Below are 57671 nucleotides of genomic sequence, written 5' to 3' on the forward strand. Positions count from 1 at the left end.
TCCTTCTGGTAATGCTGACAAATCCGGCGCTTGCGGAGCGTTACCGTTTACCTGATCCCAGTTGAGGTGGTATTTGAGGTCTTTGATGCCGGTATAAATCAGTGCTTTTTGATTTCTGATGAGGTAGTTGCACCCTTCGGAGTACGTGTGCTCGAGTGTACCGGGCACGGCAAAGACAGTTTTGTTATAAGAGTCGGCTATGTTTGCCGTAATAAGGGCTCCACCTTTTTTGGCTGCTTCTACTACGACTACCGCATCGCACATGCCTGCAATGATTCGGTTTCGTGCTGGGAAGAAATGTGCCTCCGCTTTAATGCCCGGAGGATTTTCACTGATTAGTCCACCGGTTTCGAGCATTTCATCTGCATACTTTTTATGTGCTGAGGGGTAGAGTTTGTCTAGCCCACCGGCCAGTACGCCTATGGTAGGTACATGCTCTCGAAGAGCAGCACGATGCGCGGTAATATCTATACCATAGGCCAGACCGCTTACGATCACTACGTCCAGATCCTTGCACTCAGCTACAATTCGTTCGGTTACCGTGCGTCCATATTCCGTAGCATTTCTTGTGCCCACTATGGCCAGCACACGACTCCAGGCGTTGATGTTTCCTTTAGCATACAAGATATTGGGAGCATCAACGGCCTGTTTGAGTTTGGTAGGGTAGGTGCTGTCTGTAAAATGGTGGATACTGATGCCAGCTTTCTCACACCTGTTTAGAATGTCCTCAGCTTCTTTGAGTGGTTGCTCTGACTGAAGTAAGCTCAGCGTTTTGGGTCCAATCCCTGGTACTTTTGCTAATTTTTGTTTGGGTGCCTTAAAGATTTCCGAGGCAGAACCGCAGTAAGCAATAAGGTTTTTAGCTGTAACATCACCTATTCCTGGCAGAAGCTCCAGGGCTACCTGATACAGCTGCTCGCTCATCGGTCAGTCCAGTTGTTGTTTTAGGGTAACTAAAAAGTTGCGAACGTTTTTCAAAGAATGAATCAGCTCAATTTTATTAGAGGCTGCTTCCACATCGTTTTTGATGAAATCTCTTGCTCCCTGCAATGTGAAGCCCCGTTCTTTCACCAGATAGTAAATGAGCTTTACGTTTTTGATGTCCTCTTTGGTAAACTGCCGATTGCCTTTACGGTTTTTCTTAGGTTTAATGATATCGAATTCACCCTCCCAGAATCGGATGAGCGAAGTAGCCACTCCCAGTTGTTCGGCTACTTCACCTATGGTGAAGTACTTTTTTTCGATTTCTTTTTCCTTATAAGGCACGGTGAAAATTTTCAGTTTTGAATATAGATAATTCTACCCGTATCGTCAACGGTTATCGGATTTTCAGGGAAATCTTCATCCGTTAATTGACGAATGGACCGCATAGCACGGAGCGCTGCATCTTTCTGAGGTCCATAACTATAGGACTGACGAAAAGAATGAATTTGCCCCGATAAAAACTTTCCTTCAGCATTGGTCTTTACTTCCAGTACTGGAGCTTCTGCGTTGGGTCCTCTAAGATTAAACCTACCGTAGGTCAAAAAATTGCCAAGTGAATAAGCAATCATTCGGTTTTTGTATACTTCTATGCCTCGCACCACATGTGGGCCGTGGCCAAAAATGATGTCAGCTCCTGCGTCGATCATTTGGTGGCTAAATGCATAAATATTCCCCCTGTTTTCTCCATAGTAATATTCAGTCTCACGAGTTACGTGCATGTTTTTTGATCCCTCAGCTCCTCCATGGATGGAGACCACTACAATGTCAGTGAGACTATCCAGGTGATTAACGATGCTTTTCGCCCTTTGTTCGTCATAAAATGTTAAAGTCCCTCTGTTAGGTGCAAAGGCGACCAGGCCAATTTTGAGGTGTCCAATTTTCGTAATAGTATAGGGTCGCTCAGTAGATCCGGCTGCTGCTATCCCGAGAGAATCCAACGTGCGGAGGGTGCTGGCTCTTCCCGGGGCACCGAAATCATTTGCGTGATTGTTGGCAAGGCTAATTAAGTCAAAACCAGCATCTACCAGGTTGGAGGTAAGCCTTACCGGCATTTTGAATAAGTAACAAGCCTTCGGGTTGCTGCAGTTTTTCTGGTCGCCCTTGCCATCCAGTACTGTTCCTTCCAGGTTGCCAAAGGTGATGTCAGCAGACCTAAGCAGCTCACGACTGTCATCCCACAGGTATTCGCCGTTTGCCTTGGGTAGGTAGCTGGTATTAGGGAATTTAGTGCCCATCATGATGTCTCCTACCGCAGCAAAAGTGACCGTGTCAGGCAGAAGCCGGTAAACTGCTATATCTACTTCTTGAAACAGGCTGTCCAGCGTGTCTCCATTTTGAGTAATGAGTAATGGAGTTGTTATCTTTTCCAGGGTGTCCAACCGAGTAGTATCAGGGAGGTTGACCACTTTAGTGTCAGAGGATGCTGTGGGGGTACTTACCTTACACTGGCTGAGCAGTAAGGCCAATAATACGGCGAAGCAACTATGTGAGAACTTTTTGAGCATGGGAAATGTCTTGATCGCAAAAATAGTCTTTCAAGACATGCAGCCTTCTACGAGTTTTCCACATTTTTTAGACAAAAAATAGCGGAGCATAAAAAAAACGACCCACAATAGAGTCGCTTTCTTATATAATAGTGATCAAACAATTCTGCTTAGTATGAGCCCAGAGCCTGGTTTTCGATGGCAGCTAAGCGAAGGACTTCTTCGTACTCGTCCGGATCTATGTCTTTGTAGAAATAATGGACCGGATCCACAGGTTTGCCGTCTATCTTCACCTCATAGTGTAGGTGAGGAGCGGTGGATTTACCTGTATTGCCTGAGTAAGCTATGAGCTCGCCTCGTTTCACTTTCTGGCCTCTTTTTACCACAAACTCACTTAGGTGAGCATATTTGGTGGTGTAGCCAAAACCATGGTCTATTTCTATTTGCTTTCCGTATCCGGTATAGCTAGATCGAGTGAATTTTACTGTACCATCACCAGTGGCATAGATTGGTGTGCCTTGAGGTAATGAGAAGTCTACACCATTGTGAGGTTTTCTTACCTTTAGGATGGGGTCTATTCGGTAGCCAAATCCACTAGAGAGGCGTTTGAGGTTTTCGTTGCTCACAGGCTGTATGGCAGGTAAAGATGCGAGTAGCAATTCTTTGTCTTTGGCCAGCGCCATGATCTCGTCATAAGATTTGGTCTGGATATACATTTGCTTTTTGAGCTGGTCTATACGCTGATAGTTTTCCATGACGAGCTGCTCACGTTCCAAACCTTGATCTAGAAGGTTTTTATAGCGGTTAGCTCCACCAAATCCAGCGGTTCTTATCTCTTCCGGAATAGGCTCCACACCCATAATAACCCGGTAGATATTGTCATCGCGCTCTTGTAGGGATGCCAGCATTTCATTGGCATCATTTACCTCTTTGCTTAGCAGGTCATAATAGAGCCTGAGTTCTTCATTTTCCTTTCGGAGTAGGGCTTCTTCTGGCGACTCAAAGTACTTGATATATACAAATACAATCCCCACAGAAAGTAGCAGGGCAAGTGTCAAAAAGCCTAAAGCATTCCATATGATATCCCACGTAGATACTTTGATTCGTTCGTATCTACATGACTCAGTATCATAATAGTACTTAATTCTAGCCATAGGTCGATGTTAGGTTATTTTATTTTAGCTTTGCTCGGCTGGTCAGCAAGACTATCCGGCAAATTACGCGTTTTATGAGAATAAAACCAAATAATTGATTATAACTACTTAACGTTCAGTTACTTACATGGAATCTAAAGCTATTCGCGCTAAGTTTCTCGAGTTTTTTAATTCTAAATCACACAAGATAGTTCCCTCAGCTCCCATTGTGGTGCAAAATGATCCCACTTTGATGTTTACCAATGCTGGGATGAACCAGTTTAAAGATTACTTTTTGGGAAACAAAACTCCTGAGGCAAACAGGGTAGCGGATACGCAAAAATGCCTGAGAGTATCTGGTAAGCACAACGACCTGGAGGAAGTAGGGCTAGACACCTACCATCACACCATGTTTGAGATGCTGGGCAACTGGTCTTTTGGAGATTACTTCAAAAAAGAAGCTATCGAATGGGCCTGGGAATTTCTAACAGAAGTTTGTGGCTTGCCTGCTGATCGCATGTACGCCACTGTATTTGAGGGAGATCCATCTGATGGCCTAAAGGCAGATGAAGAGGCACGCGGATATTGGAAATCCATTATCCCTGAGGAGCGAATACTAAACGGTAACAAAAAAGATAATTTCTGGGAGATGGGAGATACGGGACCATGTGGCCCTTGCTCAGAAATTCATATAGACCTGCGGTCTGATGAAGAGGTGCAGAAAGTAAATGGTCGTGAACTGGTAAACCAGGATCATCCGCTAGTAGTGGAGATTTGGAACCTCGTTTTCATGCAGTTTAACCGCCAGGCTGACGGTAGTTTGAAAAACTTGCCTCAGCAGCATGTAGACACCGGTATGGGCTTTGAGCGGCTGGCTATGGCCGTGCAAGGCAAACAATCCAATTATGATACCGACGTTTTTCAGCCGTTGATCCAAATGGTAGCCAAGCGTGCAGGTGTTACGTATGGAAAAGATGAAAAAATTGATATCGCAATCCGCGTGATAGCTGATCATATCAGGGCGATTTCTTTTACCATCGCTGATGGGCAGCTGCCCGGAAACGCCAAGGCGGGCTATGTAATTCGCAGGATCCTTAGACGAGCGGTTCGGTATGGCTATACCTTCCTCAACTTCAAAGAGCCATTTCTTACAGATTTGGTGAGCTTGCTTGCAGATCAGTTTAAAGAAGTGTTTCCAGAATTGGATGCGCAGCGAGCATTTGTGGCAAAGGTGGTTCGTGAAGAAGAAGTTTCCTTCTTACGCACCCTCGATAAAGGCCTGAAACGTTTCGAAGGGATAAAAGCTGAAATGGATGGCAAAGTCATCGACGGTCAGAAAGCATTTGAGCTGTATGATACCTATGGCTTTCCTTTAGATCTTACTTCGCTGATCGCTCGTGAAAACGGGCTTTCGGTAGATGAATCGGCATTCCAGCAGGAAATGGAAAAGCAAAAGGCACGCTCGAAAAGTGCTGCACAGCAATCTACAGGTGACTGGATCGTAGTGCACGAAGCAGATACTTCTGAGTTTTTAGGCTATGAGCAGCTACAGGCTACATCTAAGATCACCCGATACAGAGAGGTAAAGCAAAAGAATAAATCCTTTTTTCAGATCGTCCTGGATCAGACACCCTTTTATGCAGAAAGTGGAGGCCAGGTAGGAGACACAGGTGTGCTGGAAACTGCGGACGAAAAAGTTGTCATTTTTGATACTAAAAAAGAAAATGACCTTATCGTGCATTATGCGAAAGCTTTGCCTAAAAACCTGGAAGCTACTTTTGAGGCAAAAGTAAATGCAACAAGGCGTAAACTTACTGAGAACAATCACTCAGCAACACACTTGTTACATGCAGCTTTGCGTGAAGTGCTGGGAGATCATGTGCAGCAAAAAGGCTCTTTGGTAAATGATGAAGTGCTTCGCTTTGATTTTTCGCATTTTGCCAAAGTCACAGATGAGGAGATTGCTCAGGTAGAGGCTATAGTCAATCGCAAGATTCGTGAAAACATAGCACTGGGAGAAAAGCGAAACGTCCCCATTGCTGAAGCACAGGAGATGGGAGCCATGGCCTTATTTGGTGAAAAGTACGGTGAGTTTGTTCGGGTAATTACCTTTGACCCTGAGTACTCTGTAGAGCTTTGTGGTGGTACACACGTGCCGGCTACAGGGCAGATAGGTTTGCTGAAAATAGTCAGTGAGAGTTCGGTAGCTGCTGGCGTGAGACGGGTAGAGGCCATCACTGCAGACAAGGCTGAGGCTTATGTACAAGGTCAGTTAAACCTACTCGCTGAGCTTAAAGAGCTCTTGAAAAACCCTAATGATCCTAAAAAGGCTGTAGCTTCACTGCTCGACGAGCGCAATCAGCTGCAAAAACAACTCGAAGAACTGAACCTGCAACAAGGAAGTGCCCTGAAAAAGGAGCTTCTGGATGCTGCACAGGAAATAAATGGTGTCCGGTTAATCACCCAGGAAGTAAAGTTGCCAGACGCCAATGTGCTAAAACAACTGTCATTTGAACTCAAAAATGAAGTTTCCAATGTACTGGTAGTGCTTGCTGCCAACCTGAACGAAAAACCAATGCTTAGCGTCATAATGGACGAGAGCCTGGTGAAAGCTCATGGACTCAATGCCGGAGAAATGGTGCGGGCTATGGCTAAAGAAATTCAGGGTGGAGGAGGCGGACAGCCATTTTATGCCACGGCTGGTGGTAAAAATGTGGCTGGTTTAGCTGCTGCACTTCAAGTAGGGAAACAACTTATTGGAGAAAAACTGAACACAGAGATCAAATGATTTCACCTGAAGTAAGGGCAAAGTATAAACTCGTAGTAGGGCTGGAGGTGCATGCGCAGCTGCAGACAGCTACGAAAATCTTTTCATCAGACAATAATTCCTTTGGGGACGCTCCCAATACGAATGTGAGTGTGATTTCTTTGGGGCATCCCGGAGTAATGCCAAAGCTGAACGAAAAAGCGGTGGAGTACGCGGTTCGCATGGGCTTAGCCTGTAATTGTGAAATTACCGAATACCAGTATTTCGATCGCAAAAATTACTTTTACCCGGATTTGCCAAAAGGCTATCAGATCACACAGGACAAAACCCCCATATGTGTCGGTGGTGAAGTGCCAGTAGTGTATGATGAAACCAAACACAGCACTGTAAAGCTCAATAGAATTCACCTCGAAGAAGATGCAGGCAAATCCATTCACCTGGAGGGAGAGCCTGATTCTTTGATAGATCTCAACAGGGCAGGAGTACCGCTGATCGAGATTGTAACCGAGCCTGTGATACACTCGCCTGAAGAAGCGGGTGCGTTTGTGGCGGAAGTTCGACGAATTGTAAGGTACTTGGGGATTTGTGATGGCAATATGGAGGAAGGTTCACTACGCTGTGATGCCAATGTGTCCATCATGCCAGTGGACGCTACCGAGCTCGGTCGCAAAGTGGAGCTCAAAAACATGAATTCCATCAAACATGTGATCAGAGCTATCTACCATGAGATGGACCGACAGATTCGCATGACCGAAAATGGAGAAGAAATCATCTCCGAGACGCGTACCTATGATGTGGCTACCGGAGATTCTACGGGTATGCGCACTAAAGAGGAGCTAAACGACTACCGGTATTTTCCAGAGCCAGACTTAAGTCCTCTGCATATTACAAAAGACTGGTTGGAGTCTGTTCGGTCTGCCATGCCTATGCTACCTGCTGGTTTCAGGGAAAAGTTTAGAAAAAGCTATGGCCTTAGCGAGTACGATGCTCAGGTAATTACAGATAGAAAAGAAATGGCTTACTTCTTTGAGTCCTTGTGTCAGGCCACAAACAATTACAAAGCTGCCGCAAACTGGACCATGGGACCAGTCAAATCTTATTTGAATGAAAGCGGTAAAACCATAGATCAGCTGCCCATTTCTGTAGAATCTTTAGCTGGAGTGATTACACTAGTGGAGAAAGGCACGGTGAGTTTCTCGGCTGCCAGTCAGCAGCTCTTTCCTTATTTATTGGAGCATGCAGAGGTATTACCAGATCAGGCTGCGGAAAAACTTAACCTGGTGCAGGATTCGGATTCAGATAGTATTCAGCCAATAATTGATGAAGTGATTGCTGCCAATCCAGCTAAAGTGAAAGAATACCTAAAAGGCAAAAAAGGATTGATCGGCATGTTTATGGGGGAAGTCATGAAGAAGACGAAAGGAAAGGTAGACCCCAAGGTGGCGAATAAACTTTTAAGAGAATCGTTAGAGACAGTAAAATAGTTAATATGAAGTCGATACAAACAGCATTAATAGTGCTCACACTTACAATTTTTATAAGCTCTTGTAATGATGGCGGGAGTAGTAGTGATGGAGTACGGGTATTTGGTAAAGTAGAAAACCCCATAGAAGGTGAGCAGGTTGTTTTCAGTGAGTTTAAAGACGGAGGGCTCTTGCCTTTAGATACTCCTACTGTAGACATGTCTGGAGCATTCGAATTTTTTGTATCAGCTGAAGGGCAAAGCTTCTATCGTTTGAACTTTTACAATCGACAGCAAATGAACCTGATCCTGGATGGTACTGAAGATGAAGTAGAGATCCTTTTGGAAGGAGACAATCCACAAGGGGAAGTTTCCGTCAAAGGGTCTAAGCACACGCAGTATTTGAAGCAGATAGAGGGAATGGTGCGCGATCAGCGACAAGACATACAGGACTTAAATCAGGAAGCCATTCAAGCTAGAATGGATAATGATCAGCAAACCCTTGAGCGCCTTACAAATGAATATTATGACTTGATGCGCGTGCGTCAGGGCGAACTCAAAGAGCTTATTTGGAATGTAACTCCTTCGTTAGCCGTATTCTATGGGTTGGAAAATTTGAGCATTGAAGAGAATTTTGAGTTTTACGATAGTGTAGCTCAAAAAATGAATGCCGGGCTACCTGAGCATGAGTTTACCAAACAGCTTGTAGCAAAGGTGGACGGTGCCCGAAAGCTGGCTGTAGGAGCTGAAGCTCCGGAGATAGAGTTGCCAAATCCTGATGGAGAGATGATTTCGCTGAGTTCGCTGAGAGGAAACTATGTGCTCGTCGATTTTTGGGCTGCCTGGTGCAAGCCATGTAGAGCCGAAAACCCTAATGTGGTAAGGTTGTACAATCAATACAAAAATGAAAACTTTGAAATCTTGGGCGTGTCTTTGGACAGAACAAAAGATGCCTGGGTAAAAGCCATCGAGCAAGATGGACTTCCGTGGAAGCATGTGTCGGACCTGAAGTATTTCAACTCAGAGGCCGCAGCTACTTATCAGATCTCAGCGATACCTGCTACTTACCTGATTGGTCCTGATGGTAAAATCATTGCCAAGGGGCTCAGAGGTGCAACGCTCAGAGCCAAGCTCGAAGAGATTTTTGGCTGATAAGCACCAATTATAAAAACATCTTCTGAAGCGCCTCCCACAGGCGCTTTTTTTGTGCCGGATCGGCTGCAAGGTCAGCTGGTGAAACCGATACCAAAATGCGGTGCCCTTTGGTCTCTACTGGAGTATAAGTAGCGATGCTTTCTCCCAGTTTCAGCTCTAGCTCTTTATGATAGCCAAAGCACAGCAGTTGCTTGTAGTGAGGATCGTAGCTGTTGATGCCTTCCATGAGGTGAGCTGCGTTGAAGTCTTTCTTGATGGCCAGTAAAATCTTTACGAGCAGCTCTTTGTCTGTAGAGGTCAACGGAGGCGTCCAGATCGCCAATTCATGGGTTTTCGGCGCAATCTTAGGGATAGTAGGTGTCGGAGTTGCCTTATCCTCTTTTGGAGTTGCAGGCACCGGAGCTTTGGCAGGCTCCTCGTTTTTGGAAGGAGGAGTAGCGGCAGGACTTTGCTCTTCAGTATGTGCTCCTTCATCTACCAGGTAGATAGGTTCTGTGATAAAAAGCGGTAAATGTTGGTCCTCTGTCATCCTATTTTAAAGATTTCTTTTAGCTCTGTAGCATCTTCAGGTTTCATGCGCTTGCCTAGTACGAGGCGTAACTGACGTCTTCTCAATGCCCCTGCGTAGAGCTCCTTTTCAAACTCGGTTTCTGGCTTCACTTCAGGTACGTCTATTGGTCTGCCTGTCTGATCTACGGCTACAAAAGTGAAGAATGCACTGTTGGTCTCTATTTTTTTACTCGAAGGGATATCTTCAGCTGTCACTTCGATGTATACTTCCATGGAAGAGCTGAAGGCCCGCGTTACAAAAGCATTTAGTGTTACTACATTACCCAGCTGAATAGCTTTTGAAAACGAAATGTTATCTACAGAGGCAGTGACTACAATGCGATTGCTATGCCGCTGCGCAGCTATGGCAGATACTATATCCATCCAGTGCATCAGTCGACCTCCCATGAGGTTGTTGAGGGTATTGGTATCATTGGGAAGGACCATTTCGGTCATAGTCACAAAAGAGTCCTTACAGGTTTTTATCTTTTTTGCCATGGGGTTATTTCCAGCCTTTTTCACCTCGCAAAGGTACGAAGCTGAAGTTTTTAAATGTTTTTTTTGAGATTTTGTTTGGGGCCACTTTGGTGAGTTTATACATCACCTGGCTTTTGTTGTTTCCTACAGGTATTACCAGTTTGCCTCCCACTTTGAGTTGTCTCACCAGATCTTCCGGTAGACTAGGTGCACCAGCGGTGACTATGATGCCATCATAGGGTGCCTGCTGTGGAAGGCCTTTGGAGCCATCCCCGTGATAAAAATGTGGGCGATAGCCCAGCTGAGGAAGAAACTGTCGGGTCCGGTCGTGCAGCACGCGGTTGTACTCTATGGTGTGTACCTCAGCCCCAAGCTCTAGCAATATACTCGCCTGATAGCCAGAGCCTGTTCCTATTTCTAAAATCTTGTCCCCTGATTGAATTTCCAATAACTCAGTTTGAAAAGCCACTGTGTAGGGTTGGGAGATCGTTTGGCCTTCACCTATCGGAAAAGCTTTGTCTTCGTAGGCATGGGTTACGAAAATTTCGTCAAAGAAAAAGTGGCGTGGTAGCTTGAGCATTGCCTTGAGAATACGCTCATCACGTATTCCTTTAGCGGCTATTTCTTTTACCAGCTGTTTGCGCATGCCCTTATGGCGATAACTATCTTCCAATTACTTATTATTGCAGAAATGAGGTTAAACGAACTTACCGAAGACGACAACTCCATGTTTACAGGCATCATCGAATCATTGGGCAATCTTACAGAATCTCGTAGAGAAGGGACCAACCTGCATTTGAAAATTTCTTCGAATATTAGTTCAGAGTTACAAGTAGATCAAAGCGTAAGTCATAATGGTGTGTGCCTGACTGTAACGGCCGTTGAAGGGGACGCTCACTGGGTAACGGCCGTGGATGAAACTTTAGCTAAAAGTAATATTGGAGGTGTGAAGGTAGGGGATCAGGTCAATCTTGAGCGCTGCCTTCAGATGAATGGAAGATTTGATGGGCACATTGTACAAGGACATGTAGATACTACTGCTCGGGTGGTAGATATAAAAGATGAAGGCGGCTCCTGGTTGTTTACCTTCGAACTGGCTCATACAGAGCTGATGGTAGAGAAAGGTAGTGTTTGCATCAATGGGGTGAGTCTTACTTGTTTTGATGTCTCTGATGATCGGTTTAGTGTCGCCATTATACCTTATACTTTTGAGCATACAAATTTTAATATGTTAGAAAAAAACAGTATTGTTAACATCGAATACGATATTGTAGGGAAATACATTCAAAAACTAACCAAAACCCGGCTGCACCAATGATCCTTAATTGCATGATTGTGGATGATGACGAAATGTCACGTCTGCTCGTAAGTAAATTTGTAAAGGAAACAGATTTTTTGAACTTGAGCCACGTGCTCGAAGACACGCTTGAAGCACAGAATATACTCATCAATGAGAAGCACAACGATGTAGACCTGGTGTTTTTGGACATAGAGATGCCTGAAATGTCAGGGCTTGAATTGGCTAAAAAACTTCAAAATACGTATCCAATTATCTTCATCACTTCCAAAAAGGATTATGCTATTGAAGCGTTTGAAGGTGATGTGTTGGATTATTTGGTAAAGCCTATCGAATACCCGCGATTTGTCAAAGCTGCCACTAAAGCAAAGGAACATCGCGAAAAGGAGTTGTTACTAGCCGAGCAGGAAGACCATATTTTTGTAAAGTCTGATTCACGGTTTGTGCGCATTCCTTATCAGGATTTATTCTTCGTAGAAGCACTGGCAGACTATGTGATTTTCAACACGGTAAAAGGAAAATTTATCGTGCACCACACCATGAAGGGAATCGAAAAACGATTGCCAATTAGTATGTTTAGTAGGGTGCACAGGAGCTATATCATCAATCGCAGCAAAATCAATCAAATTGAAGATTTTAATATATCAATTACAGATAAGATCATTCCTATAGGGGCATCTTATAAGGAAGAGTTTTTAAAACGCATCAACATGCTCTAAACTTTGGGTAGAGGGTGATGAGCCCTCTGCACCAGACGTATCCAAAAGTGATGCCTATCAATGCACCTACAGTGACGTCCGTGGGGTAGTGCACGCCCAGGTAAATGCGGCTATAGCTGACCAGGGCAGCCCATACAAGTAGTGCTATAGCTAACGGTGATTTTTCCAAAAAATAGAAAAAAGCAGCCAGACCAAATGTATTGGCGGCATGGCCAGAAGCAAAACTGAACCCTCTACATTTTCCCACTGTGTAGACCAAACCCTCCAGCAATGGATCTTTGCAAGGTCTCAGTCGTTCAAAATAAGGCTTAAGAATGCTCGCGGTAATCTGGTCAGTGCACACGATGACCAAAATAAGTGCAAGCAATGGAAGGTAAAATGACCTGTTGTGACGTTGATATAATCTGAATATCAGGTATAAGTACATCGGTATCCATACATACTTGTTGGATAAGAAGGACATAGTCTGGTCCAGGTGGGGTGTTCCCAGACCATTCAATGCTAGAAACAGGTCAGTATCCCATTGTAATAGGGTTTCAAGCATGTGCTATCCAATTGATGTCTTTTTGAAGCCATTTCAGCGTTTCGGCTTCAGCGCTACCTGCTGCTGGCTGGTGATCGTAGTGCCATTGGGCTTGTGGGGGCATACTCATGAGTATAGATTCTGTACGCCCATCTGTATCCAACCCAAACTTGGTGCCTTTGTCCCATACCAGGTTAAACTCTACATATCTTCCCCGGCGTACCATTTGCCAGTTTTTATGCTCGTCGGTATAGGGCTTTGATCGGTATTTATTGGCAAAGTGTTCATAGATTGGGACAAAACGCTCACCTACACTTTGATGGAATTGCCACAGTTCATCAAATGATTTCTTTTCCTTTTGCTCGTTTAGCTGGTCATAGAATATGCCTCCAACTCCCCGGGTTTCTTTTCGATGACGAATGTAGAAATAATCGTCTGCCCACTTCTTGAATCGAGGGTAATAAGAGCTGTCCGTTTGGTCACACACCATTTTGAGTTGCTGGTGCAAATACCCGCCATCTGCTGGATCTACATAATGAGGTGTGAGGTCTATGCCTCCCCCAAACCAGTAGGTACCCTCGTCGGAGTTTTTTGCTTTGGTCTCAAAATACCGAACATTCATATGGATAATAGGTACCCAGGGGTTTTGTGGATGAAGTACGATGGATACTCCTGTGGCATAAAAGGTAGATTTTCCCATTTTCAAGGCCTGCTGAATCTTCTCAGGTAAGTCGCCATGCACGGCAGAAAAGTTTACCCCACCTTTTTCTATCAGGTCGCCATTGGTGATCACTCGTGATCTGCCACCACCTCCGCCAGCTCGTTCCCACTGGTCTTCGCGAAATGATGATTTTCCGTCTAATGAGATTAGGGAATTGCAAATGCTACCCTGAAGTGATTTCATCCAGGTTTCAATCAAATCTTTTCTTTCCATACTTAAAAAGGGTATCCGATACCGATATTAAATGCGCCGTAGTTGTTGAAGTCCCAAAGGTACTTGAGCTTGTAGTCGTCTAGCAAGAAACGCTCCCCTTTTGGGTATGCCGGGTCCACCATTTTGTAAGCAAGGTCTAGGCGGAGAATCAAAAAAGAAAAGTCCATCCGTAAACCAAAGCCAGCGCCTACAGCAATTTCCTGTGGAAATTCAGAAAACTTAAACACACCATTGTCATTGGAGTCACCATCTGATGCTGAAGATACGTTTTGGCTTCTCCAAAGCCAGGTATTGCCCGCGTCTACAAACAGGGCATAGTCTACAAATCCCACCAGATCTGCGCGGTATTCCACAGAAGTCTCTAAAATAATGTCTCCCGGTTGCTCTCGAGTATAGTCTATATTGGGCTTGCTCTCGTTTTCTACAGATGCGTCATAGGGAGCATAGGCTCCAGGTCCTAGTCTACGGGGTCTCCAGGCGCGTATACTGTTGCTACCTCCCGCAAAAAAATACTTTTCATACGGCAGTGCCCTGTTGGTTCCATAGGCATAGGCTGCTCCTACATGAAACCTGTATGCCAACGCCGACTTAGAGGTCAGCCGGTGGTTTTGACGAAACTCTATACTTGCTTTGATGTATTTGTAATATTCTAGAGAGTCACCAAAAATGTTGTCTTTGGTCAGGTTATTCAGATTGCCTCCCGTCTCCAAATACCCTTGCAGTAGCATAGAATTTACATTGCCTACTCCATATTTATTCTTATTAAAGCTTGCCGTAAAGGCTGAAAAGCTCACAAAAGAGGATTCGAAGGCACTCACCAATGACTGATTTCCTTGCCTTGCCAGCGAGTCTAGTCGGTCACTAAAACTTTGGCTATTGTTGGACTTAATGTAGCTAAGGTCGAAGGGCTTAAAAGAAAACTGAGAGTTGTCTCTTACCTGCCAGATGTACGACATGCTGCCATTGAATGTCGTACGTTCGTATTCACCCCGCCGATCTTCAAAGTTCACTCCAGTAGCTACTTTTGTTCGTGGATTGTAGCGTCCTATAGCAGAGCGTTTACTTTCTTTTAATGGAAACAAGAACTGCGGGAAAGTCACTGAGAGCTGACCCCCATACTGAAGGCGTGAATAATTGTTTTCTTCCTCACTCACACTGGATATGCCTTGAATACTGGCTGTACCATCGAATTGAAAGATTTCAAGGCCACCAAAAATGTTTCGGCTTTTTGCGTTGAAATTAAAAAATGGCCCTGGTAGTCCATTCGCTTCATCAAACACCGATAGTCCAACTTCCGTGGAGGTTTGGTATTTCTTTAGAGGACTTGTGAAAATGTTGGCAATAAACTTACCACCTGTGCTGTCATAGTTGATGTTGACAAATTTGAAGATATCGAGATATGAAAGCTGTTTTTGGGTCTCGAGAGTTAGTTTTTTGCTGTAAAGACTGTCTTTCTCCAAAAACACTCGCCAACTTAGGAGTCTTTCAGGGTATTTGTTTTTACTGAAATTAAATGTGATGTCATTATGTGTTGTGACACGTCTGAATCTTCCTTCATTGCTACCAGTGGTAAATATCACTGAGTCGAGTCGATGAGTACGATGCCCACTTTTGCCCGGAGGGTTGGCTATGGTTTCTCGTACCACCAGACGATGATCATCTAATATGGTGGAGTCTACTTCAAACAACACATATTGGCGTTTAAAATTGTAGTACCCATGGTTGGTCATCAGGTCATAAACCCGGTCGCGCTCCTGCGTAAATAAACTCTGGTCATATTGTTCGCCTATCAGTAACTGCTCCTCCAGATTATCTTTAAACAGGGTGTCTAGTTTTGGGTCTTTGATTACGTAAATCATGGAGTCTACCTCGTATGGCTTGCCTTCATGAACGATATAGGTGGTTTTTACCTTTTTATCGCTTTTACGATTTACTTCTGCTTCCACGTGTCCATTGAAATACCCTTTAGTAAATAGGTACTGTTTTAGGTTTGTAGCTGATGCTTTTACCTTAGAGCTGTCAAAAACAGCCAGCTTTTCACCCCAACGCATCAGTTGATTACCTTCTTTTAATTTGCGTTCTATTCGCTCCAGCTTTTGAATCTTTTTACTATTGAGTGTAGCCTTTCTTTTGCTGGATTTAGCACGAGCTATTTTCTTGTTAAATTTTTTTTCGATACGCTGTTGCTTGCTTTCGAGCTGAGCCGTGTCAAACATAGAAAGTCCTAGTCTGCGCAAATGCACCAAATGGGCAATGGGCAACTGCATAGGACGTGAGTTGGGGTGCTGACTGAGCTGTCCGTTTAGTTCATCTGCAGAGATTTCTCCTTCAGATTTTATTTGTTGCTTGACGAGGAGCGATTGATCCTTTTTTAGATATTTTGTACCCAAACAAGAGGAAAGGACCACTGACAATACGAATACGACTACTTTTGCTTTCAAATCCTGTTCACCCTATGGTTTCCAAAAAACAATCAAAATTCATCAAATCGCTGAAGATAAAAAAGTACCGTACGAGGGAAAAGTGTTTCATAGCAGAAGGACGCAAAAATGTGTTGGAAGCCATTGCCTCTGGCATGGATTTAAGATATCTATTGGCCACTGACCAATTTATCGATAACAACGAACTACCTCGGTCAATTGTTGAAGGTAATCTTTTAAATGTCGACCAGAAAATTCTGGAGGAGTTGGGTACGTTTACCACCAATCAGGACTGTCTCGCAGTACTGAAAATGCCCGACAATGTGCAACGTGTTGATTTTAAGGATCATGTAGTGGTGTTGGATGGGGTGTCAGACCCAGGAAATCTAGGCACGATCATACGCACAATGGATTGGTTTGGTATTCGGCATTTGGTATGTTCATTGGATACTGCAGATTTTTACAACCCTAAGGTGATCAATGCCACTATGGGGTCTTTTGCTCGGGTGATTCCTTATTATACTGATGTTCCAACCTTTTTGGCAGACTGCCCTTTGCCTGCGTTTGGTGCAGACCTCCATGGGGTAAATGCTCCGGATTGGCAGTCTGATGGGGCAGTAGCGTTGGTGATGGGCAGCGAATCACATGGTATTTCAAGCTCACTAGCCCAACATCTGGAAGGGAAGGTGACCATTCCTAGAATAGGAGAGGCAGAGTCCCTGAATGTCGCTATCGCCACAGGGATACTCTGCCATCATATGAGATTTAACTTTTCTTAAAAGCTTTATAAGCATTGATAAGTCCATTGGTAGAAGCATCGTGATCGGTCACGTCTTCATCTCCAGATAGTTTAGGAAGGATCTGTTTTGCAAGTTGTTTACCTAGCTCCACACCCCACTGATCAAAGCTGTAGATGTTCCACACCACACCTTGTACAAAAATCTTGTGCTCGTACATAGCAATCAGTGCTCCTAAGGTATATGGTGTCAGTTTCTTGAACAAGATACTATTTGTAGGACGGTTGCCTTCAAATACCTTGAAAGGAGCCAGTTTAGCTATTTCCTCATCTGACAATCCAGAGTTTGCAAATTCTGCTACCACTTCGTCGTAGGTTTTACCCTTCATGAGTGCCTCTGTTTGAGCAAAGAAGTTCGCTATTAGTTTTTCGTGGTGGTCGTCTAGCGGGTTTTGACTTTGGGCTGCAGCCAAAAAGTCACAAGGGATCAGCTTAGTACCTTGATGTATCAACTGGTAAAAAGCATGTTGGCCATTGGTGCCCGGTTCTCCCCAAATGATGGGGCCGGTTTCGTAAGTGACTTTTTCGCCATCACGTGCTACATACTTGCCATTAGACTCCATGTCTCCTTGCTGTAGATATGGCGCAAATGCGTGCATGTACTGGTCATATGGCAGGATGGCCTGTGTTTCCGCTTTGTAGAAGTTATTGTACCATATACCGATCAGCGCCAGAAGTGTTGGTAAGTTTTCTTTGGTTGGAGCATTTAGAAAATGCTGGTCCATGGCTTCAGCACCTTTGTGAAGCGCTACAAAATTGTCATATCCTATGGCACACGCTATTGACATTCCGATGGCCGACCAGAGGGAATATCTTCCACCTACCCAGTCCCAAAACTCAAACATGTTGTTGAGGTCAATACCAAAGTCTGCTACTGCTTCTTTGTTGGTAGAAATGGCTATGAAATGGTCCTTGACAAATTTTTCATCACCTGCAGCTTTCAAAAACCATTTTTTAGCCGAAAGCGCATTGGTCATGGTTTCTTGAGTGGTGAATGTTTTAGACGATATGATAAACAGAGTGGTTTCAGGATCCACCTTTTTCAGTACGTTGACAATATGGCTACTGTCTACATTGGATACAAAATGAGATTGGATACCATCTACCTGGTAGGGCGTAAGGCATTCTGTTACCATAAAAGGTCCCAGGTCAGAGCCTCCAATGCCGATGTTTACTACGTGTTGGATGGCTTTACCTGTATAGCCTTTTAATGTTCCATCGTGTAGCTTGGTGGTAAAATCTTTTATACGGCCTAGTACACGATGAACGTCAGGCATAACATCCTTACCATTCACTTCTATAGTACCAGGAGAGTGTTTTCTTAGGGCTACATGAAGTACGGAGCGGTTTTCGGTTGCATTGATTGCAGCTCCTGCAAACATCTTCTGTTTGGCTTCATCTAGTCTTACCTCATCAGCTAATTCAGCTAATAAGTCTATAGTTTCTTCAGTGATTCGGTTTTTAGAATAATCCAGTAAGATATCTTCGAATTGCACTTTGAATTTATCAAAGCGGTCTGGATCTTGATCAAACCACTCTTTCATGTGGGTTTGATGCGTGGCCTGAAAGTGATCGGTTAGTTTTTTCCAGGCCTTAGTTTTAGTTGGATTGATAGTAGGAAGCATGTTCTGTTGTAAAGTTTGACGCAAACATGCTTCAAAACCGTCGGATTTACAATAAATAACGCTCTATAGAACGAATTCTGCTAATGATCTTTGGCGCTGATAAGCTGCTTTAAAAGAAAATCCCGAATCCCATGCCTTCACGCTCAAAGAGTATATACATGTAGGCTACAAAACCGAGTAAGTACAGAAAGCCTTCTGAGCGGTCCAGTTTGTATTTGGCAAACGTGAACATGAATAGGAATAACAGGAATGTGCCTCCCATAACGAAATAAAGATCGAGATTTAGTGCTGGAGGAAAGCCCAGTGGGGCATGGATGAAACCAGTGGTACCGATAACTAATAGTAGGTTGAAGATATTGGAACCTACAATGTTGCCTACAGCAAGGTCAGATTTCTTTTGAAATGCAGCTACTGCAGAGGTTGCTAACTCCGGAAGAGAAGTCCCAGCTGCGAGTATAGTAAGTCCGATGAGTTTTTCACTTACATCGAAAGCCTTAGCTATTTCTACTGCATTGTCTACAATCATTTTACCACCAAAGATCAATCCGGCAATACCCAGAACAATCATGACGGTAGTTTTTACACTTCCAAAAATCACAATGTCTTCTACAAGTTCACTATCATCTGGGTTTCTCGTGAGATTCATGAAGATGTATACAAGAAAGATCAGGAACATCACAATGAGTATTCCTGCGTCTATTACACTGAGTGCATTGTGGTCCTTGCCAAAGAATATCTGATCATTCACTAGAATGAAAAAGACAAACGTGGCTAAAAGTGAATACGGGATTTCTTTCCAAAGAGCGTTACGCTGCACCGTGAGTGGGTAAATAACGCTGGAAACCCCTAGAATTAAGAAAATATTGAAGATGTTAGAACCGATGATGTTGCCAAACACAATGTCGTGAGTAGCAGCACCACCGGCACTTTCTGTAGTTACCGATCCGGATATAATATTCACCACCAACTCTGGTGCTGATGTGCCCATGGCTACTACTGTAAGTCCTATTGCAATGTCGGAGACATTGAATCTTTTAGCCAATGAGGAAGCACCATTTACCAAGAAATCTGCTCCTTTTATAAGGAGAACAAATCCCACTGCTACTAATAATAAGTTGATTATTACTGTCAAGGCGGTTTCAGGTTAAGTTAATGATATTAAATATAACAATATCCAGATCGAATTTTAAAATTCCCTGCAAGATAACTAGATCAAAAGATTTAAACAATATGGGCTAAAAAGTTAAATTCCAAGGTCTTTTATGATATTATTTGTCTTTTCTTTTAGCTGTTTAATCGCACTATCGTATTCATTGATATTGTCAAATTGTGCGTTGACAGAAAAGTAGAATTTAATTTTTGGCTCTGTCCCAGAGGGCCTTACAGATACTTTGCTGCCATCTTCAGTGAAAAACTGGAGTACATTGCTAGCGGGGTAATCTATAGGTTTGGATGTGTTGGTGGTCAGGTCTGTGGCAGTGCCAGCTTTATAATCTATCAGTTGCACCACTTTGGAGCCTCCCAATGAATTTGGAGGAGTTTCGCGAAAACGGACCATCATTTCGTTGATTTCCTCAGCACCACTTTTACCTTTTTTAGTAAGTGATTTGAGTGATTCCTGATACAGGCCAAACTCCTGGTGGATTTGCTGTAGTAATTCGTACAAGGTGGTGTTGCTGGCTTTAGCCCAGGCGGCCATTTCAGCTATCATAGCGCAAGAAGCGATCGCATCTTTGTCACGTACGTCATCACCTATCAGGTAGCCATAGCTCTCTTCTCCACCTCCAATAAACTGTTCGCTACCTTCCAGTTCACGGATTACTTCAGCGATGTATTTAAACCCTGTTAGGGTGTTGTATAGTTTTACGTCATACTTTGCAGCTATTTTCTCGATAAGGTCTGTAGTTACTATGGTTTTTACTACATACTGCTTACCATCTAGCTTGCCGTTTTCCTGCCATTTTCTGATCAGGTAATAGAGTAGGAGAGAGCCGGTTTGGTTGCCGTTGAGTAGCTGAAAATCACCTTTATCATTTTTTACTGCTATTCCCACGCGATCCGAATCAGGATCTGTGGCCATTACCAGGTCAGCGTCTATTTCTTCAGCTTTTTTGAGGGCGAGGCTCAGTGCTTCTGCTTCTTCCGGGTTTGGATAGACTACAGTGGGGAAGTTGCCGTCTGGTGAGGATTGCTCCTCTACTTCTGTGACATTTGTGAAGCCAAATTTTTCTAAAACTGGACGAACCAATGTAGTACCTGTGCCGTGGATGGCACTGAAAACGATTTTTAGGTCTTTTTCCTTTGCTATCGCTTCAGGCGAAAGTGATAAGCCCTTGATCATGTCCAGATAGGGCTCGTCTATCTCCTTGCCTATGGATGAAATAAGGGATTGGTTGGCGTCAAATTTCACTTCGTCTATAGAGGTGATGTTGCCTACTTCTGTAATGACATTTTTGTCATGTGGAGGCACTAGCTGTGCTCCATCATTCCAGTAGGCTTTGTAGCCGTTGTATTCTTTGGGATTGTGAGAGGCTGTTAAGACTACACCACTTTTACACCCTAATTTACGAATGGCATAAGATAGCTCAGGTGTAGGTCTAAGGTCTTCAAAAAGGTATACTTTGATGTTGTTTGCAGAGAAAATGGCAGCGGTAGTTTCAGCAAAAAAGCGGCTGTTGTTTCGGCTATCGTGAGCAATAGCCACGCTGATTTCCTCTCCCGCAAATGTTTGGTTGAGGTAGTTTGCAAGGCCCTGGGTGGCCATGCCTACCGTATATTTATTCATTCGGTTGGAGCCGATCCCCATGATACCTCTAAGGCCACCTGTGCCAAACTCCAGGTCTTTGTAAAAGCATTCTGTGAGTTCGGTCTGATCAGTGTCATTGATCATTTTTTCTATCGCGGACTTGGTCTCTTGATCCACTTTTTGGCTATCCAGCCACTTCTGAGCTTTTGCTACAATTTCCATATTCAAATTAATGATTTGATAATCTAGTTGGATTTATTGATAGTAATTGTGTGAAAATTAAAATTTATAATTGCTAAAATTTTGAATTATTTAAAATTTATAGGTGTTTCACACCAGAATACTTTTACAAACATAAAGTGGGTATGAAGTTAAAAAATCTTGATCAGGCATTTATCGAAATAGCTGAAAAGAAAAGCGAATTGGCACAATTAGAAATGCAAGATCCAAAACACGCAGCACTACAGCGCGAAATTGAAAAGCTGGAATCTGAATTTCAGTATGCGTATGGTTCATATATAGAAGAAGCTTTGTTTAACGTCCATGATGAATACTGTCCTGACAATGAAGTCTTACGGCCGGTTTCTTATTTGGCTACAAGCTATCGCAAAACGCGTGATAACGAATTAGAGTTTGATGTGGATCCTCAGGAAGGTATACCTGTAGATGCAGACGACTTTCCCGGGATCAAAGCCCGGCTCGTATTAGTGCCGGGGCCAACGCGCCTTATTTTACAAGGACAGCAAGAGCCCTTTAGAGAAACAGTCTGGGTTGCTAGTTAAAATCCGATTTTGGTTTTAACCCGATCCAGCACACTGGCAGCTATTTCGGTAGCCCGTTTTTCCCCTTTTTGGAGTTTTTCTTCGAGCTCAGGCAGATTGTTGATGTAGTAATCAAATTTCTCTCTGGGCTCTTTGAATTTCTCCACGATTAGCTCAAATAGCTCCTGCTTCGCATGGCCGTACCCGAAGTTTCCCGCTTCGTAACGTGCTCTCAAATCAGCTGTTTGGGTTTCTGAAGCCAACAATTTATAAATGGCAAAGACGTTGCAGGTGTCCGGATTTTTGGGCTCTTCCAGTGGAGTGCTGTCCGTTATAATTGCCATGATGTTTTTTCTGAGCTTTTTGTCTGTCTGAAAGATGTCGATGGTGTTTCCGTAAGACTTGCTCATCTTTTGGCCGTCTGTACCCGGGATGGTCATGATTTTTTCATCGATACGTGCCTCTGGCAATACAAATGTCTCTCCATATTGATGGTTGAAGCTGGATGCCACATCACGGGTCATTTCCAAGTGTTGTTTTTGATCTTTCCCTACAGGCACAATTTCGGCATCATATATCAATATGTCTGAAGCCATCAATACAGGGTAGGTGAATAACCCCGCATTTACATCCGACAGCCTGTCAGCCTTGTCTTTGAAGGAGTGCGCGTTGGCCAACATGGGGAAAGGTGTATAGCAGTTGAGGTACCAGGTGAGTTCACAAACAGCAGGCACTTTGGATTGTCTGTAGAACAGGTTTTTATCTGTATCAAAACCACAGGCTATCCACGCTGCAGCCACTGCATTTACGTTATCCTGGCGCGTTTGTGCATCCTTGATAGTAGTGAGTGAGTGGAGGTCTGCTATAAAAAAGAACGATTCATTTTTTTCGTCTTTTGACAACTCAATAGCTGGCAGGATGGCCCCAAGTAGATTGCCTAGATGAGGTTTGCCTGAGCTTTGAATTCCGGTGAGTATTCTGGCCATTGGTTATTTTTTGTTGCAAACCTAAATAATTTGAATCTTTGTCTGCCAGTATCGTTAGTGTAAAAAGTTAGGCTGACATTTACCAGATGGAAATCATGAAAAAAGCGCTGTTTACGATGTGTTGTATGCTGTTGATCACCAGGGTGTGGTCTCAGGCTGTTGAGTTTATAAAAACGACCCATGATTTTGGGGAGGTTAAAGAAGAAGGTGGAGCCATAAGTTATACTTTTCAGTTTGTAAATCAGGGTGATGAACCTGTGCAGGTGACAGGAGTAAAAGCTTCTTGTGGCTGTACTACGCCTGATTGGACGCGGGAGGCTGTGTCTCCGGGTGATACGGGGAAAATTGTGGCACAGTACAATCCATACAATCGACCTGGAAAGTTTAAGAAATCACTTTCGATGAATTACAAAACAGGTGAAATTAGCGACGGAGCTACACTGTATATAGAAGGTATAGTACAGCCCAAACCTAAAACCATAGAAGATGAGCTGCCCACCAGGATCGGGGCCATACGTCTGCAGTATAAGGCACTAAATCTCGGTAAGATTACCAATGAATCGGTGGTGAAGAAATCGTTTCAGGTGTACAATGAATCGGACTCAGTGGTGATCTTTCAAGTAGATAAAAGCAAAATCCCTGCGCATGTGAGGGTACAATTCTCACCTGATACCCTTCCTCCCAAAACCCTTGGAGCATTAGACCTGATATTTGATCCAGTACTGAAGGATGATTTAGGCTTTGTGACAGACGAACTGAGGTTGGTGACAGACGAACCTGAGGATTCTATAAAAGACCTGACTGTAATGGCCACAATACAGGAGTATTTTCCTCCTATGAGTGATGAAGAGCTGGCTTTGGCGCCCCGATTGGCGTTTGATCGTACTCAGCATGACTATGGAAGGGTAACACAGGGCAATGCAGTAGCCACCACCTTTGAGCTTACCAATACTGGTAAGCAATCATTAAAAATCAGGAAGGTGAAAACTAACTGCGACTGTGCAGTAGGGGAGTTGGAGACTAATGAGCTTGCTCCTGGGGAAAGTGCCCAGCTGGAGGTAACATTCGATACTTCAGGAAGAAGGGGACGACAGTATAAGACAATTACGGTGTTTTCCAATGACCCTACAGCATCTACTCAGATGATAAGCGTCAAAGCCATTGTTGACTAATAGGTGTTGTGGACCCGGTGATTGATTGTTGATCAATCTGCTAAATATAAAAAAAGGCCGCTTCAGCATGCTGAAGCGGCCTTTTTTATCTGCTCGTTTACTTTGTTTAGTTTTCGCTACCAGAGGTAGTGTAAGTGTCATTGTCCTGGTTTATATCAGCAATTCTGCCTTCTGGATTGAGGGTGATTTTTGATATTTCAGACAGAGGTATTTCTACTTCCAGTTGATACTCAGGATGCGTCCATGGCCAGTCATTAGCCGTAATCCAGTTTGTCTGATTTGCAGGCTTTTCTCCTCTCATGATGGTGAGTGGGATGTGATAGGTGACTTTGCTGCCATCTTTTTTCTCGATCACCACATCCTGAGGCATTGGCATTTGACCTATTCTTTCCAGACTCACGAGTGTTTTTGACCCGTTTTTCACTACATCAGTTATTCCATAGTCTATTGTAGCAGTGGTGTTTACCCAATACTCGTAGTACCAGTCTAGCTCCAGCCCTGATTGCTTCTCCATTACACGGATAAAGTCGTTTAGGTCAGGGTGTTTAAATTTCCATTGGTTGTAATAAGCTCTGAGTCCTTTATCTCTGTTTTCCACACCTATAATGTGTGCCAGCTGTTCCAGAGAAATTGCTCCTTTGGTGTAGGAGCCAATGGAGTAGGCTTTGTTTAGTGTGAAATGATCTGCATGGGTGCTTAGAGGCTCTTCCAAACCTGTTTTGGCCCAGCTCTTGTAGCTTTTGTACATGCTGCTAGTAGGAAGGTCTTGCTTCTTTTTCCAAACATGGTCTTCTGTATAAGCAGAGGCAAAGGAAGTGAATCCCTCATCCATCCAGGGGAAGTAGCTTTCGTTGGTGGCAAGCATGCCCTGATACCAGCTATGCAATGCCTCGTGTATGGTAACCCCAACTAAAGATTTGAGCGATCTGACACCACTCAATTTTTTATTGGCAATTAGTGTAGCCATAGGGTATTCCATGCCGCCATCTCCTCCTTGTATTACAGCATACTCCTTCCATCCGTATTTCCCATAGTTGGCTTCTATAAATTCGAAAGCTTTGACCGTATAAGCCGGGAGTTGCTCCCAGGTGTCGTTGGTTTCAGGTCCGGGAATGTAGAAAAACCGAAGGAGTGGACCGTCTGGAACCTGTGCGGTAAGTTGCTTATAATCAGGGTCCGCTGCCCATACAAAATCGTGTACATTGTTGGCTACAAAGTTCCATGTGAGTGTTTTGCCCTTACGCTTAACCTTTGTGCCTTCATCTTCATAGCCATACCCAATTTCGTTGGCGTTTTGCAATATGCCGGTACCGGCAAGTACCCAATCTTTATCTATAGTAATTGAAACGTCAAAGTTGCCCCATGGAGCATAAAACTCTCGTCCAACATAAGGAGGTGTGTGCCAGCCCATTTCATCATATTCAGCCATTTTAGGAAACCACTGAGCCATGCTGTAGTCTACACCGCCCAGGTTGTGTCGTCCGCTACGTCTAATTTGCAGTGGCACCTGACCTTCAAACTCCATAGCAAGTGTGGCAGACTCCCCGGGGAGGATGGGCGTGGCTAACTGCACTTCCAAAACGGTTTCTGATAATTCGTAGTTGAGAGGCTTCCCGTCTTGAAGCAATGAAGTAGCTCTGAGGTAACCAATTTCGTCTTCTTTCAGCGCAGCAATGCGATCGCCCACTCGTTTGTCAGGATCGTCTATGGTACGGCTCCGTACGTCCATCATGCTATTGGGTTGAAATGCATTGAAATACATGTGATAATATACGCTGTAGAGCGTATCGGGTGAGTTGTTGGTGTATACCAGTCGCTCACTGCCCGTGTATTGGTGCTTTTTTACATCAAAATCGATTGCAATTTTATAGTCGACTTTTTGTTGCCAATAGCCTTGAGCTATTGAATTGTTGAGGAATATGAAAATAAAGGGTAAGATCAGTGTGATCTTCTTAAAATGTTGTTTCATGTGGATAACTTTTATGCAAACATTTCAATTAAATGTTTATTTTAATGATATAAATGTAACGGCTGAAAGAAATGGACAAGTTATTAGAAGTAATAATGCTTATCGTGTTGGCACTGGGATCAGCGATACTTTTCTCATTTGCAATGATCTGGAAGTTTTTCCAGGCAATTTTTCAATTGATCCTTGGGGCCTTTAGGTCCAACGTAGAAGCTTAAACATCTACGTTGGCGTATTTAGCATTTTTCTCGATGAAATCTCGTCGTGGAGCCACTTCGTCTCCCATTAGCATGGAGAACAGGTGATCTGCCTCGGCTGCAGACTCTATTGTTACCAGCTTCAATCCTCTTGATTCTGGATTCATTGTAGTAGTCCATAGCTGCTCAGGGTTCATCTCTCCGAGACCTTTGTAGCGCTGCACATTTACTGTGTCTTCTTTGCCTTCAGGTGCAATCTCTTTCACTATTCTTACACGATCATCTTCCGTCCACGCATAGCGTTCTTGTTTTCCTTTTTTGATAAGGTAAAGCGGAGGCAATGCTATGTACAGGTATCCGTTTTCAATGAGTTCGCGCATGTAGCGGAAAAAGAAGGTAAGGATAAGCGTACGGATGTGACTTCCATCGATATCGGCATCCGTCATGATGATGATCTTGTGGTATCTGAGTTTGTCTGTATTTAGCGCCTTTTGATCATCTTCTTTTCCAAACTGTACACCTAATGCCGTGATGATGTTTTTGATCTCATCATTGTCGTAGATTTTGTGTTCCTGGGCTTTTTCCACGTTTAGGATTTTACCTCTTAGTGGGAGGATAGCCTGAAACTTTCGGTCACGTCCTTGCTTGGCAGAACCACCTGCTGAGTCTCCCTCTACCAGATAAATCTCGCATTTTGCCGGGTCTTTATCCGAGCAGTCTGCCAGCTTGCCAGGAAGCCCTGTTCCGGAGAGTACGTTTTTGCGCTGCACCATTTCACGGGCTTTGCGCGCTGCTTGTCTCGCTTGAGCTGCAAGGATTACTTTTTGGATGATTTGCTTGGCTTCCTTGGGATGTTCTTCCAGGTAGGTGAGGAGAGCTTCAGAAAGACTGCTGTCTACTGCTCCGCTAGCTTCTGAGTTGCCAAGCTTTGTTTTAGTTTGTCCCTCAAACTGTGGCTCAGCCACTTTAATAGATACTACTGCTGTCAGTCCTTCACGGAAGTCATCACCTGTAATCTCTACCTTGGCTTTTTCCAGGAGACCAGATTTATCGGCGTAGGATTTGAGAGTTCGAGTGAGCGCTCTTCTAAAACCAGCTACGTGAGTACCTCCTTCTATGGTATTGATGTTGTTTACATAAGAAACGACATTTTCCGAATACGAGGTGTTGTAACTCAACGCTACTTCTACAGGTATTTCGCCCTGCTCATTGTTGATATGGATGGGGTCTGGAATGAGCCGTTCGCGTGTACTATCCAGATATATTACAAACTCTTTGAGTCCTCCTTCTGAGAAAAATGACTCTTGCAGGTCGTTGCCGTTTTCATCTTGCTCGCGGTGATCTATCAGTTCCAGTTTGATCCCGGCGTTTAGAAAGGCCAGTTCACGCAATCTGGAAGCTACAGTCTCATATTTATATTCGCCGACAGTGAAGATGTCCATGTCGGGTTTGAAATGAACGATGGTGCCAGTGATGTCTGTCTTTCCGGTTTCTTTTACCGGATACTGTGGGATACCTCTGGAATATTCCTGTTCGAAAACAGTGCCATTTCTATGAACGGTGGCTTTGAGGTGTGTAGACAATGCGTTTACACAAGAGACCCCCACACCATGTAGTCCACCTGATACTTTATACGTGTCTTTGTCAAATTTACCACCAGCGTGAAGTACGGTCATGACTACTTCCAGCGCCGACTTTTTTTGCTTTGGGTGAATGTCTGTAGGAATCCCACGTCCATTATCAGAAACTGTGATCGAGTTGTCTTCGTTGATTTCTACTTTGATGGTATCACAGTGTCCTGCAAGGGCTTCATCGATGGAGTTGTCGACTACTTCCCATACCAGGTGATGTAGACCTTTAACCCCCACATCACCTATGTACATCGCGGGTCTTTTTCTTACAGCTTCCAGTCCTTCTAGTACCTGAATATTACCGGCTGAATAGTCGCCCTTGCCTAATGACTTTTCTTGTTCCATATGCAATTTTTTGAAACCCCAAAAATATATAAAATATACTAGCTGAGCACCCCAATTTGGAGTTTTACTTGAGCGGTTGATTACCGGTCATGGGGTGGCTCGTAATGGCCCAAAATTGGCGGGAAAATGCGTTGTGAATTTTTAGTAAGTTCCTGCGCTGAGCATAACCAGCGTGCAGCCATAAACAGTCTCGATTCCTGCGTTTTTTGCTTTTTCTACCAGGTCAGGGTTTTCGGTGCCGGGGTTGAAAATGATGCGATCAGGGCTGAGACTCAGGATATAGTCTTCCCATTGCTTTTGATGTGAAGGGTTGATGTAAAGGGTAATGGTGTGCACCTCTGGTATTTCGGGGTGGTTTTTAAGATTGAGAATGGGTTCTCCCAGGACTTCTCCTTTTTTGATGCTCACCGGTATAAAGGAGTGGTCGTGAGCAGCCAGTCGCTCAGCTGCGAGGTAAGCATACCTGGAAGGATTGTTGGTGGCTCCGATGATTACGGTTTTTTTGTTGTTGTGCATGTTTAGAAACTAGTGGTTCTACGTTTTGGTCCTGCAAATCCGATGTTTAGTGTAAACACAACTGGTAAATAAAAGGCATCTTGATTTAGTTCACCGAAAGGGTCATTTGTTGACTTAGAATTGTTAGAAAATAGTCTTTTGCCCACAGCAAAGCCAAAATTAAAGTCTACGGTAAGTCCAGAGTCTTCTACACGCTGCATCCAGCGATCACCGATGAATAGTCCATAAGCAAATCGCATTTCATCTGCTTGGGCAGGTGAGGGGCTCGGAGATAAAGCAGTAGCTTCATGGTACAAGTAGCCTCCCTGAATTTGGTGACCGAAGTAGAACATGCCCAGGTTGGTGTCACGATGGTAAAACTTTTGGCGTAAAGCCAGGTCTGCACCCACAGAGGTAACATCCGTATTGCTGCTTGATGCAAACATGGGTTTTTTATGTAGGGTAATTTGTGCTTCGTAACCCTGCCGTTCCTGGATATAATACTCAAAGGCAATGGGGATCTGGCCAATCACCGACCATACAGGATTGGTACCAATAATAAAGCCTGTGTATTCATTGATACGTGGGTTGAAATACCTGAGCCTTTTGTTTCTGTAACGGTATTCAGGTTTTTCGTTATTTCTTTTTTCACTTTTGAGCTTTAAGGACTGGCTGGTGCGAAAGATTGGTTTGTCCTCCTCGTAGACGGGTTTGTAAGTTCCGGCTACCGAGCCATCTGGCTCATACAATGTCCATTCACCTACGCGTTTGTTGTCTTCTATTGTACCGGTCATCTTTAGAGATCCATCGGGGTAAAACCCCGAGTAGTGACCTGTACCGTTTTCAAATTTTGCGGTTCCGTCTTCTACACCTTCTTCATTGAAATATGTCCATCGACCATGCTTTTTGCCTGCTTTCATTGGGCCTGTAGCTTTCTTTTTGCCGCTAGCATAGTATTCGGTGTGCGTACCGGTGCCTAGATTCAGGTTGGCTTCTCCTTTTACCTCACCAGTAGGGTAATACAGCTTCCAGAATCCATTCTTATGATCTTCGAGCATTGGACCCTGGCTGCTTAGTGAGCCATCATCATAGTAGTATTTCCATACTCCGGATTTGTCTCCATGGCTGTATTCTCCCTGGCCTGCCAGCTGACCGTTTTCGTGATAATAGGTCCATTTTCCATCCTTTAAGCCATCCCGATAGACGCCTTCAGCTTCTATAGCACCGGACTCATGGTAGTAGGTCCACTGGTCTACACTTTTACCTTCTTGTATAAAACCTTCTATTTTGAGTTTACCATTTGGATAAAACTCTTTGTAAAGTCCTTTGTCGGCTGTAAAATAGGCTTGTGCTTTTAACGAACCTTCCTCATAAAAATAGTTCCAGATGCCTTCTTTCTTGCCTTGAAAATACATGCCAATGCTTTTCTCCTGTCCACTCTCAAAATAGTAAGTCCACTGGCCATGTGGAATGTCAGACTGGTAGGATCCTTTGGCTTTAGGGTTGCCATTCTCGAAGTAGTATTCCCAGGATTTATGCTTTTTATTGTTTGAGAAATAGCCTTTAGTGCTGATTTTCCCGTTTTCGTAATAATATACCCAGAGACTGTCCGAAGCTCCCAGGTGGTAATAGCCCGTTACAGACAGGGATCCATTGCTGTACATCGCCTGATACAAGCCATGCAGTGTAGAGTCTGCTTTCAGTACAGAAATAATTTCTTTGATGTGTGTTTTACCCTCGTCGTAGTAGGTTTTTAGCAGTACTGTATCCTGCGCATGAGCTGCAGGAGTTGCGAGTGCAAATAATACTATGGTCCACCACTTAGACATGCTTAGGTTTAATCCAGGTGCTCTCGAGCACCCCAGTTAGCAAGTTCTTCTTCAGACCACAGCTCGGGATAAAAAACGATCTGCTGCCTTCTGGGAGGAAGGTACTTTTGCCAGTTGGTGCCACCTGTAGCCTTGATCATAGCCGGGTCTTTTTGTAAATACCGTACAGCAGATTTGTAGTGCATTAGAGGCCACTCTACGTTGGCTTTATGGTCCAATTTCCTCAGGGCTTCAATTATTTCCTGATCGCCTTCAAAGTTTGTCAAATACAATTGACGAAGGTTTGAACTTTTGACGTTTTTAGCTCTTGCTAAAAAGTCCTCCGTGTACTTCTTTTCAAATTGCTTTAACGTCAGCGTTTTCTTGCCTGTAGCAAGCTCAGTTGCTCCTTTTTTCCAGTACAAGTGCTCATACACTTCTTCCAGACTGTCTGTTGCTGATGCTTCTTTTCTGTAGTTTGCATCGGCTAGCAGGTGAAAATCAGTAGCCCCGATTTCTATTTGTCTAAACTGCCCCGATTGGAAACCTGAAGCAGGTAGCAGTGACATGCGGAAGTTGAGAAACTGCTCATGGTCCATACCTTCTATCATCACATCAAAGGAATCCACCAGGTGCTCAAAATAGCGGTTGATTCGTTTTATACGTTTTAGAAAAGTAGCTCGATCGGGAGCTTCTTCGGCAAGTATGAGCTGATTTTGCTCATTTAGGATAAGCTTGAAATATAATTCGGTAATCTGATGGTAAAGAATGAAAATTTCTTCGTCAGGAAAGTGCGTGCGAGGCGTTTGGAGACTGAGCAGCGTATCTAATCGGATGTAATTCCAATACGTTAAATAATCAGCGTGTAACAGTCCATCAAGGTAGGCCGATAAATCCTGGCCCATTGCATCAAATTTCTCTTCCAGCTTTTCTAGTTGTGCCAGAACATCCTCACTAAAGTGCTTGTTTCCCATTCGTTACTTCTCTTTGTGTTGTAAATTTGATCCAATTAAACTGATTAACCAAAACAACTCTATGTCAACTGACACATTAACCCAAAATGGTCAGGCAGCAAAAAGGAGTTTTACAGATGATTTTGAGTCTCCGGACTTTTATCAGCTGGATGACTTGCTGACTGACGAACATAAACTCATCAGGTCTTCGATTCGAGATTTTGTAAAAAAAGAAATCACCCCCTACATCGAAGATTGGGCCGAGAACAATCAATTTCCTGCTGATATTGTATCCAAGTTTGGAGAGATTGGTGCCTTCGGGCCAACGGTACCCGTGGACTATGGTGGAGGTGGGCTTGATTACACCTCTTATGGACTAATCATGCAGGAAATAGAGCGGGGAGATTCAGGCATGCGTTCTACTGCCTCCGTGCAAGGGTCCCTGGTGATGTATCCCATCTATGCTTACGGCAGTGAAGAGCAACGTAAAAAATACCTTCCCAAGCTAGCTTCAGGAGAGATGCTAGGCTGCTTTGGGCTTACCGAACCCAACCATGGCTCAAACCCTGGAGGCATGGAGACACATATCAAAGACATGGGAGATCACTTCCTCTTAAATGGTGCGAAAATGTGGATTTCCAATGCACCCAAAGCTGATATTGCTGTGGTTTGGGCCAAGAATCAAGATGGCAGGATCAAAGGACTTATAATAGAAAGGGGTATGGAGGGTTTTACTACTCCAGAGACACATGGCAAATGGTCGCTGAGGGCTTCGTGCACAGGAGAGCTCGTTTTTAGCGATGTAAAGGTGCCCAAAGAAAATGTGCTGCCTAACAAGGATGGACTGGGAGCACCCCTGGGCTGTTTGGACAAAGCCAGGTATGGAATTGCATGGGGAGTGGTAGGTGCCGCTATGGATTGCTATGAATCTGCTAGAAAATATGCGTTAGAACGCGAGCAATTTGGGAAGCCAATTGCATCGTTTCAGCTTGTGCAGAAAAAGTTGGCCGAGATGCTAACCGAAATCACCAAAGCTCAGCTGGTAAACTGGAGGTTGGGCAAGCTAATGGATGAAGGTAAGGCCACCAGCGCACAGATATCTCTCGCCAAACGCAACAATGTAGAGATCGCACTCAATATTGCCCGTGAAGCTCGCCAAATTCATGGAGGGATGGGGATCACAGGAGAGTACCCCATGATGCGACATATGATGAACCTCGAATCTGTGGTGACCTATGAAGGTACCCATGACATTCACCTGCTCATACTGGGGCACAAGATCACCGGCATTCCGGCATTTGGGTAATACTTTTTTAAAGCTAGAATCGCCTCCAAACGCCGTTGGTATAAAATCGGCTGGGTGTTTCTAGCTTTATTTTTACCTATGTCAGATAATTAGAATAGTCTAAAAACAAACTACTACTTAATATGAATAAACTACTACTAGCGATGCTGATGGTGGTAGCTCATTTTTCCTATGCTCAGGAGACTTTTCCTGTAAATGGAGTGAAAGATGAGCGGCCTGGAAGGTTCGCACTCACCAATGCCACAATTTTTGTGGACTATCAAACAACTCTTGAAAATGCCACTTTGCTCATCACAGATGGTAAAGTGGAACGTGTAGGGACGGATATTTCCGTGCCTTCAGGCTATACCATTGTGGATTTGTCTGGAAAATATATCTACCCGGCCATCGTGGAGCCATACACCAACTATGGCGTGCCGGCAGCTAGCAAAAAGAAAAACGGAAATGGTCCGCAATATGAAAGTGAACGTAAAGGGCCTTATGGCTGGAATGATGCCATTCAGAGTACTTACCATGCGGTGAGTGAGTTTGCTCCTAATGATGATAGTGCCGATGAGCTTCGAAAGTTGGGAGTTGGGACCGTAAACGCTTTCCGTGCAAACGGACTCATGAGAGGAACCTCAGTAGTGGCTACGCTTGCAGGTTTGCCAGCACAGGAAGTAGTTGTGAAAGAAAAGGGTGCTGTACATTTCTCTTTCCAAACTGGAACTAGCCAACAAGAATATCCCAATTCTATTATGGGAAAAGTGGCTCTTTTACGACAGACCTACTATGATGCCAAATGGTATCAGAATCAGTCTGAGCAGGTAAACCTAAGCCTGCAAAGTTTTAATGATGCTCAAGACTTACCGCAGGTTTTTGAGGCGAATGGTGGAAAACTCAGAGTTTTACTTGCAGACAAAGTAGGGGATGAGTTTGGTGTTCAGTATATCATCAAAGGAAATGGTGACGAATATCAACGACTAAATGAAATCAAGAAGACAAATGCAAGGTTGATTTTGCCGTTAAATTTCCCTGCAGCTTATGACGTTTCAGATCCATTGGATGCACTGGATGTGTCACTAGCCGATATGAAACACTGGGAGTTAGCTCCGGCAAACCCATCTTTTCTGGCTAAAGCGGGTGTGGAATTTGCACTTACAATGGATGGCTTAAAAGATCGTTCGACATTTTGGAAGAATGTGCGTAAAGCTGTCTCCTATGGCCTTTCAGAAACTGATGCATTGAAGGCAATGACTCAAACACCTGCCAGTATGCTCAGAGTGGACAATCAGGTGGGTAGTTTGAAATCAGGTAAGTTGGCTAATTTCTTTGTGGCAGATAAATCCATTTTCGAAGAGGACGCCAGCATAGAGCAAACCTGGGTGCAAGGTGTACAACACGAATACAAAAAACCGCAACTTCCGGATTATGCGGGCAAATATGAGCTCAATGTAGGAGCACAGTCGTGGGTGATGGAAGTGTCAGGAAAACCGGGAAGCCAGTCAGCAAAGCTGGTAATCAATGATTCCACATCCGTGAAAGTAAAATCCAAGTTTACAGATACGCAGGTGTCGTTTACCTATAAGCAGGAAGATGATGAATCTGAGACACGGTTGAGTGGATGGGTTACGGATGCAGGTTTTTCTGGAAATGGAAGTACGCCTTCCGATACCTGGATTAGCTGGAAAGCTGAGCGGGTGGGAGATCTGGATGAAAAAGAGTCTGAGGAAGCTAAAGAAGATGAAGAAGAGAAGCCTGAATTGGGAGATGTTATTTATCCTTTTGTGGCTTATGGCTGGAAAACTGCCCCACAGCAGGAAAACATACTCTTTAAAAATGCTACAGTGTGGACATTGGAAGATGACGGAAAACTAGAAAATGCGGATGTGCTCATCGAAAATGGGAAAATAGCTGCTGTAGGGACAGATCTAGAGACCAACGGTGCTAAAGTGATAGATGCATCTGGAATGCACTTGACGCCAGGTATTATCGATGAACACTCTCACATCGCATTGTCGTCTGTAAATGAAGGGAGCCATGCCATCACCGCGGAGGTACGTATGTATGATGCGGTAGATTCAGAAGATATAGACATGTACCGTCAGCTGGCGGGGGGAGTTACTGCGGCTCAGCTCCTTCATGGATCGGCTAACCCTGTAGGGGGACAGTCTGCACTGGTCAAATTCCGGTGGGGTGCTAGTCCTGAAAAATTGAAAATAGCAGGAGCTGATGGATTTATCAAATTTGCCCTAGGAGAGAATGTGAAGCAGTCCAACTGGGGTAGCGACTATCGTACCAGATTTCCTCAAACACGGATGGGTGTAGAGCAAGTTTATATGGACGGTTTTACTCGCGCAAAAGAATACGGGGAAGCAAAGGCGCGCTATGCTGCACTGAGTAAGAAGGTACAAGCCAAAACGGCGGCTCCACGTACCGACCTTCAAATGGAAACCTTACTGGAAATCATCAATAAGGAGCGGTTCATTACCTGTCACTCCTATGTACAGTCGGAGATCAATATGCTCATGAAAGTGGCCGAAAAGTTTGATTTTCGGGTAAATACCTTCACTCATATACTGGAAGGCTACAAGGTGGCAGACAAGATGGCTGCTCATGGAGCCGGAGGATCCACATTTGCAGATTGGTGGGCTTACAAGTTTGAAGTGAAAGATGCCATCCCGTACAATGCCTCGCTCATGTCCATGGCAGGAGTGGTTTCGGCTATTAACTCCGATGATGGGGAAATGGCCCGAAGACTTAATCAAGAAGCTGCCAAATCGATAAAATATGGTGGGATGAGTGAAGTAGAAGCACTAAAACTGGTGACACTCAACCCTGCGAAGCTTTTGCATCTAGACGATCAAATGGGTAGCATCAAAGTAGGGAAGGATGCGGATGTGGTACTTTGGGACAACCACCCGCTATCTATTTATGCCCAGGCTGAGATGACACTCGTAGACGGTAAAGTGATGTTTAGCCGTGAGCGTGATGCAGAACTGCGCAAAGAGATTGCTGCGGAGCGTGCACGACTCATTGCTAAAATGATAGCAGCCAAAAACGGTGGTGCCAAGACACAAAAGCCGAAGAAAAAAGAAAAGCATTATTTCGAATGTGAAGACATTATTCACAGCCAAATCCACTAACACACAGAAAGATGAAAAAACTATTTTATAGCTACATAATCCTGATGGTTTGTGCAGTGGCTGTATATGCGCAGGTGCCAGCACCTGCCCCAGCACAGAGCGAACCTATCGCCCTGATGAACGGCACGGCACATTTGGGCAATGGCGAGGTAATCGAAAACTCGATCATTACCTTCAGAGAAGGAAAAATAGAAACAGTGGCACCTGCAGCCAATGTACGTGTGGACCTCACGGAATATCGTCAGATAGATGCTGAAGGTAAGCACATTTACCCTGGTCTGATCAATGCCATGACGAATTTGGGTCTGGAGGAAATAGCCGCGGTTCGTGCTACGCTAGATTACTCCGAGACAGGGAGTTTTAAACCACATGTTCGCACGGCTATTGCATACAATACCGACTCGGAATTGATCCCCACGATGAAATTTACTGGTATACAGATAGCGCAAATCGCACCACGTGGTGGACGTATAGAAGGGACAAGTAGTGTGATGCAACTCGATGCCTGGAACTGGGAAGACGCCCTGTACAAAGAAGATGATGGTGTGCATATGAACTGGCCCAACCGATCGTTTGGTCCTCGCTGGTGGTTAGGCGAAACCAAAAGGCGCGAGAATAAAAAATACGATGAGCAGGTAGAAGAGCTGGTGAAGTTTATCGAAGACACCAAAGCCTATATGGAGTCACCTACCCCTGCTAAAAACCTTAAACTGGAAGCCATGGTGCCCGTACTTACAGGTGAAAAGCAGCTGTATCTTTTTGCCAACAGGCCCAAACAAATCTTGGAGGCCATACAGACATTGAAGCGACTGGAAATACCAAAGCTCGTGCTCACAGGAGCTGAAGACGTATGGTATGTGAAGGACTTGCTGAAAGCGCATAATGTGCCGGTACTGCTCGAAAATGTACACCGCGTACCCAATCGTCCAGAAGAAGACATTGATTTGCCCTATAAGCTGCCTCGTTTACTTCACGAAGAGGGAATTTTGGTGGGACTAACGTATAGTTCAGGTATGCTGGCCAATTCGCGCAACTTGCCGTTTTTTGCAGGGACGGTGGCAGCTCATGGGCTGGACAAAGAGGAGGCACTCAAGCTGATTACCTCTAATACAGCCAAAATATTGGGCATAGACGATCGTACAGGTACGCTGGAAGAAGGAAAAGACGCCAACATCGTAGTGAGCGATGGGGATCTATTGGATATGGGTAGCAATCAAATTGCCTATTCTTTTATCCAGGGCAGGGAGGTGGAGCTCGAAGCGCTCCAGCAGCGACTCTATGAGAAGTTTAAGGCAAAGTATGAAGATTAATTTGTTTTGATGATACAAAAAGGCCGCCCAGCACTTGTGCTGGGCGGCCTTTTTAATTTATATACCATCGTTTCTAGCGGATGATGTCCGCGTATTAAACTTCCCGGTCTACCAGATCAGTTACCACGTAGTACCTTGGATCATCTATCGATTTTTTTATGATGTTTTGGAAGTCAGGGTCTGATTTTACCAACAAGTCCTGGCATTCTGGACTCAGATGTGTGAGTTGTACTTCTTTGCCCTGGTCCAGATATTTCTTCACCAGGTTGCTCAGTGCCTCAATGCCAGAGTGGTCGCTGACTCTTGACTCTATGAAATCTATCTCTACTTTTTGTGGATCTTCTCTCGGATCAAACTTTGAGTTGAATGCCTGTACCGAACCGAAAAACAATGGACCCCAAATTTCATAGACCTTTGTGCCGTCTTCATTGAAGCGCTTGCGAGCACGAATCATGGTGGCATTCTTCCATGCAAAAACCAGGGCAGAAATAATCACACCCGCGATAACCGCTATGGCAAGATCTTGCCATACAGTAATGGCCGAAACTGCTACCAGTACAAATGCGTCGGATTTAGGAATTTTATTGATAATGCGGAAACTACTCCAGGCAAACGTGCCTATCACCACCATAAACATCACACCTACAAGTGCTGCAATAGGGATTTGTTCGATAAGCGAAGCTCCAAATAGGATGAAGCAGAGAAGAGCTACAGCTGCTACAGTACCCGATAGCCTGCCACGGCCACCAGAGTTGACGTTGATTATGGACTGGCCAATCATGGCACAGCCACCCATGCCACCAAACAAGCCATTGATCAGGTTGGCACCACCTTGAGCTACACACTCTCTGTTGCCACTTCCTCTGGTCTCAGTCATTTCATCGATCAAGTTGAGTGTCATTAACGACTCTATGAGCCCTACGGCTGCTAGCAATACCGCAGTGGATATGATCAGTCCCCAGTGCCCCTGTAGCGTATCGAACAAAGTGAAAATTTGAAACTGGAAAGAAGGCAGTGAGCCTTCAAGGCCTGAGCCGCCTCCGTCTTTTATAAATGACCCTACAGTACTCACATCCAGACCACCGAAGATGGTGATAGCAGCTACTACTATTATACCTGTAAGAGCAGCTGGAATTTTGGTCGTGATTTTAGGTAGAAAAAACATAATGGCCATGGTCAGCCCTACCAGCCCAAGCATTATGAATAGCTCCTGGCCTTGAAGCCATTGTTTTTGTCCGTCTACAGTTTCAGTAAACATCCCCAGCTGTGAAAGAAAGATCACAATAGCTAAGCCATTTACAAATCCCATCATCACAGGATGCGGGATAAGGCGTACAAATTTTCCAAGCTTGAGGACGCCAGCGGAAATTTGAATGGCACCTACTATGAGCAATGTGATAAACAGCCATTGAAGTCCCAGGTTTTCGATGGGTTGAGGTAGACTGTCTCCTACGAGGTTGCCCTGCTGGATCATATGGACCATTACGACAGCCATCGCACCCGTAGCCCCTGAAATCATTCCTGGCCTACCACCAAACAGGGAGGTGATCAACCCCATCATAAAAGCTCCATAGAGCCCAACCAAAGGATCTATCCCGGCCACAAAGGCAAATGCAACAGCCTCAGGTACCAAGGCCAGAGCTACGGTGAGTCCTGAGAGGATGTCATTTTTTGGGTTGCTGGTGAAGTTGTGAAAGAGTCTCTTCATTGTGCTGTTTTAGTATCAAAAAGGCCGCAAATTTAGCCTTTTATTTGAACCAAAACACTCAAAGCATCAAAATGCTAATAATTTGACAATATGTGAAGGCTTAGACTGCTGTGGGTTGAGCCATGCTTTCAGCTATGCTATCCCATAAGGCCAGCCGCATGGTTAGTGCTTTTTCTGCCACGAGAGTAGCTTCTTCCCACTTTACCGGGTCGTTTTCACAAAGCTCTGTGACCATTTGTAGAGCTAGTGGTCCGTGGTGGTCTCCGTCTAGTTCGATGTGCCGCTCCAGGTAGTAGCGCAGTTGCTGGTAGGAAGTGTTGTCACGCTTTTCGGAAGCTTGCAAAATCTCAATGAACATGTCAGGAATCAGGTCTTCACGTCCGAACGTGAAGGCCGAAGCTATTTGGTGTGGAGCACCCGTGGCTATAATTTCGAAGGTATAGTTTACGAATGATTGAGTAGCATAGGGTAAATGCTGGGATGCGAGAGCTTCGGATACATTCCTACCATTGCGAATGCTCGATAAAAAGTCAAGAATTTGAGAGGTGTCGGCTCCTATTTCCTGCATGGCGTCCAGGTACATTTCAAAATGGCTACGAGGTACTCCCTGGGCATTTACATCACTCTCTTCACCTAGCACGATCTCATTGATAAAACGAGCCAGTTCTGGATTTTTGGTAGGTACCCAGGGCACATCAGTACATGTGAGCTGCCGTTGTAGCGCTTTGAGCAAAGACATAAAATCCCAAACGGCAAATACATGCTGCTCCATGATCGTTCGAATGTCTGATAAGCTGTGCAGGCTTTTGTATAGAACGTGACTTTTAAGTGCATTCCGGTGTGGAACAAGTGCTTTTTCCAGGTTTTCTGCGTAATTCATTTCAGTGATAAACTTGTCTTTAGCTTTTGATAAAATTTTTCAAAACTAATACGAACCATTCCATTGAAGCGGATTTAATCCAAAAGGAATTTTTTCAAACAAGCAAATATCTGTGGAGCCAGAATGTTTTTGATTTTTAATGGTATTCGAAAATATAATTGCGATGTGTATCGGCTTTCCTATACGGATATTGTGCCCAGTGGCTGAGGGGGAGGCGCGTACCCCGATGGAAAAATGTGCCTTGATATCCCTGTGATTTTAAAAATTCAAACAATTCTCCTGATCGGGCGAGTTGGTCGTGGCACTCAATGATCAATGTTGGGTGGTATCTTTTTAGGGTGGATGTTGCTCCTTTCAAACACTGTAATTCGTGGTTTTCTATGTCGCATTTGATCAGCGAAACAGGGTGTTTTGGAGGGTGATCCTTTACTACATCATCCAGGCGCTTGAGTCGGACCTTTACTTTTTCAGGCTGGTTGGTCACTTCCAGACTAGCACCACCATGGCCGGTAGCTTTTCTGTAGAGCCAGGCTGTAGTATGCTGGTTAGATAGCCCATAATCAAAAATGCGGAGTGAAGAGAGTGAAAAGACCTGTGAGATACGGTGCAGGTGGTCTTTTAGCTCTGGTTGTGGTTCAAAAGCCCAAATAGCTCCTGTATGTAACATTTGTTGGGCAAAGAAAAGTGAATAGATGCCTTTGTTGGCCCCAATATCTAATACGGTTGTGTTTTTCAGGTCGAGAGATCGGATGTATTCAAACGTATCACGTTCTGTTTTTCTTTGGTAGCGATTTAGCCGTACCTTCATTCTGACCCATAGCCACCAGTTCATGCTTTACATCTGATTAGCAAAGTGCTCTTCTAAAATAGCTGTTAGCATTTCTTTTGTTAGTGGTTTGTTTTTGAAGCCATTTACGGCTTTTAAGTCGCGAGCTCTGTCCATGTCCGCGGGGTTAGGGGAGGTGGTGAGCATCATGAGTATGACTCGACCTTTTTGTCTGTTTTCTAATTTTTCATATTCCTCTAAAAACTCCCACCCATTCATTTTTGGCATGTTGATGTCCAAAAAAATGAGATCAGGCTGCGGGTCGCCAATAGACTCTCGTGATTCTAGATACTCCAGAGCTTCCAGTCCATTGTTTTTTACAACGATCTTTTCAGTGCATTCCATTTTATTGATGAGAATCTCGTGGATGAAGTTGGTGGCTTTGTCATCATCGATCAGGAGAATACTTTTGAGTTTTGTTGTCATGTAGTTAGGAGTGATGGATTACGATTAAACTTAGGTAAGAAATGTCGGTTTGTAAAATCAGGGGTGAAAAATTGTGAAGATATTTTAAAGTAAGGCAGCGCCAAATACACCTGCGCTATCCCCTAGTTTGGGCTTGATAATAGGCGTATGAAACGATGGATTAAACACGTGTTTTTTTACAGATTCCACTCCCAGGGTATAGAGGATATCCAGGTTGCTTACTCCACCTCCCAGCACGATCACATCCGGATCTAATACATTGATAATATTGCTCAGTCCTAAACCAAAAAAGTGGATAAGTCGCTCCATGGTTTGGTTGGCCACTTCATCAGTGCCGGCGTTGTAGGCAGCATAGATGTCTTTCAGTGATCGCTTTACTCCTGACTGTTCTTCGTAGAATCGTTCTAGAGATGGTCCTGCCAGTATTCTTTCAGTACAGCCCGTGTCACCACAGTAGCATTTACCCCCACTAGCATCCAGGTGAGCATGGCCCCATTCGCCACCGATACCGTGTCGTCCGTTTAGTACTTTCCCATCGATAACGATGCCTCCACCCGTGCCTGTGCCCATAATCACCCCAAACACCACACTGGCATCAGGGTATTGATCCTTTACTGCACCCATTTGCGCTTCTGCAAGTGCAAAGCAGTTGGCATCATTGGCTATTTTTACGGGTATGCTCAGCGCCTTTTGAAGTTCTGAGTAAAACGGTTGATTGTTGATAGCTTGCGTGTTGCTGTTTTTTAGTAGACCAGTTTGAGGGTCTACAGAGCCCGGAGTGCCAATTCCTAATTGCTTGGGGCTTGATCCTGTTTCAGTGCGACACAGGTCTATGGCCAGTCCTATTTGAGAAATGATATGTTGCATGCCCTTTGCTGCTTCAGTGGGCACACGTTTCCGAGCCAATACCTGATGTTGTTCATCCAGTACTGCACATTCGATTTTTGTTCCTCCCAGGTCTACTCCCCAATACATGGCTATTCTGTTGATTTCTATCGGCGAAATTATACCAAAAATTGAAAGAAGTTATTTACAGCAAATCATGTTTCTGGTAAATATATTTTCTAAATAATGGTCTAATTGCTGCTTATGTGAATTTACTGATAGTCTATAACACCATTTGACCATTAAATTCTACCAGGTCACCCTACTTGTTACGGGTGAACGCGTGATTTAGCCCATCTTTGAAGTAGGTTTTTTCATAGTGAAGTTGTTTGCCTTCTTGATTGGTTAGGTTAGGAAAAAGACTTGAAGGCAGACTCGCCCCGAACATCCTTGTTCGGGGTAATTTATTTGTGGTATTTGGGTTTACCCAAACGGAAAAACTTTCTACTGGTAGGGTAAAGTGGGTGTCTTGACGAACAATGTTGTCATTTTGATTCATCAGCATGTAAATTGTAGGTGCTCTTGGGTATAAGAGCATTAGCGGAAATGAGCAGATTGGAGAAGTTGAAGAAAACGAAAAAGCCAGCTACAGTAGCGGTGGTATCAGCCATGTTATTGTTGCTGATGGGTGCCTATGCCACCTATCTGAGTTACAAGATAGGGTGGAAGGAGCATGAGCGTGAGACTGTGCGCACACTTCAGCGTTTGGAAGAGCAAGTGGAGCATGCCTTAAGCTACTGTAATTCTGCTGCATTGCTACTGGCCTATACTGTGGATGACAATGGTGTGGCTACCAACTTCGATTCGGTAGCCAAAAGTCTCATGACAGCTGCTAGCTACTACGATGTTTTAGAACTTCAAGCCAATGGAGTAATTACGCATATCTACCCTATGACTGGCAATGAAAGTGCCATGGGCTACGATATTCTCCAGGATCCCAATCGAAATAAAGAAGCCCTAAAGGCGATCGAGCGAAAGCACATGTACTATGCTGGGCCATTTGAGCTAAAGCAAGGGGGGCAGGCCATAGTAGGACGGCTTCCTATTTTTATAGATAATAATTTTTGGGGCTTCTCGGCCGTGATCATCAGTTTGGAGAAATTTCTAAACAACTCAGGTATAGATCAGGTAACCGGTGGTAAGTATCATGTGCAGTTTGCAAAGATTAATCCCAATACCGGCGAAGAAGAGTTTTTTTTACCTAGAAAAGAAGGGTATCCCAACTCAGCCAGCGAAAAGGTAGTAATTAGTCAGGGAGGCTGGGTCTTATATGTGGATCCTGTAGGAGGGTTTACAGGTTGGGTTTTTGTTATCCCAATGGGTATTCTTAGTATGTGTTTGGCTATTGTTGGCGGTTTTTTCATCAATGAATTATTAAAAAGGCCACGTGAGCTCGAAAGGCAATTGGTGGAGCACTCCGAAGAGCTCATCAAGAGTGAGCGAAAATTCAGATCTATTTTTGAGCAGGCTGCCATAGGTGTGGCCCATGTCAATGTGATGACCGGCCATTACCTGGCTGTGAATCAGCGCTTTTGTGAAATGCTCGGCTATAATGAGGAGGAGATGATGTCATTGTCTTTTTCTCAAATTACCCATAGGGACGATCTGGAAGAGAGTATCAACAACCTAATGGATCTGCGAAATGGAGACATACTGGAGTTTTCACTTGAAAAACGGTTTATTCGTAAGAATGGTACTCAGGTGTGGGCGAATGTTACCGTATCTCCCATGTGGAAGCAGCCCGAGCTTCCATCTTCATACATAGCCATAGTAGAGGACATCTCTGAGAAAAAGAATTTTCAGGAACGCATACTGGAAAGTTCACTACAGGCTCAGGAACGCGAGAAAAACAGGATAGCTCGTGAGTTGCATGACGGCATAGTGCAGGAGCTTGTAGCTTGTGGTATTCAGGCGGAGAGTCTGGTCAATGTTTTGAACTCACCGCCAGACTTAATGGAGCGCATTGCGCAATTGATAGCTACCATCAAGAAAGTGACAAACGACACGCGCGGGCTTTCTCATAACCTGTTGTCGGCAGATATGAACGAAATGACGCTTGTCGACTTATTAAATCGCCTGGAGCATCAGCTCAAAAGCCTGTCTGCTGTAGACTTGCGAATGGAGGTACACCTGGAATGTGACGATGACCTGATTTCTAAAGCTGTAAAAATCAATATATACCGGGCCGTTCAAGAGCTCACGACCAATATAATCAAACATGCTTCTGCTACGTTCGCAGTTATTAGCGTAGAGCAAATTGGAGATCAGATATTTGTTACAGTTCGTGACAATGGAGTTGGCCTCAAAAACGAGCCGCGAGAAGGTATAGGGTGGTACAATATCAAAAGCAGAATCAGTAAAATAGGAGGTAGATTAGAGTATAATCAGCCAGATAGTGGTGGTTTGGAAGTTAGCTTTCATGTACCCATTTTAGAGCCTGCCGTATATTCTACGCTACATCAGCCATCATCACCCAATGAAGCACGGCCTCTCATTTAAGGTCGGTCATGAAGGTACGTGAGCATTCAAGTAAATTTTGCATATCCTATCACAAAACTTGTAGATATTCGTTTACTTGGTAGAAAATCTAAATAGAATCACAGGGAAACATCTGTGTGTTTTTAAATTAACAACCAATGCATATGAAAAAAGGATTATTACTCGCTACAGCTTTGTTGCTTTCTGTTTTTGCTTTTTCTCAGGCTAAAGTTGAATTCGGATTAAAAGGAGGGCTAAACCTGGCCAAAGTAAATACTGAGGATGCTGTCGCCAATTATGAAAATGCTACGGGCTATCACGCTGGTGCGTATTCGTTGATCAAAGTGGCTAACGTAGGGATCCAGCCTGAATTGCTGTACTCCACGCGTGGTACCGAGGTGGATTTTAATTCCGTGTCACAGGATTTTAAGCAGGAGTATGTGTATTTAGACATTCCTGTTATGTTAAAACTGTACGCTGTTGCAGGCCTTAATTTACAAGTAGGACCTCAGTTTGGTATGCTGCTATCTGTAGATGGAAAGACGCAGGATGCCAATGGAAATACGGTAGCTATCAGCAAGGACAGCTATAAAAATTCCGACATCAGCGCTGCTTTTGGAGCAGGATGGGATGCACCTTTCGGGCTCAACTTTTCTGCACGATACATTCTTGGACTTACTGATGTAAATAGCGGTGATGAAGAAGCCAAGAATCGCACATTTCAGGTCTCTTTAGGATTTAGACTCTTCAAAGTAGGGAAGTAGATTAGATAAATACGAAATCAGGATATATGATGCCGCCACAAACCTTGATTTGTGGCGGTTTTTTTATTTCTAGATGTCTTTGAAATCTTCCTCAGTGGTCCCAGCACTAAAATGGCGGATATTATATGTAAAGGTCAGCATGAAATACCGCTCCAATACAGTGGACTCTCTGTCTTCCACATAAAGCTCCGAAAACTGTCTACTCACGTTGTTGTTTTGCGCAAATAAGTCGTAGACATTGATGCTGATCTCGGCTTTGTCATCTTTAAGGAATTTCTTGCCAGCACTCATGTTTAGTAAGAAAGAGGTGTTGTCATATCCTTCTGCAAGACCTGTGTTTAACTGGTGTTTCAAGTCTGCTCTGTACACAAACCCATCCCCAAAGACCCAGCGATATTTAAAGCGAGTGGTTTGATAGAAAAACCGATTATCTATACTTGGTCTAAGAGAGTTTTCCACTCTCCTGAAGTTTGAGCGTGTAGATAGGTTAAAGTCTAGCCGCTCACTAATGTTGCTATTGATTGAGAACCCAAGTCGATAGTTGCTGGAGATGGTATTGCTGATTTGTTCGTTTACTACCCCAGGGTTTTGCATAAAAGTATATCCACCGTTCACACGAAAATTTGATTGCAATAGCTCCACAGGTTCTCCATAGCTGAAATAGCTGTGAATTTTATAATACCCGTCCACATTGATAGGCCGGGTAAATCGTGTTCCATTATCTATTTCCACACCGTCAGCTACTTCTGTTTTTTCGGTAGCTATCATGGTGGCACTTCTGATCAGGTTGGTAGCAAAACTGGTGGAAACTGAAGCATACATGCTTTTGCCAGTTTCCATATCGTTTGACCAGAAGCGTGTGCGTGCCCAATGATGGAAGGACTGGTCCAGGTCCGGGTTTCCTGTTTGTATATGAAGCGGATTAGAGTTGTCAATTACACTTTGCAATTGGCCAATAGATGGCTCCTGAGTCCAGGTGTTGTAATTGAACTGAACACGCTGATTGTCATTGAACTGGTAGTCAACTCTCGCAGATGGCAACAAGCTGATAAATACCCTGCTTTGGTGAAACTTCTCAGGAAATACCTGGTCGTTGCGCATATCGGTCATTTGGTATTCACCTTCTACCTGTAGTCTTAGTTTGTTTTTGTTAAACTGATAGCCAACTTCTATTTGCTGTTGCATGTATTGGCTCTGAAAAGTGTTGCTCAATGCAGTGTCCAATACCTTTTGCTCCTCAGTAGCCAGCTCATAGGTGAGTTTGTTTGAGTCGTTGATTTTGTCACCTATCTGGTACTCCAGCTCCATCATGCCGTGTTTCCCTACGGGTTCTGTATATGACGTCTGTACACGCCAGGATAGCGCACTACGATCTCGCGTGGTTTCCTGGTTGAGGAGGTCTACACTGTCTTCTTCGGCATAATAGATGTTTTCAGCCTGTCTGCCAGAAAAGTCTTCATTGGTATGCCATCCGGTATGTAGGTGCGTGGTAAGTGTCCTTCCTTGTTTATCAAATTTTTTGCTAAAGAAGAGACTGTTGTTGTAGTCGTAATCCTGAAAATTACCGATTGCCGTATTCTCAGTTTCATTAATAGGAGCACCATTGCTGGTTGTTTTTCCATCAAAATTGTTGATGCGGTTTTGATGCTTTAGAGAGATCACCGGACGCATGAGGAAGGTGGTCTGCTCGTCATGTTTGTATTCTATTTTCCCCCTGAACCTGTGTTCCCACGCTGTTCTGTTGTAATAGCTATTCTCATCATAAATCTGCCCAGAATCAGAAGTGATGGTGTAGTCTCGAAGCTTTTGTTGGTTTTCTTCACGATTTTGATGTGAAAACTGATAGCTCGCGTTCACTTCTAATTTGTCCCCGATATCGTCACCAAAGTTGATGCCTATGTTGTTTGTTTTGATGAGTCCGTTTTGATCCAGTCCGTCACCTATATTCGTGGGGTCTGCTGTATATCTCGTAGTGTTGATGTTGTTGCTAAGGCCTGTTACAGTTACGCGTCGGTCGTTGTTAAAAAAATTGACGCTGGCTCCAGCGCGGTAGGTGCCGTTGGTGCCAACTCCTGCGTTGGATTTTCCAAATTGACCAACTCTACGGCTTGGTTTGGTAATGATGTTGATGGTTTTTTGTTGGTTGCCATCATCAAACCCACTTAATGCCGCCTTATCACTTTTTTTATCGAAAATTTGTACACTAGCCACTACATCCGCGGGGAGGTTTTGAAGAGCCGTTTTTACATCTCCCCCAAAGAAGGGTTTTCCATCCACAAGGATGACCTGTATATCTTCTCCGTTGGCTTGTAGTTTGCCATCCTCTGTAGCGATTCCCGGTAGCTTTTCTATGAGCTCCTGACTTGATGCATCTGGAGCCGTTTTGTAGGCTTTGGCACTAAACTCCGACGTGTCACCTTTCTGCATGGCTGCCACTGCTGGTGCGGATATTTGAACGGCATCCAGTACTTTGGTGTTTTCTACCAGCAATATATCACCCAGGTTGGTATCCTTAGTGATGGCTATTTGTTGTTTATAGGCATGAAACCCAACAAAATTGGCCTGTAAGATGTATTCTCCTTTCTGGATATCAGAAATTTTAAATTTCCCATCCAGGTCGGTAACGGTTCCTTTTACTGTGGTAGAGTCTTTAGGACTAAGGAGCACCACCGATGCTCCGGGAAATGTGGAGTTGTCTGATTCGCTTTTTACGACTCCAGATATGGAATACTCTTGAGCAAAAAGTGATGTGATGCAAGACAGGCAGGTCAGGGTTGCCAAAATGTACTTCATTGCGTTTTCCTTTTATTTGATTCGTTAATTTGGTGGTTTACGAATGCTCATTTTCGGGAAATAAAGACACTCAAGTCAACTAAGCATCAAGTGTCTTCAAGGGTATAACGATTATAGGCAAAAACCTTGCCTCAATTTGAGATATTATGCAAAAGGCTAATTTTTTCTCGATTTTGCGTATAGTCCCACCAGTCCCACGGTCGGTCCTATGCACATCAATAGAAAATTTAGAGGAGAGCTAATTATGGCTTCCAGATAGGCGAGGAGCTGTAGGCTGACGATCGTGATGCCAAATCCAATGCTGTTGACAATGGTCAGCGCGCTGCCTCGCAGGTGGGCGGGTGCATTTTGAGCAATCAGCGTAGAAAACAGTGGTGAGTCCGCTACTACACTGATGCCCCAAATCATAATTACTACGATCGATATCATTGGGAAATTTAAACAGTAGATAATAGCCGCGCAGCATATTCCTGAAATAGCCAGAGCCCAGGTTGCAATGGTTTTGCTGCCAAAAGGTACTGCCAGATAGCCTGCCAAAATACAGCCAATACCACCGGACCCAATGACTATGAAGGAAAGTAAAGAGATGTCTGCGTCGGGCAATGCATAGCGGAGGAGCATAGGGACAAAAGCCCAAAAAGTATATAATTCCCACATATGGCCAAAGTACCCTACAGCGGCTTGTCTAAACTTGACTTGCAGAAATAGTCTTGCAATGGCTGTAGGGTTCATTGATTTCGACGCATGTCGGTAGGGGCCGTCAGGTACCGCAGTGCCAATAGCCAACCCACCAATGATCGCGAGCAATGAAGTACCGTAGAAGACATACTCCCATGGGGTCTGGCTAAGGATGCTTCGCAGTAGGTGAGGGAAAGCCGTTCCGAGCACCAGGGCGCCCACCAAATAACCAAGCGATTTACCTAAGCCACTTTGGAAGTGATCAGCTGCGATTTTCATACCCACAGGATAAATGCCGGCGAGACAAAAGCCCGTAATGAAACGAAGCAATAGAATAGAATAATAGCTATTGATAGGTAGGGGACAAAGCAAGTTGAATATCGCCCCTAGAAAAGCACAAAGCATGAAAACTTTAGAAGGAGAATATCTATCTGCAATCAGGAAGAAAGCAAATACCAGCGTGCCCACAATAAAACCTAGCTGCACGGAAGATGTGAGGTTTCCTACAGCAGTGGAGGTCATATTAAAGACCTCCTGAAGCTGGGGAAGAACAGCATTGCCAGCAAACCACAAGGAGGTACAGGCAAACTGACTACAAACAATTATGGGCAAAACACTGACAGGAGCAGAGGCTGATTTTGACATGTCCCCGCAAAGATAACTCCTCAGGCCTTATAGCCGGGTGTTCAGAATGTTGTTGTAAATAGAGCCAAACGTATAGCTCACGCCAGCGCCTACAGACAGGCGATAGTTGGTAGCGATCGCCCGTTGTTGGAGGATGATGTCCTCCAATGATGCATCGCCCTGTTCCAGGTTGATTTGGTCGCGAATCATATCGAAACTTGCGTTTACCCGTACCGAGAACCCTTTGAAAACCCGCACAGCAGCACTGTTGTTCATGCTAAGTCGGTTTTTAGAGAAATCGTTTAAAAAGTTTGAAGCACTTACTCCAGAATAGAGGTTGCCCCAGTTTTTACGAAAGCGTACATTGAGAGAAAAAGACTGGCTTGGGTAACGATCCTCGTTTACGTCGTATATCGTGGTTTTGAGGTATTTCTGATGGTTGTATCCTACTTTATATGCCAGTGTAACCTCCTTGGTGAGCACCTCTCTATAGTCAAAGAAGCTATATTCTACAGCTGGTGAGATATTGGTTTTCACCTGAATATTATCCACCGTGTTCGAGCTGATACTGGAGAAAATTCCTGCAGACCAGTGATCGCCCAGACTTTTCACTACGCTGGCAGCGGTATACTTCCAGTCACGAATGCTTGTAAACTCCTCGTCGTTCTCATCTATTTTTAGGATGTTTCTATTGAAATGCGCATCCAGTCTTACTCTCCAGTTTTCGGTCACCTTATCACCTTCGGCACCCATGCGGGTATTTAGTTCGTTCCTGGTGTCCTGATCTCTCATGTTGAAATTACCATAGATTTCAAAAATCCAGTTGTTCCAGGGGTCATCCACAGTGGTGCTATTGGCTTCTTCGCTTTGTAAAACTTCTACTATCAGCTGATCAGCCATATTGGTGTGCATCATGTAGGGGATAAAACCATTGATAACCGCTTTGAGTAGCTTATCCCGCAATTCATTGGAGGTTAGCGTGCGAGAGAAATCTACATCAAAGGTGTTGTTGATTCCTTCAAACTGGCCTTTGCCCGTATATTCCAGGTTGTAAATTACGCTGGAAGGATTTCCTGAGGTATTGACCAAAAGGTATACATCTGCAAGATTTTGATCACGGACATGGTCCAAAAACAGTGTGTTTTGTCGGATGTAACTGTCATTGCAGCCGCGGCAATCTATGTTGACTTTAAGTTTTGATGAAGATTCTTGAGCAGTGCCTAAAAAGGTGAAAAAAAGGGCCAAACCCGTTAGCATGGCCGGAAGTGCTTTGTAAGTCATTGGTTGGTAAAATTGAGTTTTTTCGATGTTTCGCAGGTTTACAGCGAAAAATGTCAAATTGACATCAAATACCGTGCCTTTATTGGTGGTTGTTCGATTGTGAATTGATTTTATCGTGCTTTAGCCAATTATAAGTGGGTGTAAGGTATTTGTAAGCTCCTTTAAAAGCTTCTTTTGATTTCTTCTAGCCAACTTCACAATTGCTCATAGCGACCAAAACACCAAACTATGTTTGAATTTATATGGCTTTTATGTTTCATTGGCTTTTGGAGTGGATTGCTGATCCTCTTATATACTTACTTAGGCTACGGAGGGGTAATCTATTTGATCAATACCTTTCGACCTTCAGCAAAAAACGCTAAAAACTTCATGAAGGAATGGCCACAAACCACTTTCCTTATCGCCGCGTACAACGAAGAAGCCTACATACGGGATAAAATCATCAATACGCTCAACCTGGAATACCCCAAAGACAAAATGGATATTTGGGTGGTAACAGATGGCTCTTCAGACAATACAGCTGCTATTGTAAGGGAGTTTCCGGCAGTAAAACTATTCCACAAAAATGAACGCAGAGGGAAAATTCACGCCGTAAATCGTGTAATGCGTTTTGTGAAAAGTCCCATCGTGGTGTTTTCAGATGCCAATACCATGCTAAATGTACAAGCACTACAAAACATGGTAAGACACTATTCGGACCCTAAGGTAGGAGGTGTTTCAGGGGAAAAGCGCATAGTAGACTTAGAAGAAGATAACGCAAGCGGCTCTGGTGAAGGGCTGTACTGGAAGTACGAATCATTTCTAAAGAAAATGGATTCTGACTTAAACTCTATTGTAGGCTCTGCTGGAGAACTCTTTTCAGTAAGAACATCACTTTATGAATACCCTCCGTCGGATATGGTTATAGAGGATTTCTTCATTTCAATGAAAATAGCAGCCAAGGGATATCGCTTCGTTTACGAACCAGCGGCTATGGCTACTGAGACAGCATCCGCTACTGTGGAAGATGAATGGAAGCGTAAAGTGCGAATTTCTGCAGGAGGACTTCAAGCCATAGCCAGACTGAAAGACTTGCTCAATCCCTGGAAGTATGGAGTACTCACTTTCCAGTATGTATCTCATCGAGTACTTCGGTGGACATTAGCACCTTTGGCATTACTGGTGGTGTTTATTACGAACATTTGGTTGGCCGTGGAGGCACCATTCGTTCTTTATGACTGGTTATTGATTGGTCAGTTGCTTTTCTATAGCCTGGCATTCGTAGGATTCCTTTTGCGAAACGAAAAGGTGGGGATCAAGGGTTTTTTTGTTCCTTTTTATTTCTCCATGATGAATTTTTCGGTGTATGCGGGCTTTATCCGCTATGTCAGAAAAGAGCAGGCAGTAACCTGGGAAAAAACACGTAGAGCTGCCGCTTGACCGTGGGGGTAGTTCCAAAAAGTTCTTGAAACTATTTAGTCGGAGAATTGTTACCCCCATGACGGCTGGTCTAAGGTTAAGCGGTTTATTACCACATAAGTGGTTTTAAACAATTAGAGAGTATAAATAAATCGAAATAGTTAAAACGCAATAAAGTAGGTGTACCTATTAGTTACTTCATTTTAGGTGAAGTATTATGCCTGTAGTGGAAATACCCAACAATTCATTGCAGAGCATACGTTACCGCAAAACCAGAGCACACATTTATGGAACCTAAGCCCAGCCAGGATCAATCTGCAGAATCCCAACCTCAAGATATAGACGAACATCATCGAGAAGGTCTTTCTGACGCGGAGCTTTATGAAAAGCTTCTTCATATTCGCAATGGAGATTTTTCCGTTCGCTTTCCCGTAGGTGAAACAGGACTAACCGGAAAAATCTGCGATACCCTCAATGAAATCGTGGAAATGAACGAGACCATGTGTACAGAAGTGACACAGGCTCGTGACATGATCGGGAAGCGAGGGAAATTCACCAAAAAAGTAGAAATACCCGGAGCCAAAGGTTCTTGGCAAACATCCACAGATGCAGTAAACAACCTGATTTCTGATCTGGTGCAACCATTTATGCAGATCGCCATGGTGATCAGCTCAGTGGCAAAAGGAAACCTTTCGGAGGAAATGCCTTTATCCATTGATGGACACCCGCTAAGAGGAGAGTTTTTGCGCATAGCCAAGGATGTAAATGCCATGGTAAAACAGCTTAACCTGTTTTCCATGGAGGTAACGCGTGTGGCTACAGAAGTAGGTACTGAAGGTAAGCTCGGTGGTCAGGCCAAAATCAAGGGCGTGGCAGGGGTTTGGAAGGACCTGACAGACAGTGTAAATCAAATGGCGGGTAACCTTACTGCTCAGGTTAGAAATATCGCCGAAGTGACCACTGCAGTAGCACAAGGAGATTTGTCTCGGAAAATTACTGTGGACGTACGAGGTGAAATCGCCCAGCTCAAAGACACCATCAATACCATGGTGGATCAGCTCAATAGTTTTGGTTCGGAGGTAACTCGGGTGGCTCGTGAAGTGGGCTCGGAGGGAAAGCTCGGAGGACAGGCGAATGTACCTGGTGTGGCAGGTACCTGGAAAGACCTCACGGACAGTGTAAACCAAATGGCGGGAAACCTTACGGGCCAGGTGCGAAATATCGCAGAAGTGACCACAGCAGTTGCTAAAGGGGACCTTTCCAGGAAAATTACGGTAGACGTAAAGGGAGAAATCGCTGAGCTCAAAAACACGATCAACACTATGGTGGACCAGCTCAACTCCTTTGCTTCCGAGGTGACACGTGTGGCCCTGGAAGTGGGCACAGAAGGGATACTGGGCGGACAGGCCAAGGTACGTGGTGTAGGCGGTGTGTGGAAAGACCTTACGGATAGCGTAAACCAAATGGCCAGCAACCTGACTTCACAAGTGCGAAACATCGCAGAAGTGACTACAGCTGTTGCCAAAGGAGATTTGTCCCGAAAAATTACAGTAGACGTAAAAGGTGAAATTGCTCAGCTCAAAGGCACCATCAATACCATGGTGGATCAGCTCAACAGCTTTGGATCTGAGGTAACTCGTGTAGCGCGAGAGGTGGGCTCTGAAGGAAAACTCGGTGGTCAGGCAGATGTGCCGGGTGTGGCAGGTACCTGGAAAGACCTTACCGACAGTGTAAACCAGATGGCTAGCAACCTGACCGACCAGGTGCGAAACATTGCTGAAGTAACCACTGCAGTAGCCGAAGGTGATCTTTCTAAGAAAATCACCGTGGATGTGGAGGGCGAGATTGCGGAGCTCAAAAATACGATCAATACGATGGTAGATCAGCTCAACAGCTTTGGCTCGGAGGTAACTCGTGTGGCTCGAGAAGTGGGGTCTGAAGGTAAGCTTGGAGGGCAAGCCAATGTGCCCGGTGTAGCAGGCACATGGAAGGATCTGACCGATAGTGTAAACCAAATGGCCGGCAACCTTACCGATCAGGTGCGAAACATTGCAGAGGTAACCACAGCCGTGGCAAAAGGTGACTTGTCCAGAAAAATTACAGTGGATGTAGAGGGTGAGATAGCCGAGCTTAAAAACACCATCAATACCATGGTGGAGCAGCTCCGATCTTTTGCATCAGAGGTGACACGTGTAGCCCGGGAGGTTGGTACTGACGGAAAGCTGGGAGGACAAGCAAATGTGCCTGATGTGGGGGGAACCTGGAAAGACCTCACAGACAGTGTAAACCAAATGGCCGGCAACCTTACTGATCAGGTACGAAACATCGCCGAGGTAGCTGTGGCAGTAGCCAATGGGGATTTGTCACGAAAAATTACCGTGGATGTTCGAGGTGAAATCTTACAACTCAAAGAAACCATCAACACCATGGTGGATCAGCTGCGTGCCTTTGCTGCAGAGGTGACGCGTGTAGCCCGGGAGGTGGGTACAGATGGTAAGCTAGGAGGCCAGGCCTTTGTGCCAGGTGTGGCAGGCACGTGGAAAGACCTTACCGACAGTGTAAATCAAATGACTGGAAACCTCACCGATCAGGTACGAAACATCGCTGAGGTGACCAAAGCGGTGGCTAGTGGTGACCTTTCTAAAACTGTAACCATCGATGTGAAAGGGGAGATTTTGGACCTGAAAAATACCATCAACACGATGGTGGATCAGCTCAACAGTTTTGCTTATGAGGTGACCCGAGTAGCACGTGAGGTTGGTACTGAGGGCGAGCTGGGTGGTCAGGCCAATGTACGAGGCGTGGCAGGAACCTGGAAAGACCTTACCGACAGTGTAAATATGATGGCATCAAACCTTACGAGTCAGGTGCGTGGAATAGCAAAGGTGGTGACTGCCGTAGCCAATGGTAACCTTCGCCAGAAGCTGTCCATTGAGGCGAAAGGAGAGGTAGCCTCTCTCACCGAGACCATCAACGAAATGATAGACACCCTTGCTGTATTTGCAGATCAGGTGACCACAGTGGCACGTGAGGTAGGGGCTGAAGGTAAGCTGGGAGGACAGGCCCATGTGCCGGGAGCTTCAGGTATTTGGAAAGATCTCACTCAGAATGTAAACCAACTGGCTGCCAACCTTACCACCCAGGTTCGGGCGATTGCAGATGTAGCAAGCGCTGTAACAAAAGGTGATTTCAGTGGAACGATTAATGTAGGTGCTAAGGGAGAGGTAGAGGCTCTGAAAGATACCATCAATCAAATGATTGCCAATCTGAAGGCAACTACTACTCGAAACGAAGAGCAAGATTGGCTTAAATCCAACCTGGCCAAATTCACTCAGATGCTGCAAGGGCAAAAAGAGCTTGGAAAAGTGTCTGAAAAAATTCTCAGCGAGCTGGCTCGGGTGATTTCTGTACAGCACGGGGTTTTTTACATACTCGAAAACAATCAGGAAGTACCAAAATTGAAGCTACTGGCTTCCTTTGCGGCAGAGAAAAAAGAAAATCTGGTTCAGGAATACCGTCTGGGAGAGGCACTGATAGGTCAGTGTGCACTTGAAAAAGAGCGTATTATGCTTACCAATGTGCCTTCAAATTATCTGAAAATCAGTTCAGGCCTTGGTAAAGGGCGGCCGGTCAACATCATTGTTTTTCCGATCCTGTTTGAAGGAGAAGTAAAAGCTGTGTTTGAATTGGCATCATTTTCAGAATTTAGCCAGACTCATCTCAACCTACTGGAGCAACTCACAGTAAGTATTGGTATCGTGCTCAACACCATAGAGTCCAACACCCGGACTGAAGAACTCCTGGGGCAATCTCAGAAACTGGCTCAGGAACTTAAAATGCAGCAGGAAGAATTGCGCGTGACCAATGACGAACTGGAAGAAAAGGCAACCTTACTTGCCAAACAAAAAGAAGAGGTAGAGAAAAAGAATCAGGAAATTGAATTTGCCAAAAAATCTCTGGAGGAAAAAGCCGCACAGCTTACCATTACCTCGCAGTATAAGTCCGAGTTTTTGGCCAATATGTCGCACGAGCTGCGTACACCACTCAACAGTTTGTTGATGCTTTCTCAGCAGCTGAAAGAAAACAGTGAAGGCAACCTCAGTGACAAGCAAGTCAACTATTGTGAAATCATTCATTCATCAGGAAGTGAGCTGATCAACCTGATCAATGACATATTGGACCTTTCCAAGATTGAGTCAGGAGTAGTTACGGTAGACATTGCGCCGATATTTTTCTCTGATATCCTGGACTATCTCAAGAGTTCTTTTCAGCACATGGCTGATTATAAAGATTTGGAGTTTGAGATCGATGTAGCCAGCGATTTGCCTTCATTTATCGAAACGGATATTCAGAGATTAAAGCAAATTCTGAAAAACTTACTATCCAATGCCTTCAAGTTTACCGAAAAAGGCTCCATTTCGATCAGCGTATATACTGTGGATGAGCTTTATGGTGAGGCGCTGGATACCAACCAATTGTATGCTGCTTTTAAGATAAAAGATACAGGTCTGGGAATATCTAAAGACAAGCAGCGCATCATCTTCGAGGCATTTCAACAAGCCGAAGGATCTACCAGTAGAAAGTATGGAGGTACCGGACTGGGGCTTTCTATCAGTCGTGGACTGGCAAATCTGCTGGGAGGTTTTATTGATCTGGAAAGCGAACTCAACAAAGGGAGCATCTTTACACTGTATTTACCACTCAAGACACATAGCTACAGCCTCTCCGAAACAGAAGAGCTAATGCCAAAAAATGAAGTGCTGCTATCGCCGCCTGCAGAGGCAACCAACAGCGAAATAGTGGCACCCTCTGCCGGACAGAGTGCGGTCATTTCTGATGATAGAAAAGACATAGCTACGTCAGACGATGTGATTTTGCTTATCGACAATGAGGTGCGTACGTCCAAATTGCTCACCGGCGAAGTGCACAGGTACGATGCGAAAATCATTATCAGTGACAATTCGAAGAACATTACGCATCTGCTCTATGAATTCAAGCCCGTTGCCATTGTCGTCAATTTTGATACTGGAGATCTCATAGGACAGAAAATTCTCAATCAGATCAAGACCAACCTGGATTTGAGGCATATTCCTACAGGGATTATCGCCAAGACTTCCGGGCATTTTGATATCAAAAAGTATGGTCACACGTTTATGTCCAGGACTTCTGAGGAAGAGGACATAAAGGAAATGATGAAACGACTCATGAGCTACGTGGAAAAGGATACACGAAGGCTGCTGGTTGTTGATGCTGATGATAAACGATTTGCACGCTTTAAAGCTGCGCTGAATGATACGGGAGTAAAACTGATCAGAAGTACTCCTGAGGAGTTGAAAGCTATAGATCCCCATGATTTGGATGGAGCAGTGGTGAGTATGGACCATGCGTCCATTGCAGAGCTCAAAGAGCTAAACCAGAAAAACGCCCATGTGCCGCTTATTGTAAGCTGCTCTAAGCCGCCTTCGAAAACATCCATGAAAGAACTCACAGAACTAGGGCAGGCAGTAGTGATTGGCAATGGATCTGCAGATCACAGGTTGATCGATCAGTTGGTGCTCAACATGCACATCCCTTTTCAAAGCCTCTCCAGTGAAGGTCAGGATATGGTTAGCCGGGTGCATAACTCCAAAGACTTTTTGCAGGACAGAAAGATACTGATCGTGGATGATGACATCCGCAATATTTTTGCACTCACCTCTATTTTTGAGCAATATCAGAGCAACATCTTTTCTGCAGAAGGAGGTAAGAAGTCATTAAAAGTTTTACGCAAACATCCAGATATGGATGTGGTGCTGATGGACATC

Annotated in this window: 43 protein-coding genes (2 of these 43 cut by a window edge); 16 read left to right on the plus strand and 27 right to left on the minus strand. The window is 44.4% G+C overall.

Annotation, left to right across the window (positions count from 1 at the left end; genetic code table 11):
- From dprA to C7460_RS16570, 4 genes are all read right to left on the minus strand, one after another.
- Positions 1-924: the 5' portion of a DNA-processing protein DprA gene (gene dprA, locus C7460_RS16555; protein ID WP_115869244.1), read on the minus strand. It extends 168 nt beyond the left edge of the window; only the first 924 of its 1092 coding nucleotides appear in the window; it begins with the start codon at positions 922-924; the stop codon falls past the left edge of the window.
- A 3-nt stretch (positions 925-927) separates the two neighbouring features.
- A complete protein-coding gene (locus C7460_RS16560; RefSeq protein WP_115869245.1) occupies positions 928-1266 on the minus strand; it encodes a MerR family transcriptional regulator in 339 nt (112 codons plus the stop codon).
- A gap of 11 nt (positions 1267-1277) precedes the next feature.
- Complete coding sequence (locus C7460_RS16565; RefSeq protein ID WP_115869246.1) at positions 1278-2489, minus strand: CapA family protein; 1212 nt, start codon at positions 2487-2489, stop codon at positions 1278-1280.
- 149 nt (positions 2490-2638) lie between these two features.
- The gene (locus tag C7460_RS16570) at positions 2639-3622 is read right to left on the minus strand and encodes a peptidoglycan DD-metalloendopeptidase family protein (protein ID WP_115869247.1); all 984 of its coding nucleotides are present in this window, start codon (positions 3620-3622) and stop codon (positions 2639-2641) included.
- Between the two features lie 127 nt (positions 3623-3749).
- Here C7460_RS16570 and alaS point away from each other — a divergent pair, with 127 nt between their 5' ends.
- Genes alaS through C7460_RS16585 form a run of 3 tightly spaced genes read left to right on the plus strand, consistent with a single transcriptional unit; the run spans position 3750 to position 8982 of the window.
- Positions 3750-6389: an alanine--tRNA ligase gene (gene alaS / locus C7460_RS16575; RefSeq protein WP_115869248.1), complete on the plus strand. Its 2640-nt coding sequence runs from the start codon at positions 3750-3752 to the stop codon at positions 6387-6389.
- Positions 6386-7852 (plus strand): Asp-tRNA(Asn)/Glu-tRNA(Gln) amidotransferase subunit GatB, encoded by a 1467-nt coding sequence (gene gatB / locus C7460_RS16580; protein WP_115869249.1) that lies wholly within the window; start codon positions 6386-6388, stop codon positions 7850-7852. The genes alaS and gatB overlap by 4 nt, the downstream gene beginning before the upstream one ends.
- 5 nt (positions 7853-7857) lie before the next feature.
- A complete protein-coding gene (locus C7460_RS16585) occupies positions 7858-8982 on the plus strand; it encodes a peroxiredoxin family protein (protein ID WP_115869250.1) in 1125 nt (374 codons plus the stop codon).
- 10 nt (positions 8983-8992) lie between these two features.
- On the opposite strand, the gene C7460_RS16590 is transcribed toward C7460_RS16585, so the two are convergent.
- From C7460_RS16590 to C7460_RS16600, 3 genes are read right to left on the minus strand one after another with little or no spacing between them, the layout of a single operon-like run.
- Complete coding sequence (locus C7460_RS16590; protein ID WP_115869251.1) at positions 8993-9514, minus strand: hypothetical protein; 522 nt, start codon at positions 9512-9514, stop codon at positions 8993-8995.
- The gene (locus C7460_RS16595) at positions 9511-10032 is read right to left on the minus strand and encodes an acyl-CoA thioesterase (protein ID WP_115869311.1); all 522 of its coding nucleotides are present in this window, start codon (positions 10030-10032) and stop codon (positions 9511-9513) included. The genes C7460_RS16590 and C7460_RS16595 overlap by 4 nt, the downstream gene beginning before the upstream one ends.
- Before the next feature lie 4 nt (positions 10033-10036).
- Positions 10037-10657, minus strand: coding sequence for a protein-L-isoaspartate(D-aspartate) O-methyltransferase (locus C7460_RS16600; RefSeq protein WP_115869252.1), 621 nt, complete (start codon positions 10655-10657; stop codon positions 10037-10039).
- A gap of 81 nt (positions 10658-10738) precedes the next feature.
- On the opposite strand from C7460_RS16600, the gene C7460_RS16605 reads away from it, so the two are divergent.
- Both C7460_RS16605 and C7460_RS16610 read left to right on the plus strand, forming a co-directional pair.
- Positions 10739-11329 carry a riboflavin synthase gene (locus tag C7460_RS16605; protein ID WP_115869312.1) on the plus strand — a complete coding sequence of 197 codons (591 nt, stop codon included), beginning with the start codon at positions 10739-10741 and terminating at the stop codon, positions 11327-11329.
- Positions 11326-12027: a LytR/AlgR family response regulator transcription factor gene (locus C7460_RS16610; RefSeq protein ID WP_115869253.1), complete on the plus strand. Its 702-nt coding sequence runs from the start codon at positions 11326-11328 to the stop codon at positions 12025-12027. The genes C7460_RS16605 and C7460_RS16610 overlap by 4 nt, the downstream gene beginning before the upstream one ends.
- On the opposite strand, the gene C7460_RS16615 is transcribed toward C7460_RS16610, so the two are convergent.
- The 3 genes from C7460_RS16615 to tamL are packed head-to-tail and all read right to left on the minus strand — an operon-like array spanning position 12014 to position 15925.
- On the minus strand, positions 12014-12571 hold the full coding sequence (locus C7460_RS16615; protein WP_115869254.1) for a phosphatase PAP2 family protein: 558 nt from the start codon (positions 12569-12571) through the stop codon (positions 12014-12016). The genes C7460_RS16610 and C7460_RS16615 overlap by 14 nt on opposite strands.
- Entirely contained in the window at positions 12564-13484 is a 921-nt protein-coding gene (gene hemF, locus C7460_RS16620) for an oxygen-dependent coproporphyrinogen oxidase (protein ID WP_115869255.1), read from the minus strand. The genes C7460_RS16615 and hemF overlap by 8 nt, the downstream gene beginning before the upstream one ends.
- 2 nt (positions 13485-13486) lie before the next feature.
- Positions 13487-15925, minus strand: a complete 2439-nt coding sequence (tamL, locus tag C7460_RS16625) for a translocation and assembly module lipoprotein TamL (protein ID WP_147302990.1) — start codon at positions 15923-15925, stop codon at positions 13487-13489.
- Positions 15926-15939: 14 nt separating this feature from the next.
- Between tamL and C7460_RS16630 the strand changes: the two genes are divergently transcribed.
- Entirely contained in the window at positions 15940-16683 is a 744-nt protein-coding gene (locus C7460_RS16630; RefSeq protein ID WP_115869257.1) for a TrmH family RNA methyltransferase, read from the plus strand.
- On the opposite strand, the gene pgi is transcribed toward C7460_RS16630, so the two are convergent.
- The 3 genes from pgi to C7460_RS16645 form a co-directional block, all read right to left on the minus strand.
- On the minus strand, positions 16670-18325 hold the full coding sequence (gene pgi / locus C7460_RS16635; RefSeq protein ID WP_115869258.1) for a glucose-6-phosphate isomerase: 1656 nt from the start codon (positions 18323-18325) through the stop codon (positions 16670-16672). The genes C7460_RS16630 and pgi overlap by 14 nt on opposite strands.
- Before the next feature lie 109 nt (positions 18326-18434).
- On the minus strand, positions 18435-19457 hold the full coding sequence (locus C7460_RS16640; RefSeq protein WP_115869259.1) for a calcium/sodium antiporter: 1023 nt from the start codon (positions 19455-19457) through the stop codon (positions 18435-18437).
- A 111-nt stretch (positions 19458-19568) separates the two neighbouring features.
- Positions 19569-21293 (minus strand): phospho-sugar mutase, encoded by a 1725-nt coding sequence (locus C7460_RS16645; RefSeq protein ID WP_115869260.1) that lies wholly within the window; start codon positions 21291-21293, stop codon positions 19569-19571.
- A 143-nt stretch (positions 21294-21436) separates the two neighbouring features.
- On the opposite strand from C7460_RS16645, the gene C7460_RS16650 reads away from it, so the two are divergent.
- Complete coding sequence (locus C7460_RS16650; RefSeq protein WP_115869261.1) at positions 21437-21853, plus strand: hypothetical protein; 417 nt, start codon at positions 21437-21439, stop codon at positions 21851-21853.
- Here C7460_RS16650 and trpS read toward each other — a convergent pair.
- The gene (gene trpS / locus C7460_RS16655; protein WP_115869262.1) at positions 21850-22818 is read right to left on the minus strand and encodes a tryptophan--tRNA ligase; all 969 of its coding nucleotides are present in this window, start codon (positions 22816-22818) and stop codon (positions 21850-21852) included. The genes C7460_RS16650 and trpS overlap by 4 nt on opposite strands.
- A gap of 95 nt (positions 22819-22913) precedes the next feature.
- On the opposite strand from trpS, the gene C7460_RS16660 reads away from it, so the two are divergent.
- Positions 22914-23990 carry a DUF1573 domain-containing protein gene (locus C7460_RS16660; RefSeq protein WP_170148056.1) on the plus strand — a complete coding sequence of 359 codons (1077 nt, stop codon included), beginning with the start codon at positions 22914-22916 and terminating at the stop codon, positions 23988-23990.
- Between the two features lie 106 nt (positions 23991-24096).
- Here the strand turns inward: C7460_RS16660 and C7460_RS16665 are convergent, their stop codons facing one another.
- Positions 24097-25959, minus strand: coding sequence for a M1 family metallopeptidase (locus C7460_RS16665; RefSeq protein ID WP_115869264.1), 1863 nt, complete (start codon positions 25957-25959; stop codon positions 24097-24099).
- 13 nt (positions 25960-25972) lie between these two features.
- On the opposite strand from C7460_RS16665, the gene C7460_RS23540 reads away from it, so the two are divergent.
- Entirely contained in the window at positions 25973-26155 is a 183-nt protein-coding gene (locus C7460_RS23540) for a hypothetical protein (protein ID WP_147302991.1), read from the plus strand.
- 15 nt (positions 26156-26170) lie between these two features.
- Here the strand turns inward: C7460_RS23540 and gyrB are convergent, their stop codons facing one another.
- From gyrB to C7460_RS16685, 4 genes are all read right to left on the minus strand, one after another.
- On the minus strand, positions 26171-28129 hold the full coding sequence (gyrB, locus tag C7460_RS16670) for a DNA topoisomerase (ATP-hydrolyzing) subunit B (protein ID WP_115869265.1): 1959 nt from the start codon (positions 28127-28129) through the stop codon (positions 26171-26173).
- A gap of 141 nt (positions 28130-28270) precedes the next feature.
- Positions 28271-28645, minus strand: coding sequence for a CoA-binding protein (locus tag C7460_RS16675; RefSeq protein ID WP_115869266.1), 375 nt, complete (start codon positions 28643-28645; stop codon positions 28271-28273).
- A gap of 2 nt (positions 28646-28647) precedes the next feature.
- Positions 28648-30453 (minus strand): toxin-antitoxin system YwqK family antitoxin, encoded by a 1806-nt coding sequence (locus C7460_RS16680; RefSeq protein ID WP_115869267.1) that lies wholly within the window; start codon positions 30451-30453, stop codon positions 28648-28650.
- Between the two features lie 8 nt (positions 30454-30461).
- The gene (locus C7460_RS16685) at positions 30462-31406 is read right to left on the minus strand and encodes a tryptophan 2,3-dioxygenase family protein (RefSeq protein WP_115869268.1); all 945 of its coding nucleotides are present in this window, start codon (positions 31404-31406) and stop codon (positions 30462-30464) included.
- A 61-nt stretch (positions 31407-31467) separates the two neighbouring features.
- On the opposite strand from C7460_RS16685, the gene C7460_RS16690 reads away from it, so the two are divergent.
- From C7460_RS16690 to C7460_RS16700, 3 genes are all read left to right on the plus strand, one after another.
- The gene (locus C7460_RS16690; protein WP_115869269.1) at positions 31468-32691 is read left to right on the plus strand and encodes an acyl-CoA dehydrogenase family protein; all 1224 of its coding nucleotides are present in this window, start codon (positions 31468-31470) and stop codon (positions 32689-32691) included.
- 122 nt (positions 32692-32813) lie between these two features.
- The gene (locus tag C7460_RS16695) at positions 32814-35816 is read left to right on the plus strand and encodes an amidohydrolase family protein (protein WP_115869270.1); all 3003 of its coding nucleotides are present in this window, start codon (positions 32814-32816) and stop codon (positions 35814-35816) included.
- Between the two features lie 11 nt (positions 35817-35827).
- Entirely contained in the window at positions 35828-37126 is a 1299-nt protein-coding gene (locus C7460_RS16700; RefSeq protein WP_115869271.1) for an amidohydrolase family protein, read from the plus strand.
- 94 nt (positions 37127-37220) lie between these two features.
- On the opposite strand, the gene C7460_RS16705 is transcribed toward C7460_RS16700, so the two are convergent.
- From C7460_RS16705 to C7460_RS16725, 5 genes are all read right to left on the minus strand, one after another.
- Positions 37221-38834: a SulP family inorganic anion transporter gene (locus C7460_RS16705; RefSeq protein ID WP_115869272.1), complete on the minus strand. Its 1614-nt coding sequence runs from the start codon at positions 38832-38834 to the stop codon at positions 37221-37223.
- 100 nt (positions 38835-38934) lie between these two features.
- A complete protein-coding gene (locus C7460_RS16710; RefSeq protein ID WP_115869273.1) occupies positions 38935-39714 on the minus strand; it encodes a DUF3050 domain-containing protein in 780 nt (259 codons plus the stop codon).
- Between the two features lie 136 nt (positions 39715-39850).
- Positions 39851-40546 carry an FkbM family methyltransferase gene (locus tag C7460_RS16715; protein ID WP_115869274.1) on the minus strand — a complete coding sequence of 232 codons (696 nt, stop codon included), beginning with the start codon at positions 40544-40546 and terminating at the stop codon, positions 39851-39853.
- A 3-nt stretch (positions 40547-40549) separates the two neighbouring features.
- Positions 40550-40966: a response regulator gene (locus C7460_RS16720; protein WP_115869275.1), complete on the minus strand. Its 417-nt coding sequence runs from the start codon at positions 40964-40966 to the stop codon at positions 40550-40552.
- 84 nt (positions 40967-41050) lie between these two features.
- Positions 41051-41941 carry an ROK family protein gene (locus C7460_RS16725; RefSeq protein ID WP_115869276.1) on the minus strand — a complete coding sequence of 297 codons (891 nt, stop codon included), beginning with the start codon at positions 41939-41941 and terminating at the stop codon, positions 41051-41053.
- A 456-nt stretch (positions 41942-42397) separates the two neighbouring features.
- Between C7460_RS16725 and C7460_RS16735 the strand changes: the two genes are divergently transcribed.
- Together C7460_RS16735 and C7460_RS16740 are read left to right on the plus strand one after the other, a co-directional pair.
- Complete coding sequence (locus C7460_RS16735; RefSeq protein WP_115869278.1) at positions 42398-44350, plus strand: PAS domain S-box protein; 1953 nt, start codon at positions 42398-42400, stop codon at positions 44348-44350.
- Between the two features lie 143 nt (positions 44351-44493).
- The gene (locus C7460_RS16740; protein WP_170148057.1) at positions 44494-45093 is read left to right on the plus strand and encodes a porin family protein; all 600 of its coding nucleotides are present in this window, start codon (positions 44494-44496) and stop codon (positions 45091-45093) included.
- 69 nt (positions 45094-45162) lie between these two features.
- Here C7460_RS16740 and C7460_RS16745 read toward each other — a convergent pair whose 3' ends face one another.
- From C7460_RS16745 to C7460_RS16755, 3 genes are all read right to left on the minus strand, one after another.
- On the minus strand, positions 45163-47886 hold the full coding sequence (locus C7460_RS16745) for an outer membrane beta-barrel protein (protein ID WP_115869280.1): 2724 nt from the start codon (positions 47884-47886) through the stop codon (positions 45163-45165).
- Positions 47887-48042: 156 nt separating this feature from the next.
- Positions 48043-49209 (minus strand): MFS transporter, encoded by a 1167-nt coding sequence (locus tag C7460_RS16750; RefSeq protein WP_115869281.1) that lies wholly within the window; start codon positions 49207-49209, stop codon positions 48043-48045.
- Between the two features lie 27 nt (positions 49210-49236).
- The gene (locus C7460_RS16755) at positions 49237-50469 is read right to left on the minus strand and encodes a hypothetical protein (RefSeq protein ID WP_147302992.1); all 1233 of its coding nucleotides are present in this window, start codon (positions 50467-50469) and stop codon (positions 49237-49239) included.
- 228 nt (positions 50470-50697) lie between these two features.
- Between C7460_RS16755 and C7460_RS16760 the strand changes: the two genes are divergently transcribed.
- Together C7460_RS16760 and C7460_RS16765 are read left to right on the plus strand one after the other, a co-directional pair.
- On the plus strand, positions 50698-51888 hold the full coding sequence (locus C7460_RS16760; protein ID WP_115869283.1) for a glycosyltransferase family 2 protein: 1191 nt from the start codon (positions 50698-50700) through the stop codon (positions 51886-51888).
- A 266-nt stretch (positions 51889-52154) separates the two neighbouring features.
- Positions 52155-57671 carry the 5' portion of a HAMP domain-containing protein gene (locus C7460_RS16765; RefSeq protein WP_115869284.1) on the plus strand. 201 nt of this gene lie beyond the right edge of the window, so the window shows 5517 of its 5718 coding nt (coding positions 1-5517); its start codon is at positions 52155-52157; its stop codon lies off the right edge, out of view.

The sequence above is a fragment of the Marinoscillum furvescens DSM 4134 genome, from assembly GCF_003386095.1.
GTDB lineage: Bacteria > Bacteroidota > Bacteroidia > Cytophagales > Cyclobacteriaceae > Marinoscillum > Marinoscillum furvescens.

Coding starts and splice junctions, on each gene's coding strand:
- C7460_RS16565 (WP_115869246.1), bottom strand. CDS start 2,489: ATGCTCAAAAAGTTCTCACATAGTTGCTTCGCCGTATTATTGGCCTTA.
- C7460_RS16570 (WP_115869247.1), bottom strand. CDS start 3,622: ATGGCTAGAATTAAGTACTATTATGATACTGAGTCATGTAGATACGAA.
- alaS (WP_115869248.1), top strand. CDS start 3,750: ATGGAATCTAAAGCTATTCGCGCTAAGTTTCTCGAGTTTTTTAATTCT.
- gatB (WP_115869249.1), top strand. CDS start 6,386: ATGATTTCACCTGAAGTAAGGGCAAAGTATAAACTCGTAGTAGGGCTG.
- C7460_RS16585 (WP_115869250.1), top strand. CDS start 7,858: ATGAAGTCGATACAAACAGCATTAATAGTGCTCACACTTACAATTTTT.
- C7460_RS16590 (WP_115869251.1), bottom strand. CDS start 9,514: ATGACAGAGGACCAACATTTACCGCTTTTTATCACAGAACCTATCTAC.
- C7460_RS16595 (WP_115869311.1), bottom strand. CDS start 10,032: ATGGCAAAAAAGATAAAAACCTGTAAGGACTCTTTTGTGACTATGACC.
- C7460_RS16600 (WP_115869252.1), bottom strand. CDS start 10,657: ATGCGCAAACAGCTGGTAAAAGAAATAGCCGCTAAAGGAATACGTGAT.
- C7460_RS16605 (WP_115869312.1), top strand. CDS start 10,739: ATGTTTACAGGCATCATCGAATCATTGGGCAATCTTACAGAATCTCGT.
- C7460_RS16610 (WP_115869253.1), top strand. CDS start 11,326: ATGATCCTTAATTGCATGATTGTGGATGATGACGAAATGTCACGTCTG.
- C7460_RS16615 (WP_115869254.1), bottom strand. CDS start 12,571: ATGCTTGAAACCCTATTACAATGGGATACTGACCTGTTTCTAGCATTG.
- hemF (WP_115869255.1), bottom strand. CDS start 13,484: ATGGAAAGAAAAGATTTGATTGAAACCTGGATGAAATCACTTCAGGGT.
- C7460_RS16630 (WP_115869257.1), top strand. CDS start 15,940: ATGGTTTCCAAAAAACAATCAAAATTCATCAAATCGCTGAAGATAAAA.
- pgi (WP_115869258.1), bottom strand. CDS start 18,325: ATGCTTCCTACTATCAATCCAACTAAAACTAAGGCCTGGAAAAAACTA.
- C7460_RS16645 (WP_115869260.1), bottom strand. CDS start 21,293: ATGGAAATTGTAGCAAAAGCTCAGAAGTGGCTGGATAGCCAAAAAGTG.
- C7460_RS16650 (WP_115869261.1), top strand. CDS start 21,437: ATGAAGTTAAAAAATCTTGATCAGGCATTTATCGAAATAGCTGAAAAG.
- trpS (WP_115869262.1), bottom strand. CDS start 22,818: ATGGCCAGAATACTCACCGGAATTCAAAGCTCAGGCAAACCTCATCTA.
- C7460_RS16660 (WP_170148056.1), top strand. CDS start 22,914: ATGAAAAAAGCGCTGTTTACGATGTGTTGTATGCTGTTGATCACCAGG.
- C7460_RS16665 (WP_115869264.1), bottom strand. CDS start 25,959: ATGAAACAACATTTTAAGAAGATCACACTGATCTTACCCTTTATTTTC.
- C7460_RS23540 (WP_147302991.1), top strand. CDS start 25,973: ATGCAAACATTTCAATTAAATGTTTATTTTAATGATATAAATGTAACG.
- gyrB (WP_115869265.1), bottom strand. CDS start 28,129: ATGGAACAAGAAAAGTCATTAGGCAAGGGCGACTATTCAGCCGGTAAT.
- C7460_RS16675 (WP_115869266.1), bottom strand. CDS start 28,645: ATGCACAACAACAAAAAAACCGTAATCATCGGAGCCACCAACAATCCT.
- C7460_RS16680 (WP_115869267.1), bottom strand. CDS start 30,453: ATGTCTAAGTGGTGGACCATAGTATTATTTGCACTCGCAACTCCTGCA.
- C7460_RS16685 (WP_115869268.1), bottom strand. CDS start 31,406: ATGGGAAACAAGCACTTTAGTGAGGATGTTCTGGCACAACTAGAAAAG.
- C7460_RS16690 (WP_115869269.1), top strand. CDS start 31,468: ATGTCAACTGACACATTAACCCAAAATGGTCAGGCAGCAAAAAGGAGT.
- C7460_RS16695 (WP_115869270.1), top strand. CDS start 32,814: ATGAATAAACTACTACTAGCGATGCTGATGGTGGTAGCTCATTTTTCC.
- C7460_RS16700 (WP_115869271.1), top strand. CDS start 35,828: ATGAAAAAACTATTTTATAGCTACATAATCCTGATGGTTTGTGCAGTG.
- C7460_RS16705 (WP_115869272.1), bottom strand. CDS start 38,834: ATGAAGAGACTCTTTCACAACTTCACCAGCAACCCAAAAAATGACATC.
- C7460_RS16710 (WP_115869273.1), bottom strand. CDS start 39,714: ATGAATTACGCAGAAAACCTGGAAAAAGCACTTGTTCCACACCGGAAT.
- C7460_RS16715 (WP_115869274.1), bottom strand. CDS start 40,546: ATGAACTGGTGGCTATGGGTCAGAATGAAGGTACGGCTAAATCGCTAC.
- C7460_RS16720 (WP_115869275.1), bottom strand. CDS start 40,966: ATGACAACAAAACTCAAAAGTATTCTCCTGATCGATGATGACAAAGCC.
- C7460_RS16725 (WP_115869276.1), bottom strand. CDS start 41,941: ATGTATTGGGGAGTAGACCTGGGAGGAACAAAAATCGAATGTGCAGTA.
- C7460_RS16735 (WP_115869278.1), top strand. CDS start 42,398: ATGAGCAGATTGGAGAAGTTGAAGAAAACGAAAAAGCCAGCTACAGTA.
- C7460_RS16740 (WP_170148057.1), top strand. CDS start 44,494: ATGAAAAAAGGATTATTACTCGCTACAGCTTTGTTGCTTTCTGTTTTT.
- C7460_RS16745 (WP_115869280.1), bottom strand. CDS start 47,886: ATGAAGTACATTTTGGCAACCCTGACCTGCCTGTCTTGCATCACATCA.
- C7460_RS16750 (WP_115869281.1), bottom strand. CDS start 49,209: ATGTCAAAATCAGCCTCTGCTCCTGTCAGTGTTTTGCCCATAATTGTT.
- C7460_RS16755 (WP_147302992.1), bottom strand. CDS start 50,469: ATGACTTACAAAGCACTTCCGGCCATGCTAACGGGTTTGGCCCTTTTT.
- C7460_RS16760 (WP_115869283.1), top strand. CDS start 50,698: ATGTTTGAATTTATATGGCTTTTATGTTTCATTGGCTTTTGGAGTGGA.